Raw genomic sequence first — 57,671 nt, 5'->3', positions numbered from 1 at the left:
AATCATTGTCGCGCCGATTTCCTGATGAAGACGCGCGATCTCAACACGCATTTCCACGCGCAACTCGGCGTCCAGATTGGACAAGGGTTCGTCAAACAGGAAAACGTCTGGGCCGCGAACGATGGCACGGCCAATCGCAACCCGCTGCCGTTGACCACCCGACAGAGCCTTGGGTTTGCGTTTGAGGTACTGGTCAAGCTTCAGAATGTTCGAGGCTTCCTGCACTTTTCTGGTGATCTCGGCCTTTGGGACACCGTTCATGCGCAGCCCAAAGCCCATATTTTCCGCCACGGTCATATGCGGATAAAGCGCATAGGTCTGGAACACCATCGCCACACCACGTTTGGCCGGGTCCATGTGGGTTACGTCCCGAACCCCAATGTGAATCTCGCCTTCCGACGTTTCTTCCAAACCCGCGATCATCCGAAGCAATGTGGATTTGCCACATCCCGAAGGGCCAACGAAAACACAGAACTCACCATCTTCGATCTGCAAGTCGATGCCGTGAATGACTTGCGTCTGGCCGTACCGCTTGATTGCCTGATTCAGGGTTACACCTGTCATGTCGCTTGCTTCCTGTCATTGCCGAGGTCTGGTCGCGTTTCAGGGAAACGCCATGCCTGTGCCTCGGTGCTGATTTGTTCAGCCACCCGCCGCACACGAGGCACCCATGCCTCGAGTTGTTCAAAATCCATTCGTTGGGTCGAGCCGGTTACCGAGATTGCGCCCAGGACCCGACCGTTTGTTGTCAGAATGGGGCAAGCAACGCAGATAATTCCGGGTTCATGTTCTTCGTCATCAACGGCAAAACCCTTGCTGCGAATTCGATCAAGATCCGTGCGCAGGTCATTGTCGGACGTCAGAGTCTTGTCGGTAAAGCGGTGAAAACTCTGCTGCGAAATTGCCCGGTTAAGGTCACTTTCATTCAGAAAGGCAAGCATCGCCTTGCCAACACCCGTGCAATATGCCGGGCCTACCTTACCCGCCTGGGAATACATCTCGATCGGTTGCGCCGCGTTGCGTTTGTCTACGTAAAGAACCTGACCTGCATCAAGCTGCGCCAAATGCACGGTCTCTCCGGTTTCCTGGCTTAGAATATCGAGAAACGGACGTGCAATAGGGGCCAGTGAGCTTTGGGTCCAGGCTGCATGCGCAAGTCGTACCAAACGCATACCCGGCGCGTAGGTTTGGCGCTCGGGGTCGTAACATAGCATTCCCTGATTGGTTAACGATTGCAAAAACCGATACAATGTTGCTTTCGGAAAATCGCTGCCGTCCAGCAATTCCGAAAATCGCACAGGGCGCTGAAATGCGGCGACCTGATCCAGCACGTCACATGCTTTGCCAATAGTTCCGTCACCTGACACGGGCGTCTGTTCTCCTCAGCTTGCCCATCGCAGTTCGCACGAGGGTCTTGACAAGACTAACCGAGTCGATGTGTAGTTTTCAATATATAAAACATAGTTTCACTATTTGGAACTTATGTGGAAGCAACAGGGAGGAAACCATGTATTCCACTTTCAAGCGCACAACCGCTGCGCTGGCACTTGGCGTTGCTATTGCAGCACCGGCGGCTGCCGACCTGACCGGAGAACTTCGGATTTTTCTGGACACGTCGAACCCGGCCCCGCGCGCAACGATGGAAGCGATGATCGAGCGGTTCGCAGCGCAGCACCCCGGCCTGGAAATTGAAACCACGGTTATCGACCGCGAGGCGTATAAGACCCAGATCCGCAACTTTCTGACGGCCGACACACCCGACGTGGCCACTTGGTACGCCGCCAACCGTATGAAACCATATGTCGAGGCCGGTCTGTTCGAAGACGTCTCGGATCTTTGGGCGGAACCTGAAATCGCCGAAAACCTGGCATCAACCAAAGGCGCGATGACCATCGACGGCAAACAATGGGGCGTGCCCTATACCTACTACCAGTGGGGCGTTTACTACCGCAAAGACATCTTTGATGAGCTGGGCCTGAGCGAACCGACCACTTGGGAAGAAGAGCTGGCAAATTGCCAGAAGATCGTCGATTCAGGTCGCGCTTGCTATACCATCGGGACCAAGTTCCTTTGGACCGCTGGCGGTTGGTTCGACTATCTGAACATGCGCACCAACGGGTTTGATTTCCACAACCAACTGGCCAATGGTGAAATCAGCTGGGAAGATGACCGGGTCAAACAGACCTTTGCCAACTGGAAGCAGCTGATCGATATGGGGGCCTTCATTGAAAACCATCAGACCTATAGCTGGCAGGAGGCTTTGCCGTTCATGGTCAATGGAGAAGCCGCCGCGTATCTGATGGGCAACTTCGCAGTCGCGCCCTTGCGTGAAGCAGGGCTGACCGATGATCAGCTGGATTTCTACCAATTCGTGTCAATCAACCCTGATGTCGAACTGGCTGAAGACGCGCCGACCGATACATTCCATATCCCGGCGAATGCCTCGAACAAAGAAGCAGCGCGTGAATTCCTGCGCTTTGTTGTCTCGTCGGATGAACAGACCGAGATCAACAACGGATCGAACCTCGGTCAGTTGCCGGTGAACGCGCAATCTTCGGTGGATGATGACAAGTTCCTGCAGCAGGGCTTTTCGATGCTCTCGACCAACAGCCCCGGCGGAGTGGCTCAGTTCTGGGACCGCGACGCACCGGCTGAAATGGCCAAAGTGTCAATGGAAGGTTTCCAGGAATTCATGGTTAAACCAGACAATGTTGACCGTATTCTGGCCAAGCTGGAACGCGCGCGAGAGCGTATCTACGACAACTGATCAGGCTTGGGCCGGGCTGAAGCCCGGCCCATTTGACCCGCTTTGTAGGGCGGGCTTCAGCCCGCCTTCACCTCAAGAAAATCCGGGACACCCATGACCACTGCCGCCGACGCCCCAGAACAGGAAAGCTGGTTCCACAGAAACCAACAGCGCATCGCGCCGTGGCTATTTCTGGCTCCGGGCCTGCTGTTCTTTATGGTCTACGTGATCATTCCGGTCTTCCAATCCTTCAACCTGTCACTTTACGAGTGGGATGGGTTGGGTGCCGCCGAATATGTAGGCATGCGCAACTATGAAGATTTGTATTGGGAATGGGTTGACCGGGACGCATTCTATATCTCGCTCAAAAACAATCTGATCTGGTTGATCCTATACCTTCTGGCCATTCCGGCGGGCCTGTTCATTGCCTTGTTTCTGAACCAGACAGTCTGGGGTATCCGCCTTTACAAATCGCTGTTTTTCTTTCCATTTGTCATTTCTCAGGTTGTCGTTGGCCTCGTATTCACGTGGTTTTACGACCCGACTTTTGGTCTTCTGAATGAGCTTCTTGGCTTATTTGGAATAGGCCCCTTGAATGTGTTGGGCGACGAACGTTTGGTCACCTACGGCATCATCGTCGCGGGCCTTTGGCCGCAAACCGCCTATTGCATGATCCTCTACCTCACCGGTCTGAATGCCGTCGACCCCGAACAGATCGAAGCCGGGCGCCTGGACGGTGCCAAAGGCTTGAGAATGCTGTGGCACATCATTCTGCCGCAGTTGCGCCCGGCGACTTTCATTGCATTCGTCGTGACAATCATCGGAGCGCTGCGCAGTTTCGACCTGATCTCAATCATGACACAGGGCGGGCCGTTCGGATCCTCCCGCGTGCTGGCCTATTACATGTTCGAAGTCGCCCTATCTGAATATGGCTTCCGCATGGGGTATGGCGCGGCAATCGCTGTGGTGCTTTTCCTGATTATGCTCTGCTTCATCGCCTATTTCCTCTGGTCGATGTATCGCGAAGAAAGAGGGCACTGAGATGTTTCCCAAACCCATCGAAAAACAACCTCGCGCCGCGCAGATCACCTATCAGGCGATGCTGCCACTTGCATTGTTGCTGTGGCTGGGGCCCCTGCTGGCGGTGGCTCTGTTTTCGGTCAAACCAGCGGCGGATTTCACCAACGCCAACTATTGGGGCTTGCCATCCAGTTTTGAAGGTGCAGTCAATTACGGGCTGGTGTTCTTCAACTCGGACATGCCGCGATATTTGCTGAACTCTTTCATGATCACCATTCCTACGGTAATCGGTGCCGTTGCTCTCAGTTCCATGACCGGCTTTGCACTAGGCATCTACAAATTCAAATCGAACCTATGGATTTTCTTTATGTTCGTAGCCGGCAATTTCGTGCCATTCCAGATCCTGATGGTGCCTGTGCGCGACCTGACACTGGATTTAGGCCTCTACAACACAAAAACCGGCCTCGTCTTGTTCCACATCGCCTTCCAGACCGGCTTTTGCACATTGTTCATGCGCAACTTTATCCGGGCCCTGCCCTTTGAATTAATCGAGGCCGCGCGGGTCGAGGGTATCAGCGAATGGCGCATCTTCTGGTACGTGGTGCTGCCGTTGATGAAACCCGCAATAGCCGCACTCAGCGTGCTGATCTTTACCTTCATCTGGAACGATTACTTCTGGGCGGTCGTCCTGACACAGGGCGCGGAAAGCCAACCTGTGACGGCAGGCATCACCAGTTTCAACGCCCAGTTCCGCGCCGCCTACCAATTAATGAGCGCGGGCTCGATCGTAGCAGCGCTGCCGCCGGTTGCCATGTTCTTCCTGATGCAAAAGCACTTTATCGCGGGCCTGACCCTCGGAGCTGTAAAATGACAAAGATAACTTTTATCGGAGCAGGTTCCACGATCTTTATGCAGAACATCGTGGGGGATGTTCTGTTAACGCCTGCTCTGGCGGACAGTCATTTTGCGCTGATGGATATCGACCCCGTACGCTTGACGGAAAGCGAATCTGTAGCCCGCGCCATGGTCCGTTCCGTCGGGTCAAACGCGACAGTATCCACACATGCGGATCGTCGCGCGGCACTTGATGGCGCCGATTTCGTTATCACTGCCTTTCAGATTGGCGGGTACCAGCCTTGTACCGTCACTGATTTTGAGATCCCCAAACAATACGGGCTGCGCCAGACCATCGCGGATACGCTGGGCGTAGGCGGCATCATGCGGGGGTTACGCACTGTGCCGGTCTTGTGGGACGTGGCGCATGACATGATGCAGCTATGCCCGGATGCGACATTGCTACAGTACGTCAATCCGATGGCCATCAACACCTGGGCACTGGCCGAGCAATACCCATCCTTGAAGCAGGTCGGTCTGTGCCACTCGGTTCAGAACACGGTGGCGGAACTGGCACATGATCTGGACCTGTCAAAAGACGACATTCGCTACAAGGTCGCGGGCGTCAATCACGTCGCCTTCTTCCTGCGGCTTGAGCATCAGGGCCATGATTTATACCCCGCCCTTCGGCAAGGTTATGTCAGCGGCAGGATCCCCAAGGCACCGCTGCTGATGCCGCGCTGCCCCAACAAGGTGCGCTACGAAGTGATGGATCACCTTGGCTTTTTCTGCACCGAAAGTTCTGAGCATTTGGCAGAATACGTGCCATGGTTCATCAAAGACGGGCGGGCGGACCTGATCGAGAAATTCTCAATCCCACTCGATGAATACCCGACCCGCTGTATGGAACAGATGAACAACTGGAAAGAGCAGGCCAAAACCCTGACTGACGAGCGCGACATAGCGGTCACTCGCAGCCATGAGTTTGCGGCAGACATAATGAACGCAATCATCTCTGACACCGCCTACGTGGCCTATGGCAATCTGCCAAACACCGGCCAGATACCTCAGCTGCCTATGGGGGCTGCTGTCGAAACACCGTGTCTGGTTGATGCAAATGGCATTCAGCCTTCTGTCATCACAGACGTCCCAGCGCAGCTGATCGCCCTTATGCGTACCCAGATCAACGTTCAGGAACTCACAGTCAGGGCATTGGTCGACCAGAACCCCGAGCATATCTATCATGCAGCCATGATGGACCCGCACACCGCCGCCGAACTGGACCTGCGCCAAATTCGAAATCTGGTGAACGACCTTCTGTCTGCCCATGCCGACTGGCTGCCAGATTGGTGCCGCCCATCTCGCGCCGCTTGAATTTCACCTTTTTACAAATACTCAAATCCACCCAGACCTAAAAAAAGCATCACAGAACAATGTCAAAACGCCGCTCACAGCATTGGTACGGGAAACTCGACAAGGATGGGTTCATCCATCGATCCTGGATGAAAAATCAGGGTTTTCCTGATCACGCCTTCGATGGGCGGCCAATCATCGGAATCTGCAACACATGGTCGGAGCTGACCCCTTGCAATTCCGGCCTGCGTGATCTGGCCGAAGGGGTAAAGCGCGGTGTGTGGGAGGCCGGGGGCTTTCCCGTCGAATTCCCGGTCATGTCGCTGGGCGAGACCCAGATGAAACCCACAGCCATGCTGTTTCGCAATCTGCTGGCCATGGATGTCGAAGAGTCGATCCGCGCATATGGCATTGACGGTGTGGTTCTGCTGGGCGGGTGCGACAAGACCACGCCGGGCCAATTGATGGGCGCGGCCTCGGTCGATCTGCCGTCGATCGTTGTCAGCTCCGGCCCTATGCTGAATGGAAAATATCGCGGTCAGGATATTGGCTCAGGAACCGATGTGTGGAAGTTCTCCGAGGCCGTGCGTGCCGGAGAGATGACCCTTCAGGATTTTATGAACGCGGAATCCGGGATGTCCCGCAGTGCCGGGGTTTGCATGACCATGGGGACAGCCAGCACCATGGCGTCTCTGGTCGAAGCGATGGGCATGAGCCTGCCCACCAATGCCGCCCTGCCCGCCGTTGACGCCCGCCGCATGGCCCTAGCCCATTTGACCGGCAAGCGGATTGTCGAAATGGTCGACGAAGACCTGAAACCATCGGACATTTTGACCAGGGAAGCCTTCGAGAATGCAATCCTCGCCAATGCAGCCGTTGGGGGATCGACCAATGCCGTTGTGCATCTACTGGCACTCGCAGGTCGCGTGGGCGTTGACCTGACGCTCAAGGACTTTGAAATCGGATCAGAGATTCCCCTTCTGGTGAACTGCATGCCCTCGGGCACATACCTGATGGAAGATTTCTGTTACGCTGGCGGTGTTCCGGCTGTGTTGAGCGAACTCAAACCTTTCCTGCGCCCGGCCAGAACGGTTCTCAACAAGGACATCTCGGCCCATTTCGAAGGTGCCGAATGTTTCAACCGCGACGTCATCCGCCCCTTCAACGATCCGGTGAAGCCCGCTGCTGGCCTTCGCGTTTTGCGTGGCAATCTTGCGCCCAACGGAGCCATCGTCAAACCTTCTGCCGCAACAGATGCCCTTCTTGAAACCGAGGGAGAGGCGTTCGTTTTCGAAAACATCGAAGACCTGAAAGCCAATATCGACCGGGATGATCTGCCGGTTACTCCCAAAAGCATTCTGGTGCTCAAGGGATGTGGACCCAAGGGTTATCCCGGGATGCCCGAGGTAGGAAACATGCCGATTCCGGCCAGATTGGTGAAGGAAGGCGTTCGCGACATGATCCGTATCTCGGATGCCCGTATGTCCGGCACCGCCTATGGCACCGTCATCCTGCATGTCAGCCCTGAGGCACAGGCGGGTGGCACGCTGGCGCTGGTGAAAACCGGCGACCGCATCCGCGTATCTGCCAGCGCCGGCAAGCTTGAACTGTTGGTGGACGAAAAAGAATTGGACGCGCGCCGAGCTCAATGGAAACCAGACAAGCCGCATTATTCCCGCGGGTATGCCAAACTTTACGTCGATCATGTGCTGCAGGCCGATCAAGGTGCCGATCTGGATTTCCTTGTCGGCAAAGACACCCGCCTTGTGACCAGAGAGAGCCACTGATGACCCAACCAGCAACATTTCATGACTTGAACGGGTCATCCGTCTATATCACCGGCGGAGGCTCGGGCGTGGGCGCAGCATTGACGGATGGGTTTCTGGCTCAGGGGGCCAATGTGGCTTTTATCGGCAGATCGGACGCCAGCGGTTTTGTCGAAGAGATGCGCGACAAACACGGCCGCGCACCTCTGTTCATGCAGGGTGACATGACCGACACCCAGCTTCTTCACACGACAATGGCCAAAGCCGCCAAAGCCCACGGCCCCCTGAACGTTTTGGTTAACAACGCGGCCAATGACCAACGCCATACACTTGAGGAAACCACGACCGAGTTCTGGGACTGGATGATCGAGGTAAACCTGAAAGCCTATTATTTCGCCTGTCAGGAAGCGGCCCGGCAAATGAAAGAAGGCGGCGTTATCATCAACTTCAGCTCGATCAGCTACATGATGGGCAATGCAGGCTATCCGATCTATACGACGTCAAATGCGGGCATTACAGGGATGAGTCGGTCTTTGGCCCGCGAACTGGGACCAAAAAACATACGTGTGAATGCGCTGGCTCCCGGTTGGGTCTTGACGCAAAAACAACTGGATATGTGGGCGACGCCCGAAGATTTGGCCGCGCATTTGGATCGACAATGCCTGAAAGAACATTTGACGCCCGAAGACATGGTTGCACCGACATTGTTCCTGGCATCCAACGCCAGCCGGGCGATGACCGGTCAGTGTATGGCGGTTGATGGCGGCGTCGTGGTTTCAGGGTGACACAATGAATACTGAATGGATCGCCGCCGATTGGGGCACATCTCACCTGCGGGTCTGGGCCATGCAGGGGGCCACGGTGCTGGACTGCGCGCAGTCCGACAAAGGTATGGCACGTATCGAAGCCGACAGTTTCCAGCCCGCTCTGTTGGACCTTGTTGAAAACTGGCTGAAGGATGGCCCCATCGATGTGATCGCCTGCGGTATGGTCGGTGCACGCCAAGGCTGGGTCGAAGCACCTTATTCTACCGTTCCGTCGCAGCCCTTGCCGCAAGTACCGGTCCGTGTTCCCAGCACAGACCCGCGCATCCGGGCCTTCGTCATACCCGGATTAAAGCAATTGACCCCACCGGATGTGATGCGGGGCGAAGAAACACAAATCGCGGGATTTTTGGGAACTCGCCAGAACTGGGATGGTGTCCTCTGCCTTCCAGGAACCCATACGAAATGGGTTCAGGTCAGCGCAGGTGAAATCGTGAGCTTTCGGACGCTCATGACTGGAGAGCTTTTTGATTTGTTAAGTGCGCAATCTGTTCTGCGGCATTCTATAGGTGAAGGATGGGATGAAGATGCCTTTGCAGATGCTGTGGCGGATACATTGTCCAAACCCGAACAGTTGGCTGCGCGCCTGTTCGGCTTGCGGGCTGCAGACCTGCTGCACGATCAGGACAAAGACATCGCGCGCGCACGGCTGTCCGGACTGCTTATCGGTGCTGAATTGGCCGCCACTCGTCCATATTGGCTGGGCCAACAACTGGCTATCATCGGCGCAGATGCCGTATCGCGGGTCTATGCGGCAGCGCTGAGACAACAGGGCGCTTTTGTTGAGACTGCAAACGCCACCGAAACAACCCTGGCCGGGTTGGCGCTGGCGCGCAACATGACAAGGCAAATCGCATGAGCCGCCCCATCATCGCCATTCTGCGTGGTCTGCAACCACAGGAAGCCGAGGCGGTTGGCAGAGTTATCATCGATGCAGGGATCGACCGGATCGAAGTTCCACTCAATTCGCCTGATCCGCTCGACAGCATTTCCATTCTGGCCGAAGCTTTCGAAGATCGCGCCCTGATTGGCGCTGGTACTGTACTAACGGTTGATCAGGTGGACGCAGTTCGGAATGCCGGCGGCAAGCTGATCGTGTCACCCAATTATGATACTGATGTGATCAAACGGTCTGTGGCGTTGGGGATGCAAAGCTGGCCGGGCGTTTACACGCCGACCGAAGCGTTTGCCGCTCTCAAAGCAGGGGCCACAGGATTAAAGCTGTTTCCTGGCGTCATGGCAGGCCCCGCAGGGTTGGCTGCACTCCGACCCGTATTACCCAAGGAAACACGCGTCTTTGCCGTCGGCGGTGCCGGGCCCGAAAATTTCGACCAATGGATCAAAGCCGGTGCCGATGGATTCGGGATTGGATCAGCGCTGTACAAACCCGGCATGGACACAGTCGAAGTCGCAGAACGCGCGGGGCAAATCGTGGCAGCCTTTGACAAGGCGGCAGGATGAGTACGGTCTTTGACGACCGCCCATGCGCGTTGGGCGAAGGTCCGCTATGGCACCCCGCTCGGCAACAGCTTTTCTGGTTCGACATTCTCAACAAACGCATGATGACGCGCGAAGGCGAACATCAGATAAGCTGGGATTTCGATGAACATGTGTCTGCCGCAGGCTGGGTGGATCGTGACACATTGCTTTTGGCGTCAGAAACGGGTCTTTGGCAGTTTGACTTGAAGTCAGGGCATCGAGCGCTGGTCACGCCGCTTGAGGCAGACAACCTAATCACCCGCTCGAATGACGGTCGCGCTGATCCTTGGGGCGGTTTCTGGATCGGCACGATGGGCAAACAGGCTGAATCCGGGGCCGGATCAATCTATCGGTTCTGGAAAGGTACACTCAGATGTCTCGTGCCGGGTGTGACGATTTCTAATGCAATCTGTTTTGCACCGGATCGATCCGTGGCCTATTTCTGTGACACGACGGTCAGGCAGGTCAGGCGCTGGAGCTTGAATGCAGAAAGCGGATGGCCCGAAGGGAAAAGCACGGTATTTCTGGACCTTCGCAAAGAAGGCCTGAACCCGGACGGTGCGGTGGTTGATGCCGACGGCAACATCTGGATCGCGCAATGGGGGATTGGACGTGTCGCGGCCTACACGCCCGAAGGTCAATTCCTGAAGGCCATTTCCTTCGACGCGTCACATACGTCCTGCCCGGCCTTTGGTGGCGACGGCTTGGGCACGCTGTTCTGCACCTCGGCACGGCAGGGGTTGAGCAACGCGGATATTGAATCCCAACCCACCAACGGCATGACCTTTGCAATGCCAAACGCGGGGCGAGGGCAGGCAGAACACAGGATCATATTATGAAGCCGGAACTTGGTGTGTGTTACTACCCTGAACACTGGCCCGAGGCGATGTGGGCGGAAGATGCCGCGCGCATGGTGGACACCGGCATCTCGTGGGTACGCATAGGAGAGTTCGCCTGGAGCCGGCTGGAGCCCCACCCCGGAACCCTGCAATTCGAATGGCTGGACCATGCGGTTGAAACACTTGGCGAGGCGGGATTGAAAGTCGTGCTTGGCACACCAACAGCAACGCCACCGCGTTGGATGCTGGACAAACATCCGGACATGCTGGCCGTGGATGCACATGGAAACGTGCGCAAATTCGGGTCACGGCGACATTATTGCTTTAGCCACCAGGGTTATGTCGATGAATGTGTCCGTATCGCAAGGGTCCTGGGGAAGCGCTATGGTCACAACCCGTATGTGGCGGCATGGCAGATCGATAATGAGTATGGGTGTCACGACACAACCGTCAGCTATAGCACCCCGGCTCTGAACGCATTCAGGCGCTGGCTGGCTGTTCAATACAGTTCCATAGAACAGCTGAACAAGGCCTGGGGAAACGTGTTCTGGTCGATGGAGTACCGTAGCTTCGATGAGGTTGATTTACCCAATCAAACTGTAACCGAGCCTAACCCCGCTCATGTACTGGCGTTCCGTCGGTTCAGTTCAGATCAGGTTGTGGCATTCAACAAAGCTCAGGTCGATGTATTGCGACCTTTGACCGATGCGCCGCTGTTGCACAACTACATGGGCCGTATTCTGGATTTCGACCATTTCGAGGTTGGCGCAGATATGGATATTGCGACTTGGGACAGTTATCCGATCGGATTTCTATCGGACCGATTGGAAGATGACGAAGCCCACAAGACCGCCTTTCTTCAGCAAGGCGATCCGGACATGCAGGCGTTTCACCATGATCTTTACCGGGCAGTAGGCCGTGGCCGATGGTGGGTGATGGAACAACAACCCGGTCCGGTGAATTGGGCGCCCTATAACCCGGCACCCCTGCCCGGAATGGTACGGTTGTGGTCGCTTGAGGCTGTCGCCCACGGTGCTGAGGTTGTGAGCTACTTTCGATGGCGCCAAGCCCCCTTTGCACAGGAACAGATGCACGCGGGTTTGCTAACACCGGACAATCGCCCTGCCCCTGCCTTGCACGAGGCCCGTCAGACAGCGGATGAGCTATCCACATTGGGCGAGGTGCATCAGGCGCAATCCAAAGTTGCCATATTGTTTGATTACCCCTCGGACTGGGCCTGGACATCGCTACCGCAAGGAGCAGGCTTTGATTATTTCCGGTTGGTCTTCTCATCTTATCGTGCATTGCGCCGTGCGGGGTTGTCGATTGATTTCGTTTCGTCCAATGACCTGTCCGCGCATTATGCACTGATCCTTGCCCCCGGACTGGCAACGATTGACCCGGATTTGGAGCGTAGGTTAACGGACAACTCGGATCTGGCAATCCTCGGCCCGCGCAGCGGCGCAATTACTCGTGATTTCCAGATCCCCGTCGTCGGTCGACCTGGCCTGAAAGGGTTGGATTGCAACGTGGATTTGGTCGAAACACTGCCCCCCGCAAACAACCGGACTGTCCGAGGTGGCGGCGCGGTACAACATTGGATTGATCGCCTTTCAGGATCAGCCGAAGAAATTCTGAGTTTTGACGACGGAGTGCCTGCGCTTATGGCAGGGGACGGGCTCTGGTATCTTGCAGGCTTCCCAAACGAAATATTATGGGATCGCGTCATCGGCCTGGCTGCGGAAGAAACGGGATTAAGCCTGAAGCCAATGCCGCCAGGACTGCGACTGCGTGAGACAGCCGATCACGTGTTCCTGATCAACTATAACGCTGAACCGGTGGTCTGGAACGGGTCGACCATCGGCGGTTGTGATGTAAAAATCCTGAAGCGCAATCTGCCCGGACAGATTTGAATCCTGTCCGGGCAGTTGCGTTGGTTGCCGCTTAGCACAGCATTAGTCGCTTTTCAGGCTGTTGGGGTCAAACACCCCTCCGAAACCACTGTTGTTGGATGGCTCACTCTCGGATTCAGAAGTACCTTCGTTGCTTTCATTCTCGCTACCATCCAGCGAGTTCGGAGCGAAGACATTACCAAAACCGCTGTTATTTGACGGCTTTGGCGCGGTTTGGGCATCACCCTGCCCGGCTTTTTCCGCCTCCTGCTGTTTGCGGCGTTCCTCACGCTGCTTGCGCAGCTCCTGAATGCGTTGTTCCGCTTCCAGCTGCTTTTGCTCGCGAACATCGGCAATGCATTGCGCCGGACTGTAGGTCGCCGCTGTGCCAATAACGGTGATCGTTACAACCGCAAATGCGACCAACAACACGGCGGCCATGTTACCGGCAAAGAAACTTGGCAGCTTGATCTTGCCAGCCAGTTCCTCGACCGTTGCGTTCTTACGCGCCGCTGCCACCAGTTCCTGACGTTTAAGCTTGGCTTCGTTCAACAGAGCGAAGAAAACCGTCAGCGCAACGATAATGAATGCCAGCGCCGAGATCGCGGGTGTGATGCCGTAGCGGACCTTCTGAGCCAGCTCAATCGTCAGCGTCGGGTATTCACCAAAGGTGAAAGTGGTGGTGTTGTAGTTCTCGAACGAGGCCAAGAATGCCAGCACCGCTGCCGAGGCGATTGCAGGGCGCATGAAGGGCAGCAGGATCTTGCGGAAAGCCTGTGCATGGCTGGCCCCAAGGTCCAGTGCCGCCTCGGTCAAGGCAACATCGTACCGTTGCAACCGCGCCACTAGCACCAGCATGCAGTAACTGGCGATGAAGGTGGATTGGCCGATCACCGTCAGGAAAATACCGTTCGACAGAAAGCTGTCTGCACCCAGCCCCAGCATCCGGTTGATCCGGTCCCAGAAGACCAGCGTCGAGATACCAAGTACCACACCGGGGATCAGGATCGGTGCGATGATGACAGTATAGTAGGTCGCGCGAAGCTTCGGCCAGATCTGGGTCAGCATCAGCGCGCCTGCCAAACCCATCGCCACGGACAGGATCACTGTGCCGATTCCGATGATCAGCGAGTTCTTGATACCGTTCAGGATGCGCTGATCCTGAAACAGTTCGCCAAACCACTGGAATGTCAGACATTCCCATGGGCTCATTCGGGGGAAGCCGGACGAGTTGAACGCGGTGATCGACATGATCACAAGCGGGCCCAGCAGATACAGGAAGAAGATCGCCAGATAGACCCAGATGCTTATACGGAGGAAGGAATTGTTCATTTCCCGATATCCCCCATGTTCACTTTGAACAGGCGCATCATGGCCAGCACGAACAGAATACAAGTGACCAGCAGAACGATCGCGTAGGCGGCGCCCTGTGGCCAGTCGTTGTTGTCATTGAACTGCTGATAGATCAGTTGGGTGAACCACAGACTGGACGGCCCGCCCAGAATTTGCGGCGCAGCCAACGCACCGGCGGACAACATGAAGACCATGGTACAGCCCGAGCTGATCCCCGGCTTGGCATAAGGAATGACCACACGCCAATGTATCCGCCACCACGGCGCCCCAAGGTCGCGTGCTGCTTCGATCTGGTTTTTGTCCAGACTTTCAATCACGTTATACATCGGGAAAATCATCAGCAGAATGTAGGCGTATCCCAGACCCGCATAGAGCGCGATGTCATTGCGAATGAAGTCGAACGGCGTATCCCAGATGCCCAGTCCCGTGAACAACGTGTTCAACACACCTGTTTCCCCAAAGATGATGCGCAGCGCAAAGGCGCGCAGGATTTCGTTGATCCAGTAAGGGATGATCAGCATGATCGCAAAGATACGAATATGGCTACCTTCAGCCTGACCCAGGTAATAGGCAATCGGATAGCAGATGATCAGGTTGAAAACCGTCACAAAAACCGCAGCCACAAGAGTTCGGAAAAACACCCTCAGATCAACGGTGTTGTAGTCCTGACTGCCGCCTTCGGGGCCATAAATCAGATATTTGTAGTTCTCCAGCGTATATACGTCTTTGGGTCCGCCGATCTCTGGCGGCGGCAGGTTCGGACGGAACGAGAAGTCCAACATCGACAGCTGCGGAAGGATGATCAGGCCGATGGTCCAGAACAGAACCAGACCCAGGATCGCCACTCCCATGCCGGTGCCGTTGCGATTGAAGAAGTCTTTCAGAAACTGGGGCATGAGTATTTCCCCTTATTCTGCAGCCAGTTCACCCGCAGGAACGATGACGGCATTATGCGTCTTGTATTCCAACGTGATGTTCTGTCCGGTGTGGTCCTCGAAGGATTGTCCATGGTTCGGGATCGACACCTTGATCTCTTTTCCGCCTTCACCTTCGGTAAAGATATTGAAGACGTTGCCTTCGAATTCTTCGTGGTTGACCCGCGCGGTAACAAAATGGTCTCCCGAAGCCCCCTCGGGCGCAATGGCGAAAGCTTCGGGGCGAATGAACATCATCGCACTATCGCCTTCTTTCATCTTGCCTTGGTTGGCGGTCGATATCCGTGCAACCAGGTCGCCCGAACGGTTGGTCGAGATCAGCGCCTCGTTGCCCATGACCTGTTTGATCTTGCCACGGAAAACGTTGTTTTCGCCGACAAATGAGGCCGCGAAAGCCGTGTTGGGATCGTTGTAGATGGTTTTACCGTCGGCAATCTGGTCAATCACACCTGCACGCATGACGGCGATATTGTCTGACATGGTCAGTGCCTCGCCCTGGTCGTGTGTGATGTAGATAAAGGTAATGCCCACCCGCTGCTGTATCTCACGCAGTTCCGTTCGCATGTGCTGGCGCAGTTTGAGGTCAAGTGCCGACAAAGGTTCATCAAGAAGCAGAACATCCGGCTCGGCGCAAAGGGCGCGAGCGATGGCCACTCGCTGACGCTGACCCCCAGACAATTCGCTGGGAAGTTTGTCGCCTTGCCCCGGCAGCGCGATCATGTCCAAAAGCTCATCAGCGCGCTTGCGCCGTTCGGCGCTGCTGGCACCTTTGATTTCCATCGAGAACGTGATGTTCTCCCAGACCTTCATCAAGGGAAACAACGCCAGGTTCTGAAAGATCAGAGCAGTGGGGCGTTTGTTAGGTCCGATGCCCCGCATGTTCTTGCCGCCGATCAGGACATTGCCTTCGCTAGGCTCGAGAAAGCCGGAAACAGCCCTTAAGATCGTTGTTTTTCCGCAACCCGAGGGCCCGAGGAACGAAAAGAAATCGCCCCCGTTTATATTGACGTTTGCATCGCGCACGGCGACGAAGTCACCGAAGCGGATCCACAGGTTTTCCAGATCGACTCCGACCCCTGCACTCATTTTTGGTATCTCCCTGAGGTGCGTGCTGTCACCACACCACATAGCTTTCCGTTACGCCGGAGCGGCGCACAGATTGTTGCCCCCCGCAGAACGCGAGGGGCATGGTTTCAGATCGCTTATGCGCTCTTGAACTTGTTGACGAACTCGGTCCGCGTTTCAGCATACCACGGTGCTTCGGCCGGCCACGGGTTGAGGTTGGCCAGCGAGTCGCCCGGATAGGCCTCGGCAAAGTTCTTCTTGTAAGTGTCGCCAGAATACTGGTCAGCCCCCAGAACAGGAGAGTTGTACCCGTGGCTGTCGATGGCAACACCGGCAGGTTTGGCCTGATAGGCGAAGTCGATGAAGGCATAGATCTGGTCGATATTCGCCGCGCCGGATGGAATCGACATCCCGTCAACCCATGCCATCGCCCCTTCGATAGGCGCCTGATAGTGCACCGGTTCACCAGCCGATTTCAGTGCCAGTGGTGGGCCGTCCCAGGTTTGACCGACAACAACACCTTCGTTCAGAAGGCCGTTCTTCTGCGTGTCGGCGTCGTTCCAGATCAGCTTGATGCGATCCTTACGTGCAATGCACCAGTCGGTGATCTGACCCCAGACCTTGCGCATGGTTTCTTCATCGCCATATGCGGCCCAGACCGAACCCGGTTCCATCTCGCCGGAACGCTCCATGTAGAGACCAGCGCCAAGCATCATCGAATGCGCGCGGCCCATGGTCTTGCCTGCGTTTTCTTCCGACCAGACGTCGCCATAGGATGGTGCGTCCCCAGCTGGCAGCCACAAGTCGGTGCGGTATGCAATACCTTCGGTGCCCCAGATATGCGGCAACCAGTGGACCCCGGCGCCGCCAAAGTTCCAAGCATCCGTACCGATTTTGGCCATGGCAGGGTTCACCAAGTCGACCGGAACCTTGTTCATGTCAAAGGGCTGCAACAGCTCCAGAGGCTCCCACTGCAACGAGCGGTTGTTGGTCGGTGAGACGATGTCAAAGCCCTGACCTTTGGTTGCCTTCATCTTGTTGATGATTTCTTCGTTTGAGCCGATCCCGGTGTAGTTCACCTTGATGCCAGTAAGGGTCTCAAACTCTTCGATAAAGCTGGGCGGCAGGTAATCCGACCACATCAGGATATTGATTTCACCGGACGACGCCAGTGCGCTCTTGCTGTAAAGAGGCGCGGCAAGTGCTGCGGCACCTGCTCCTTTCAAAACAGTGCGTCTGGAAAGTGATGACTTGGTAACCATTAGTGTTCTCCCGTTGTTGGACTCGATTTTTTTTGTTTTCTATTCATAGGACTTTCTGCGCCCATCCGTCAGTCCAAAAGTGACAGTTTTCGAAATTCTTATGTCCAGTTTCACGATTTGACACGTCTAAGCTGAATTATGAGGCGGCGCATTCTCCCGCCAAACGGTAACGTTCCTTGGATTGACCGGATCTGAACCAAGTAGAATTTGACGTTCACGACCAACAGGCAAAGGCTTTGAAACGTCACTGAAGTTGAACGCGTAGTAGGTCGAGCCGCGTTGGGTTATGCGCATATCGGGGTCGCAAGGCGTTGCATTTATCCCAGCCCAATTCAGTACCTCACCGACAATCGCCTGCAAAAGCTCATTTCGCGGAACCATTGCCAGATAGGTCGTGCGATCAGAACGGATGACCGCCGGGCTGGCATCACAATAAGCGCTCTTGAAGCGGGCCAATACGTGCTCTTTGGTCTCGATGATTTCACGCCAGCCGGTGAATTCAAATTGCTGCCCATCGTGAAGAACCACAGCCTCCTGCGCAAGTGAAGGGAGTGATTCGACGCGCGTGACACGGATACCTGTTAACTTTGCCAGTTCGCCCGGAGCCAGATTGGAAGGAGTGTTCAACCCGGATGTCTTGCTGCCGGAACGGGCACCTATCAGTATCTTGGCTCCCGAAGCGTCAAGCTTGTCTGCAAGGTCAGCCGTCACGATCATGCTTTGCGGTAATACGATGAGGGCATAGCCGCTCAGTTCATCTTCAGGGCCAACAAAATCAAGATCGACCCCAAAACCACGAATAGCAGTGTGCCACTCGCGAAAAATCTGGACATTGGGGAAATCCCTGTCATGCGGCAGGATATCCGCCGCCCAGATCGAGGTATAATCCAGCAGCATTGCAACCCGCGCTTTTGCCCGCCTCTCGGGTGGCAAAATGGCGCGATCCTTTACGATCTCAGCCAATTCAATAGCAGCCTGATCCAGGCTGCCATCTGACCGCAATATCGCTGTATGGTATTGTTCTTGAGCAGATTTTGCCTGTCGCCAGCGAAAGAACATCACGGCTTGCGCGCCATGTGCATAGGCCGCCCAGGTCCAAAGCCGAACCATCCCCTCTGCCGGAGAGGGGTTCTTATCGGCCCAATCTACCGGACCCGGCTGCTGTTCCAGAACCCACATCCGACCGCGCCCCTGACTGCGATACAAATCACAATGAAATCCCTGATAGTCCGGTGCGCCGGTGCGCAGATAACGGCGCTTTTCTTCATCCGAAAGGGAAGAGCCCAATAGGTTCCCCAGCGGGTAACTGTCGAACCCGACAATATCCAGATCAGCAGCCACGACGTGATGATCGAACTCGAAACTGCCTGCCATAAAGTTATGGGTGATATCCCGGCCCGGCGCATATTTGCGCAGAACATCCACCTGCGTTTTGTTGAACAGCCGAACCCGCTCTGAAGAATAGCGCGCGAAATCCAGCGCGTGGGCTGGATTGGGCATGGCGACCAGCCCGTTGGGCAGTTCGATCTGACCAAACCGTGAGTAAAGCGACCCCCAGAAAACGGTTCCCCACGCGTCGTTCAATACGTCGATTGCACCATATCGTTCCTCCAACCAGTTCTGAAAACCAGTCCGCGCGGCATCGGAATAGCTGAGAACTGTATCGTGGTCGTTATACTCATTGTCGATCTGCCACGCTTGTACATACGAATTCTGACCATATCTGCGAGCGTATTCGGTTGCGATCCTTTGCGCCTCGGTCAGATAAACCTCACTGGAAAAACAATAATGCCTGCGCGAACCGAACCCTCTGACCCGACCATCCGGCCCTACAGGCAGGATTTCGGGGTACTCATCGATCAACCATTTTGGGGGGGCGGCTGTTGGGGTGGACATCATGACCCGCAGACCGGCTTGCCCCAAAATCTCAATCACCTCATCCAGCCAGCCCCAGTGGAACTGACCGCGCGCGGGTTCGATCAGGCCCCAGGTGAATTCAGCAATCCGCACCCAATCCAACCCCATATCTGCCATTCGGGCGGCATCGTCTCGCCATTGCAAAGGGTCCCACTGTTCGGGGTAGTAACAAACCCCAAGTTCCAGCGCGCTCATCGTGTGTCCTTTGCCGTGCGTCGTTCGATCCACTTCAGGAAACTGGCGCAGCCGAGTGTGAGAACGACATACAGGATTGCTGCCGTGTTGAAGGGGGCAAAGGGCAAAAAGCTAGCCGCCTGAAATTCGCGCATCCTCTGGGTCATGTCGCGGACGGACAGGATAGACAGCAATGACGTGTCCTTGATCATCGCGATGAACTCGTTGCCAAGCGGTGGAGTTACAATCCGAAGGGCTTGCGGCAGAACAATAAGCCGCGCCGTATGCCATCGCGACAAACCCAGAGAGCTGCCCGCTTCCAATTGGCCTTTCGGTATCGCCTCGATCCCGGACCGGAAAATTTCGGCCATATAGGCGGAGTAACCAACCGAGATCGCGATGATCCCCCGTGTCATATTGGTCATATCGATACCGCCGCCGGTAACATCCTTGACTGCGCCCGCCAGCGGCAAACCGATATAAAGAATGATTACCAGCATCGGAATGCCGCGTATCGTATCCACGAAAAATTCGGCCCCGACCGCCAGCGGGTGCAGTTTATGCTGAGCCCCGCCGATGGTCAGTGTCAGCAACAAAAACCCGAGCACGGCAAATGCCAGGGCCGGATTGCGGTACTTATCGGGTAGAAATCTTGTTTGCCACAGGACCGGATAACCTTGCGTATGCGCCTCCGCCGGGACAAAAGCGCCCGAGACGCTGTCGACCGTTTCGATCTGTTCAAGCGCGGCAGTGGCATCGGTTGCGCTGCGGATCCGATACTGCTGACCATCGGCCCCCTCGAACTCGCCAAACCGGATGACGTCAGCCTGCGCCTGCGGCGTGCCGCGCACAACCGCGATACGCCCCTCTGTGCTGCCCACCAGAACAAAGCTGACCTGCGGCTGCATAAAGAAAAATGCCGAGGCTGCCAGCAATGCCAAACTGATCGAACCATAGACGACCGTCGTACGTGCCTTTGGTTTGAACGATTGCAGCCCGACCCAGACCAAACCAAGAATGGCCGCGAAGATATAGGCAAAAATGGCCGCGCGGAATGTAATGGCCACCCCGGTCGCGAACTGCCAATGAGCCATGAACATGAGATAAAACAGTACTGCGCCTGTGAGACTCTCCAACCCCAACAAGACGCGCCTGCGCCAGGGCGGCAGCAAACGTGCCGACAATAGGCAAAGTGCGACTACAGCTGCGTAAACCGCCAGGAAAACCTGTAACCCCGTCTGAACCCTGGCGATCACGTCCGGAAACAGTACCCAGGTCTGATTGGACCGATCGATGAGGGGCGAGGTGTTTTCGCTGAGCGCATGAAAGAAGACCGACTCCGCAAATGGCATCAGAAGTTGAGGAGAAACAAAGCTGATGACCAAAAGCGCCGCAGCAGCCGGTAACGCGGCAAGCGCGCAGAGCCGCAACCAGCCGGGGGAGTTTTGTGAAAACCGCACGTAGCGTGCGCAAAGATATCCAAGGATCGCAACGCTCGCAATCAGCAGAAATCCAACAAAGATGGCCCCCGCATCTGTGCCGATCCCCAGAATTGCGACCAGAGACCGCAAGTATTTTGAGGATGTGGCGAACAAGTAGATAATAAAGGGCGCTGCTGCGAGCAACACCAGGTTACTCGGGCGGATCGTGCTGAGGCGCGACATGGAACTTCTCCGCTATGACAAGGCCCGGCGGCACTGGCCGCCGGACCAAAAAAGGGCGCTAATGGATCAGTTGGTGCCCCAGTACTTGGCTGTCAGCTCGTCCAGCGTTCCATCCTCCTGAATGGCTTTCAGACCAGCGTTAATTGCATCCACTGTCGGATCGCCTTCCTGAAACACGATGCCTAACGGGTCGGATTGCAGGCCTGTGATACCAACAGTCAATTCGCCCGCAAATTCCTGTTCGTAGGCCGCCGCCGATGTGCCATCGATGATCACGCCCTGGACGTCTGCGTTCTGAAGCGCCAGAATGGCGGCCGAGAAGTTGTCGTAAAGGCTGACATTCTCGCGCCCGACAAGCTCTTCCGCCAATTGGGCGTTGGTCGTCGCGGTTTGCGCGGCCAGTTTCTGGCCACCGGCTTTGAAATCCTCAAGTGTCATGTCAGCATTATCGACCTGCAACAGAATGGCCTGGCTGACAACGATGTAAGGCTCGGAAAAATCCATGGTTTCTTCGCGTTCCGGTGTGATCGACACGCCCGAGATAACCAGATCGAACTCGCCCTGCTGAAGAGCCGCAAAGATACCGTCCCAGGCGGTGTTTACGAAGTTGGGAACGCAATTGACCTTCTCACAGATCGCATTCATCACATCGACGTCAAAGCCCACGATCTCTCCGGTTGTTTCATCCACGGTTTCCATCGGTGGGTATGTCGCATCGGTTCCGATTTTCAGAACACGACCTTCCAGGTCGGCAGCAATAACCGCTGGAGCCATAAGTGTCGTGAGTGTGGCAGCGGCAAGTAGGTTTTTAATCATGTTCAGGTACTCCTTTGTTGGATCAGGTGGTCTGCGCCGCATCCGGCGCCGGGGTGTCAGGTTGTCGCTCGATCAATGTGGCCCTGATCTTTTTCTGAATCTCGGACGGATCGACCCCGTCCAAAGCTTTCAACATGTACTCACCCAGCAGACGGCTTGTTTCAGCAATCGGCAAGTAATAAGTGCTGGGTGGCGGTACAAAATACTGGCTGAGCTTCAAGTCGTCGTTCGAGATGACCACAACGTCCCTGCCAACCTGCACTCCGGCTTTGTCGGCAGCTGACAGCGCCCCAAGGGTTATGGCCTCATTGGCGCAGATGATTGCGCTCGGCGGTTTCGGCAACTGCATAAGCGTCGCAAATTTCTGCTGACCGGATTCCGCAGTGGTCGGGCCGGTGGAAACCAGTGTCGGATCGAACTCCACACCCCATTCTGACAGCGCATCAGCATAACCCCGGCGGCGTTGCTGTGCATAGATCAGGTCATCCGGCGGGTTTATCAAAGCGATGCGACGATGCCCCAGCGCAAGCAGCCGGGTCGTGGCATCATAGGCCGCTGCCTGACTGTCGAGATCCACATAAGGATGCGGTTGAGGGCTGTCGCTCATGCCGTATGTGACAAAAGGAAAGCCTTGCCCCTGCAGATACGCGACGCGTTCATCATGAACACGCGTGCCGGAAAAGATCACGCCATCAGCCTGCCCTTCCTGCACGATGGACTTCAACGTTTGCAGCGCGGCCTCGCCATCACATGCGCTGAATACGCTCAGCTGATAGCGTGATCCCATTAGTGCATTGGATATTCCGGCCAGAATTCGCGTAAACTCTACACCTTCCCACTCTTCCGCGGCATCGTTCGAAACACGGACCATAACCGCGATTCGATAGGATTTATTGGTGCGCAGCTTCAGGCCATCCAGATTTACCCGATATCCCAGATCCGATGCAACTTTCTGAATCTCTTCCCGGGTTTCCCGTTTTACCGATACGGAACCCCGCAAGGCATTCGAGACTGTGCCAACCGAATACCCGGTACTTCTGGCAATCGATTTAATCGTCGCCCGCGCCATCACCCAAACCCTGCCAGTTGTTCCGTCAAAAATGACCGACCCGTTTGCAGGGTGCGCACGTGATCATCGGTTTCGTCATGTTCGACAAACAGGTCCGTGCAGTTGGTCGAGGAAAGCGCGCGCAAGGTTGCGTTCCAGTTAACCACGCCTTCGCCCATATCGCGCCAGCGCGCGTCACCTGTTCCGCCTGCTGGGTCGATATCCTTTGCATGCACGGACAGGATTCGATTGGCGTTGCGGCGGATCGCGTCCGCCGGATCCAGGCCAGCCGCAACCAGCCAACCGATATCTGGCTGCCAAAAGACATCTCCGCCGGAAAGGATCAGGTCAAGAGGTGTGTCGCCAGCCTCACCGATAAGATCAAAATCATGATTGTGATACGCAAGGCTGATACCATGATCTGTCAGTTGGTTTGCCCATTTGGACAACTGGCCCGACACCGCCCTCCATCCCTCGGCAGCGTCGGGCCGCACCTGGGGCGCCAGCCAAGGCATGACAGCCACCCGGCATTCCATTAGGTTTAATACTTCGACGATATCCGTAAATCGCCCTTCAAACTCTTCCCAATCAAAATGTGCTGACCGAACAGTAAGGCCTGACCCGATAATAATGCCAGCCATCTGAGCGGGGGTCAGGCCATGCAAGCCGGTGGTTTCGACATCTGAATACCCGCAGGCCGCAACCAATTGCAGTTGATCTGCAAGATCACCGCATTGTCGCACTGTGTAGAGTTGGGCAGAAACTCGCATCCCTCACCATTGAAACGTTTCAATTAAGGTGGATTATGAATTATAACCATGTCAAGCGCCGTATAGATGCGATCCGTACGGCCAACCCTGAATAAAGCGCCGAGCCTTTGCCCAAAACCCAGATGGGGTGGGAAATCGAGCCATTTACCCTCAACCGATTTCTGATCCGAACAATGAAGGGCTATACGAGAGGGCCACCAATCTGTATCACCGAAACCGGTATGGCGAGCGCGGAACGTCTTCAGAACGATGATCGCATCGATTATCTCGACCGACACCTGACCGCCGTACGGGACGCTTTGGCACAAGATGTTCCGGTAAAGGGCTGTTTTGTCTGGTCACTACTGTGACATATGCGAATGGCCTTCGGACGTGGAAGAAGGTTTAGACTGGTGGACGTGAGTATTGAAACGCTTGAGAGAACACCAAAAGCGTCGTTCATGGCGCTCAAGTCTGCCCTTTCCGGGGGTCAGAACGTCTCTCAGCCGTTAGCGCAACCATCCGGTGCGGTGCATGAGCATTGGAATCTGGTTGCTGACATAGGGGGCACCAACACACGGCTGGGCGTGGTTACGAACGGAGAGCTGACAGACCTGCGCAAGCGCCCGACGGGGACACTGGAAGATCTGCTTGAAGCGTTTCACGCGCTTCGGGATGAAATCGGAACAAATCCGCAGGCAGTGGTGGCGGCGGGGGCGGGCCCTGTCCGAAACGGCACGATTCGGCTGACAAATGCCAATCTGGACCTGTCCGAGGCCGAATTGGCCAAGGCCACTGGTGCCAGTCATACGTTTGTAATTAATGATTTCACCGCTGCAGCGTGGTCGGTGGCAGAAGTAACCCAGAAAGATGTTGCCGTCTTGCAAGGTCACGCGACACCGCCAGCAGGCACGCGATTGGTGGTGGGCCCCGGCACAGGGCTTGGCGTGGGGGCGTTGCTGTTTTCCGAGGGCCACTATCACACAGTCTCTGGTGAAGGTGGGCATGTGGGTCTGTATCCGCGTCACCGCGACGAAGTTGACATCTTTGAAGCAGCCCGCAGCATTGCGCCCGAGTGTTTCTTTGGTGACAGCCTCGCGCTGGAAGCTGAAATGTTCCTGAGCGGTACGGGCTTGCCTATCCTCTATCAGGCGATCGGGCTGGCGGCAGGCCATATACAGACCCCAACGCGCTCGGCGAAAGACATTCTGCTTGATGCCCGCGACCGTTCTGACCCAATCGCGGTACAGGCCGCTCGGATGTTCAACACCCATCTGGGGGCTTTGATGGGCGACATGGCTGTCACACTGATGCCTGCAGGCGGAGTGTTTCTTGTTGGCGGTGTCGCAGAAAAGAACCGCTGGTTATTCGGTGATGAGTTCAGAGAGGCGTTCAACGGCGGTGGCCGTTTCAGCGAACTGCGCCGCTCATTGAACCTGTATGTGTCCGAGCAAGCAGAATTCGGCATCATCGGGGCGAACAATTTCTGCAAGAACGCTTTGATGCGATAGCAAGTCTTCCTGACAAAAAATTCTGAAAAGGACTACGAAATGATCCTGTGCTGTGGTGAAGCCCTGATCGACATGATTTCCGAGCCGACAGCGTCGGGCGCACAAGGATTTGTACCGCACACAGGTGGGGCGATATTGAACACGGCGGTCGCAGTCGGTCGTCTGGGTGTTTCCGTCGGAATGCTGACCGGCGTGTCGTCTGACATGTTTGGCCAACAAATTACAAAGGCGCTGAATTCAAGCCATGTTGACACGTCACATGTGATTGTCTCTGACCGCCCCACGACCCTTGCCTTTGTACAGCTTAAAGACGGTCACGCCACTTACAGCTTTGTTGATGAAAACACCGCCGGACGAATGCTGCAACCCGAGGACATGCCAGACCAGCTTACAGCCGTGTCCGCCTTATATCTTGGGGGTATCAGTCTGGCATGTGAACCCTGCGCGGATGCCTATGCCTCACTTCTGAATCGCCACGGAGCGGATCGCGCAGTGATGTTGGATCCGAATATCCGACCGGGCTTCATCAAGGATCAGACCCGGTATCGAACCCGTCTGAACCGCATGATTGCGCAGTCCGATATTGTGAAGGTTTCAGACGAAGATCTTGACTGGATCATCCCGGGAGCCGAACCCGAGGCCGCCAAAGCGTCTCTTTTGTTGCAGACCGGTCCGTCAGCCCTCATCGTGACCAGGGGTGGCGACGGGGCGAATGGGTACCTGGCCGACGGATCCAAGGTTTCGGTTCCTGTGAAACCTGTTCAGGTTGTCGACACAATCGGCGCGGGCGACACGTTTAACGCTGGTGTTCTGACTGAACTCAGCCGCGCAGGGCATTTGACAAAGCAGGGGCTGCGCAATCTGACCTCTGAAAGCTTGCGGGCGGCCATGGCGTTGGGCGCAACTGTTGCCGCCGTAACAGTATCACGCGCCGGGGCAGAACCGCCCTGGGCACATGAGATTTGATTGCCTGCAAAAACCCGAAAAAATGAACTGGTGACAATCGCTTCAAGGCCGAGGGCCGTGGCTGCGGAGATTGCGATCGTCTGGCAGGCTCACAAATCACGTTAGGCCACGGCAGAATAAGCACCTATCGCTTCCGGGCAATGATCCACACGGGATGATATGTCAGTGAGACTCCGCGATCCGTGCCGAACTCCTTAGCGTATTCGTTTTCGAACCGAGCCAGCGTGGACTTGGTCCATGTCCCTTGCGCCCTGCCGTTTACACCTGTTCTTCGCAAATACCTAAGTACCTCGCGGGGCGTATCGAAATAGGTTTGCCTCAGGCTTTCACCAACGGCCAATATCTGCATCGGGCCGTCGACAGCCGCGGCAAGAGCAGCCGGAGTAGTAAGTCCCGGTGCACGGGCAGTTGATCCAATCTGACTAAGCTCTTGATATTGCTGAGGGCCAAAACCCGAAACCGCCAACCACCCGCCGGGCTCCAGCGCGTCCATCGCTTTGTGAAGCAATTGCAACGGGCTTTCCATCCATTGGATCATCGAAGCCGAGGCGATCAGATCAATCCGGGAAGGCCAGTGAACTTCACGTGCATCACCGGCAATGAACTTGGCCTGTTCCGCATCAGCCGTTGCCTGAGCCTGCGGCGCGATGTCGTTCAATATGAGGTTTGGCAGGTGAAATTTTTGTCGCATCAGACGGGTCAGATGCCCTGTGCCACATCCCAGCTCGAAGACAGTTTCAAAGCGGTCCGGGGCTCCGGCACGACGCAGTTCGGACACCAGCTTGCCTGCGACCCAGGCTTGCTGATTTGCCGTGTCGTGGTAGGTTTGAAAGCTTCGGCTAAAGCTCCGCTGCACCCTTTCTGCCAGTTGCGCTGTCATGATACCCAACTCGCCCAACTTTGCCCCCGTAGGAATGGTACGTGCGGCCCCGCCACATGCTCGACTCGGGCCGAGGTTGAGGCCCATGCCGTTTCTTGGGCCGATGTCGGAATGATCCGGTCGTTTGTGGGTATCCACACCCTGTCAAAACCCGGATCAGGGGCAGACCCACGTTGGATCACGGCAAATAGCTCCTGTTGCGACGCTGCGATGTCCAGTTCCGGGGGCTCGCCTGGCAACCCCGCACGGCGGCAGAACTTGGCGAAGCTGCGCTCGGAAAGCTGAGCCGCTGTTGCCTTGGTCATGTCAGGCGCAATGCCACGCTCCGGGCACGCCGGGTGCAAAGTGCCGCTGATGGCGATCAAACGGTCGGGACGAAACCCCGAGCACGCCAGCCAATGCGCAGCCGACGCGACACCAAAGGAAAAGGCCAGCATGTCTATGTGATCGAAACGGGAGAGATCGGGCAGGGGATCATCGAGGCTGGTGTAACCTTCCACCAACAGGATATTCCCGCCCCCCGCAAGACCCCGGAACGGAGCATCGCCCAATGCCCATCCACCGAACACAAGGGTCAGAGTACTGTCACCTGATCGCGCCAGCCAACGGCTTTTCATTTCTGCCCCCCAGCCAGAGCCAGCATCGCGGACGTTACCCTGCTCAGTTCGTCAGGTGAAATGACATAGGGGGGCATGCAATAAATATTGCGAGCGAACGGGCGCAGCCAAACACCGGTTTCCGCGGCCAATCCATGTGCGATGGAGGGGTCGACTCGCTCTTCCATCTCGATAACGCCGATTGCGCCAAGCACGCGCACATCTGCAACACCGGGCAGATTGCGCGCGGGGGCGAGTTCGACCTTCATCTGCTGCGAGAGTGATGCAACTTCCTGCTTCCAGTTTCGCTGTTGCAACTGGTCAAGGCTCGCCACCCCTGCCGAACAAGCCAAAGGGTTGGCCATGTAGGTGGGACCGTGCATCAAAACTCCGGCCTCACTTTCCCCGATCCCACGCGCGACAGCCTCGGTCGCGATAGTGGTGGCCAAGGTGATATGCCCACCGGTCAGCGCCTTACCAAGACACAGGATATCCGGAACCACCCCCGCGTGATCCATTGCAAACATTTCGCCGCTGCGTCCGAATCCAGTCGCGATTTCATCAAAGATCAGCAAAACGTCATGCGCATCACACAAAGCACGCGCCCCGCGCAACCATGCGGGATGATAGAAATACATTCCACCCGCGCCCTGCACCACCGGTTCAAGGATCAGTGCGGCAATCCTGTTGCCTTTGTCGTTCAGCAACGCCTCTAGCGCCTCCAACCCGTTCTCGGATGGATTGTTGAGCCACACATCGCCGAACTGGATGTGAGGGCGTGGCAGAAAGTGCTGGATCGACAACGCACCGCGAAACAGACCATGCATCCCGTTGACGGGATCACAAACGCTCATCGCTTTCCATGTGTCGCCATGATAGCCACCCCGGATCGTGGCAAATTCAGACCGTTCGCCCCGGCCTTTGGCAATCTGGTACTGGACTGCCATCTTCAACGCGACTTCAATCGCGACCGAGCCGCTGTCGCTGTAGAAAATGCGATCCAGGCCATCTGGCAGAAGGTCGACCAACCTGCGCCCGAGTTCCACGGCGGGTTCGTGGGTCAGACCGCCAAACATCACATGCGGCAGTGTATTCAGCTGCTTTTGCATCGCATCGATGATGGCCGGGTGCCTGTGGCCATGCACCGTACACCACCAGGACGACATTGCGTCGATCATTCTGACGCCATCAGCACGCGTCAGCCAGACACCTTCTGCCCCGGTAATCAGGTGCATCGGGCCGGGTTCAAGCACATGTGTATAAGGGTGCCACAGGTGGCACGCATCAAATTCCAACGGGGTCACAAGAACCTCCGAATGGTCGCCACATCGATTGCCGAAAATGCGCTGTTCAGGCGCTGCGGTGTCAGGTCGCTCAGAAATGGCAGGCGTCCCAGATGATGCACTTTACACATCTCGACGATGGTTTGCTCTACGTCCGGCACGGGGTCACCCACGAATACGACGCCGACAACCTCGCAGCCAGCAGCCCGAAGCGCCATTAGGGACAATGTGGTGTGGTTGATCGTTCCCAAGGCGGTGCGCGCAACAAGAACAACCGGAGCCTGCCATCCGGCAATCACGTCCAGAAAGAAGGACTGGCGGTTCAGCGGCACCATGAGGCCCCCTGCCCCTTCGACAACCAGAGGCCCGTCCACTTTCGGAATTTCAAGACGCGAGAGGTCAATCTCAACGCCCATGTCTTCGGCAGACAGATGCGGTGAGGCGGGCATGTTCAGCCGGTACGCTTCGGGCAGGACCTCGGCACCGCTCAGCGCGCTGACGGTTTCAGTGTCTGTAACATCCTCAAGACCAGACTGAACAGGTTTCCAGTACCGGGCCTGCAACGCTGCCGCCAGACCAGCCGAAAATACGGTTTTTCCAACACCTGTGTCGGTTCCGGTAACGATCAGCGCGCTCATGCGGCCTCCGACTGACAGATTGAGATAGTGGTGAACAAGGCCGTGATATCCTGAAGGGTGACATTTCCGGTAATCGAGACGCGCAAACGGGATGTGCCTTTTGGGACAGTGGGCGGGCGGATGCCCCGAACGTCAAAACCCTGCTGCTGCAAAGTGGCCGCCATCGCCATTGTGCGCTCGTCATCTCCCAGTACAACCGGGATGATCTGGCTGTTCAACGCGGCTGCGGGCAACCCCAGTTCCCGTGCGGTGTCATGGGCATGGCGCATACGTTCATGCGCGCCTTCAACCAGACTGACATCCTCGGCCAGTTCCCGTAGCGCAGCACGAACCAGAGCAGCGTTCAAAGGCGACGGAGCGGTCGCAAAGATGAAGGGACGAGCACGGTTGATCAGGGTATCTATCATCACGCGCGGACCGCAGATCAGCCCGCCTGAAACACCAAGCCCTTTACCACAGGTATGCAATGTCAGCAGATCAGCGTTCAGGTCATGCGCAAGACCCCGGCCTCGCTCTCCGAAAACGCCGGTGGCGTGGGCCTCATCAACAACCAAAACTGCATCAGCTTCGCGCGCAAGTACGGACAGGTCTTCCAGCGGCGGCAGGTCACCTTCCATGGAATACACGCTTTCGACCGCAATCCAGACCTGACCCGAACCGCCTGTAGATTGCCAGTCGCGCAATACGTTACGTGCATCCGCAACATCATTGTGGCGGAAGGCACGCAGGCCTGCACGGCTGGACCGCATACCTTCATGGGCGCTCGCGTGAACCAGTGCGTCATAAAGGACCAAATCCTCAGCCGCAGGCAACGTGGAGAAGATCGCCTGATTGGCCTGAAACCCGCCTCCCATGAACAGTGCGGCCTCGGCTCCAAAGAATGCGGCCGCTTCCCGCTCCAGCGCTTCATGTTCAGGGTGGTTGCCCCGCAACAGACGCGAACCTCCCGAACCTACAGGCACACCCCGCGACAACGCATCATGCGCCGCACGTTGTAACACTTGAGATCCGGCAAGACCCAAATAGTCATTCGACGCGAAATCCAGCCCTTGTGTCGGGATCAAGGCCCGGCGGCGGTGCCGGGCTTGAAGCGCATCAAGCATCGATTCCAGTCGGTTAACTGCTTTCATTCGGCAGCTTCCGTGCAGTTTCGCGTTTCGGCTTTTTCGGCCTGAAGACCAAGTTTCGCAAACAGGACCGCGTCGTTGTCTTCTTCGGGGTTTTCTGCTGTCAGAAGCGTTTCGCCAACAAAGATCGAGTTGGCACCGGCGAAAAAGCACATCGCCTGCATCTCGTCACTCATGTCGCTGCGCCCGGCCGAAAGCCGCACATAGGACTTGGGCATCAAAATGCGGGCCGTTGCTATGATCCGCACAAAGTCGATCGGGTCAATCGGCTCGGCGTCGGCAAGTGGGGTATCGGCCTGCGGCATCAACATATTGATCGGCACCGAGTCCGGTGGAGGCGTCATGTTGGCCAATGTCAGCAACATGTCGATACGGTCACCAGTATGTTCACCCATCCCCAGAATGCCGCCTGAGCAAACCTTGATCCCTGCTTCCTGCACCCGGTTCATCGTATCGATCCGATCCGCAAAGGTACGGGTGGTGATGACTTCGGAGTAATAGCGTTCCGATGTGTCGATGTTGTGATTGTAATAGTCCAAACCGGCATCGCGCAGCTGCACCACCTGAGTGTCGTCGAGCATACCCAACGTCATGCAGGTTTCCATGCCCAGTTCCTTGACGCCCTCGACCATCGCGACCAGCGCATCCATGTCACGCGCCTTTGGCTCGCGCCACGCCGCGCCCATGCAAAACCGGGTCGCGCCGCCATCGCGGGCTTTCTTGGCCTCGGTCAGAACGCGCTGAACCTCGATCAGCTTCGATGCTGGTAAGGTTGATCCATTGCGGGCTGATTGCGAGCAATAGGCACAATCTTCGGCGCAGCCACCTGTCTTGATCGACAATAGCTTCGAAGTCTGGATCTGGTTTGGATCAAAGTTTTCCCGATGCACGGTCTGCGCACGGAACAAAAGGTCCATTAGCGGAAGATCATGAATAGCTTGCGCAGTTTTACGGGTCCAGCCGGAGTGTGGGATGATCATTTTATCTATAAAACTTTCTGCAGCTTGCGTTGCTGTGGATTTATTATCGATAAAATCTGAATGCGCAACTGTGTTGGCGCAAACGATCATAAATCAAGCGGAAATGCCGCGCCTTCAGAAATCGAGCCCCAGATCGACGGTGCGGGCAGAATGCGTCAAGGCACCGGACGAGATGTAATCAACCCCTGTCGCCGCAATCGATGCGACCCGTTCCAATGTCACATTGCCGCTGGCTTCGGTCTTCAACCGCCCGCCCACCATGGCAACCGCTTCGCGCAGCATGTCATTGTCCATGTTGTCCAACAAAACAACCGAAGCGCCGCCCACGTCCAGCACTTCGGTAAGCTGGTCCAGTCGATCAACTTCAATTTCGACCGCCATCATGTGACTGGCCTGTGCCTTGGCGGCTTCAAGAACCTGACGGATGCCACCGGCCGCAGCAATGTGGTTGTCCTTGATCAGAATTGCATCTGATAAGGAATAGCGGTGGTTGAAACCGCCACCGTGCAGCACGGCTTGTTTTTCCACGATGCGCAGACCTGGTGTGGTTTTACGCGTGCAGGTCATGCGGGCAGTGGTGCCCTTGGTCTGCTCCACAAATGCGGCAGTCTTTGTGGCAATACCCGTCAGGCGTCCGGCAAAGTTCAGAGCGACACGTTCGCCCGACAGGATCGATGCGGCAGAGCCTTTAATGGTCATCAGCGTATCACCGCGTGCACAACGCGAACCATCCTTGATCCTCACGTCAACCTCAAGCGACGGATCCATAAGCCGGAACGCGATTGCAGCAACTTGCATCCCCGACACGACAGCGTTCTCGCGCGCGTTCAGGCTGGCTGTGTAGGTTGTTTCCTGTGGGATCACAGCGCGGGTTGTCACATCACCGTAGCTTCCCAGATCCTCCATCAGCGCAGCGCGGACCATGGGTTCCAGGATCAGATCTGGCAGGATCGCATTTGTCATGACAGTTCCTCGCAGGCTTTGGCCCGAATGCTCATTGCTTCGGACAAATACATCCGGGACCGCTCTCCGAGCCCAACATTGGCTTTTGGAAAGTCAGACCGCTTGTGTGCACCGCGGCTTTCTTCGCGTTTCAAGGCTCCGGCAGCGATCAGGGTCGCGGTTGCACACATGTTGCGAAATGACGGGCTGGTATCATGCTGCCCCTCCAACCGCGCAATAGTTTGCAGAGCACGGTTTAGGCCCGCCCGGTCCCGGACAACGCCAACGTCACGCGTCATGGTTTCGCGCAACTCCTGGATAGCCTTGGTCGTGTCAGGGGACACTACCTGAACAAAATGCAATGCAACTGGGTCGGCAATTGACACCACCGGAACGGATGTCCCGATGCTTTCGGCGCAGATGCGCGCAAAAACAAGCGCCTCAAGCAGCCCGTTCGAGGCCAGCCGGTTAGCACCGTGAAGGCCGGTCGAAGATGCCTCGCCGCAGACCCAAAGCCCGTCAAGTGTCGCGCGACCGTCAAAGTCGGTAGCAATACCACCCATGTGATAATGCGCTGCCGGTGCGACCGGAATCGGTTCGTTGACCGGGTCGATACCATTGCGCGCGCAGTATTCGGCAACTGCCGGGAACAGGTCCGTTATCTTCGAGCCTAATGCGGTGCGGGTGTCCAGCATGGGTCGGTTGCCTGCCTGCACTTCGGCAAAAATCGCACGCGCAACGACGTCTCGCGGGGCAAGTTCTGCGTCCGGGTGAACGGATAACATGAACCGCTCACCCTTATTGTTGATCAGGGTTGCCCCTTCTCCGCGCAACGCCTCGGTTGCCAGCGGAGCCGGATCTTCACCAACATCCATTGCCGTCGGATGAAACTGAACGAATTCGGCGTCAGCAATAAGCGCACCAGCACGCGCGGCCATCCCGATGACTTGCCCCCGAATGCGTGCCGGATTGGTCGTCAAGGCATACAGCCCGCCAGAGCCACCCCCGGCAAGCAATACGGCAGGCCCACATAGCGTTACGGGCTCGGACTCTGTTTCGGATGCGTCCTGAACCGTGACGCCAGTCACCCGACCGTTTGATACGTCCAGCGCCGTGGCAAGAACACCTTCCAACACTTGAACCGAAGGCGTTTCATGCACCCGTTCGATCAGGGCAGCCATTATTTCACTACCTGCCTGATCCCCCTTCACCCGTACGACACGGGCGAAGCTATGCGCCGCTTCGCGTGACAACACGTAACTGCCATCCTTGGTGCGATCGAATGGTGTGCCCAATATCGTCAGGTCAAGGATATATTGCCGAGCCTCGCGCGTGACCAGATCGGCAACGGCCGGAACGACTATTCCCGCGCCAGCCTTGACGGTGTCCAGGCTGTGGCTTTCCGGGCTATCCGACAAATCCATTGCCGCGGCCACACCGCCTTGCGCCCATGAGGAACTTGCACCTTCGCCCAAAACATCGGGTGAGATTACAACCACTGGCCGCGGCGCGAGCTTCAATGCTGCATAAAGCGCGCCGATGCCAGCCCCCACAATAATGACGCGATCCGTGGTGACTTTGGTCATTTCAGATCAAATGCCGAGCTTGCGGGACAGATCAATCATCGCCTGAACGGATTTTCGCGCCTTTTCAGCCACATCTTCGGCGACCTCGACCTGCCCTTCCATCGTGTGCAGGGCGAAGAGGATCTTTTCAAGCGTGATTTTCTTCATATACGGGCACATGTTGCATGGCCCTACAAATTCGACCTCGGGCAATTCATCGGCAATGTTGGATGCCATCGAACACTCGGTGATCAGCATCGCCTTTTTCGGCTTTTCATCATGCACGTATTTGATGATGCCGCTGGTCGAGCCGGAATAGTCTGCCTCGGCCACCACATCCGGCGGGCATTCAGGATGCGCGATCAGCCGTGTTCCCGGGTTCCATTCGCGGAAGTCGCGCAGGTCCTGTGCCGTATATTGTTCGTGCACAATGCAAGAGCCGGGCCAATACACCACGTTCTTGTGGCTTTGATTGGCAACATTTTGCGCCAGGTACTGATCCGGCGTCATGATGACCGTATCACTTTCCATGGCGTTGACGATCTGAAGCGCGTTCGAAGAGGTGCAGCAGATATCCGAAGCTGCTTTGACCTCGGCAGTGGTGTTTACATAGGACACAACCGGCGCGCCGGGGTATTTGGCGCGCATTTCATCGATTCCCTCAGCGGTGATCGATTCTGCCAATGAACAACCGGCTTCCATGTCGGGCATCAGCACAGTCTTCTGAGGGCTGAGGATTTTCGATGTCTCGGCCATGAAATGAACACCGGCCTGAACGATCACATCTTCTTCGACTTCACTGGCCTTGATCGCAAGCTGCAAACTGTCCCCAACGAAATCGGACACACCGTGAAAAATCTCGGGCGTCATGTAATTGTGCCCAAGGATCACGGCATTACGCTCTTTCTTGAGCGTATTGATGGCTCGCACGTAAGGCGCGTAGATTGCCCAATCTGGTGGGCTGACCACGCGATCCATGCGGGCAAACGTTTCTTTCATCTCATTGGCCAGAGTGGCCGATGGGGCAAGGTCATAAACGTCCGAAATCACCGAGCGGACATGTGCAATATCGAGCAACGGGTAGCCACCTTTGTCAGTTGCCTTCAACCCCACGGGGTTGTTGAACGGCTTAGCCCTAGCCGAAACAGCACCGGTTCGAAACCGGAAAATGTGACGTTAGCGCTAAGGCAAACCGACAAAACAAAGGTTGGCGTGGTAATCAGCCCAAAATGCCCGGCAATCGCAGCCCATGTTCACGAGCGCAGGCTTTCGCGTCCTCGTACCCGGCGTCCGCGTGACGCCAAACCCCCGACGCGGGGTCATTCCAGAGCACCCTCTCCAATCGCTTGGCGGCGGCATCGGTTCCGTCTGCGCAGATGACGACGCCTGCATGCTGACTGAACCCCATGCCAACTCCGCCGCCGTGATGCAGCGAAACCCACGTTGCACCCGATGCCGTATTGACAAGCGCGTTCAGCAGCGGCCAGTCCGAAACAGCGTCCGAACCGTCCTTCATCGCCTCGGTCTCGCGGTTAGGTGAGGCGACAGAACCACTGTCAAGATGGTCTCGGCCGATGACGACCGGAGCTTTCAATTCGCCGTTTCTAACCATCTCGTTGAACGCCAGCCCGGCCTTGTGGCGATCTCCTAGCCCAATCCAACAGATCCGCGCCGGCAGGCCCTGAAACGCAATACGCTCCTGCGCCATGTCCAACCAGTTGTGCAGATGGGTATTGTCGGGGAACAGTTCCTTCATCTTGGCGTCTGTCTTGTAGATATCTTCAGGGTCACCGGACAACGCGCACCAGCGGAAGGGTCCGATACCCCGACAAAACAGCGGGCGAATATAGGCGGGTACGAAGCCGGGGAAGGCAAAAGCGTTCTCCAACCCCTCATCCTGAGCCACCTGTCGGATGTTGTTGCCGTAATCCAACGTCGGCACGCCCGCGTTCCAGAAGTCCACCATTGCAGCGACGTGTTGCTTCATCGAAGCACGTGCAGCCTTTTCGACCGCCTTCGGGTCACTTTCGCGCTTGTCTTTCCATTGCGCCATGGTCCAACCAAGCGGCAGGTAGCCGTTTACCGGATCGTGGGCACTGGTCTGATCCGTGACAATATCCGGGCGCATCCCGCCAGCTTGCATCCGGGCGTAGATTTCCGGGAAGATTTCAGCGGCATTTCCCAACAAACCAACGGATTTCGCTTCGCCCGCCCTGGTCCAGCGATCAATCATTGCCAGCGCTTCGTCCAGCGTCTCGGCTTTTTCGTCCAGGTATTTTGTACGCAAGCGAAAGTCGATGCTGTCCGGGTTGCATTCCACGGCCAGACAACAAGCCCCTGCAAAGACAGCGGCCAGAGGCTGCGCGCCGCCCATTCCACCCAGTCCCCCGGTCAGGATCCACTTACCTGTCAGGTCGCCGCCATAGTGCTGACGCCCGGCCTCGGCAAAAGTTTCATAAGTGCCCTGCACGATGCCCTGTGTACCAATATAGATCCACGAGCCAGCGGTCATCTGGCCGTACATCATCAGACCTTTCTTATCGAGTTCGTTGAAGTGGTCCCAATTGGCCCAGTGCGGCACAAGGTTCGAGTTTGCAATCAATACGCGGGGTGCATCGCTATGGGTGCGAACAATGGCAACCGGCTTGCCGGACTGGACGACCAGAGTTTCATCCTCTTCCAGATCTTTCAGGCTGGCAACGATGGTGTCAAAATCCTTCCACGTCCGTGCCGCGCGGCCAATCCCGCCATAGACCACCAGCTCATGCGGGTTTTCGGCCACGTCAGGATGCAGGTTATTCATCATCATCCGCAACGGCGCTTCGGTCATCCAGCTTTTGGCGTTCAGTTCAGGTCCGGTGGGTGGAAAGATGTCACGGGTGTTTTTGCGAGGATCGGTCATCGGGCAAGCTCCAATGCTGTGTCATTGAGGACGTCTAGAATGTCTTTCAACCAACGCCGGAGACGGGTGGCTTTGGCGGTGTCAAAAGTCCAGGGTGGCGTTTCTGATGTCAGGTAGGTCGACTGCGCCAGCTCCATCTGGATCGCTTGAATACCGTTATCCGGGCGTCCGTAGTGCCGTGTCGTCCACCCGCCTTTGAAGCGCCCGTTCAAAACGGTGCTGAAAGGGGATGAAGAGGCGAATTCATGTGCAATTGTTTCGATTTCCGGTGCACAGGTCATCCCGTTATTTGTTCCAATGTTCATGTCGGGCAAAACGCCGTCGAACAGAAAAGGAATGTGACTGCGGATTGAGTGGCAATCATACAGCACAGCGATTCCGTGGATCGCCTTCACCCTCTCCAGTTCGGCCAGCAAAGCGGCATGATATGGCGCATGAAATGCGTCACGTCGTTCAATGGTATCTTTTTCAGTTGGAAGGATGTCCCAGATATCCTGCCCGTCGAAATCCGTAAGCGGCACCAAGGTCGTCGTGTTTTGGCCAGGGTAAAGAGAAGTACCGCCTGGGTCACGATTGGCATCGATCACATAGCGATGAAAGGTGGCCCGCACCGTGGTAGCACCGGGCAAAAGCCCGTCGTAGAGCATGTGGATGTGCCAATCCGTATCTGTCAGCGCCCGACCCCGAGCATTCAGTTTGGCATCAATCGCCGCAGGCACATAAGTGCCCGTGTGAGGCAGGCCCAAAACAATTGGACTACCACCCCGAACTACCTCGACCGGATCAGTCATGCGCCAAGCTCCGGCATGGCGACACCGGTGCTTTCGGCAATCTCACCGCTTGCAATAAGGGCCGAGGCTGCTTCTATGTCATTTGCCATGTATCTGTCATCTTCTAACGCCGGTACAACCGAACGCAGGCGCGCCATGACACCTTGAAGGCTTTCACTGGTTGGCAGCGGCGCGCGATATTCAACCCCTTGCGTTGCACACAGCAACTCGACCCCAAGGATACGCTCCAGATTGGTCACCATTTGCCCCAGCCGCCGCGCACCATGGGCGGCCATTGACACGTGATCCTCCTGATTGGCCGAAGTTGGTGTTGAATCTGTGACGCAAGGATTGGCCAGATGCTTGTTTTCGCTCATCAGCGCGGCTGTCGTGACTTCGGCAATCATCAGGCCAGAATTCAATCCGGGGTTGGGTGTCAAAAAGGGAGGCAAATCAAAGCTGAGTACCGGATCGACGATCAGCGCGATACGCCGCTGCGCAATCGCCCCGATCTCGGCCACTGCCAGAGCAATCATGTCGGCGGCAAATCCGACCGGTTCTGCATGAAAGTTTCCGCCTGATACGATCAACCCGGCCTCGGCCAGAACCAGAGGGTTATCGGTGGCGGCGTTGGCCTCGGTTTCCAGGGTTACTGAAGCCTGACGCAGCACATCCATCGCGGCGCCAACAACCTGCGGTTGGCAGCGGATGCAGTACGGGTCCTGAACCCGCGTATCACCGTCCCGGTGGCTCTCGCGAATGACCGACCCAGCCAGTAGCGCGCGCATGGTTGCGCCCGCTTCGATCTGGCCTCGGTGACCACGCAAGGCGTGAATTTCGGGTTGCAAAGGCGCGGTAGACCCCATGATCGCATCCGTTGTCAGGGCTGAAGTGACCAAAGCGCTTTGCGCCGCCCGCCACGCGCCGAAAAGCCCCGCCAGCGCAAACGCCGTGGAAAACTGAGTGCCGTTGATCAGTGCCAACCCTTCCTTGGGGCCAAGTTCGACCGGGGTCAAACCTGCCGCTGCCAGTGCGTCGCCGCCAGGCATGGCTGTACCGCCAAACTCAGCTTCACCCTCGCCCATCATGACGGCTGCCATGTGCGACAGTGGTGCCAGATCGCCCGAAGCACCAACAGACCCCTGTGCCGGGATCACCGGTGTCACGCCTGCGACAAGCATCGCTTCCAGCAGGTCAATCAGCTCCAACCGCACACCCGACGCGCCACGTCCGAGGCTGAGCAGTTTGAGCGCCATCATGAGCCGCGCAACAGCACGCGGGATCGCTGGTCCAACGCCACAGCAATGGGACAAGATCAGGTTGCGTTGCAGCGTCGCGGTATCCTCGGCCGCGATCTTGACGCTTGCCAGTTTTCCAAAACCCGTATTAACCCCGTAAACGGCGGCTTGGCCAGTCGCCGCCTCAATAATGCGAGCGTGCGCCGCAGCTATGGCAGGCCTGCAATCCGGGTTCAGTCGAACGGCGCATTCCTGGCGAAAAACCTGTTCCAGATGCGCCAGAGACACAGCGCCGGGAGTTAACGTCAGAGTGGTCAAAATGCGCCTCCGAATATGCGGGCGTGAAGGGGATTAAAACCGATGCGGTAGGCAAGCTCGGCCGGGTGAGTGACATTCCAGACAGCCAGATCCGCCCGCAGGCCTTGGACGATCCTGCCGCAGTCTCTCAGGCCCAGTGCACGCGCGGCATTTACGGTGACACCTTTCAATGCTTCCTCGGGTGTCATTCGAAACAAGGTGCACCCCATGTTCATCGCAAGCAAAAGCGACGTCATCGGAGCCGAGCCCGGATTGCAGTCGGTCGCAAGGGCCATTGGCACGTCGTACTTGCGCAACAGATCAATTGGCGGTTGTTGCGTCTCGCGCAGGGTGTAGAAAGCCCCGGGCAGGATCACGGCCACCGTGCCTGCCGCTTCCATGGCTTTGACACCGCTTTCGTCCAGATACTCAATGTGGTCGGCAGAAAGCGCACCATAGCTTGCAGCAAGTTTCGTACCGCCCAGGTTGGACAGTTGTTCAGCATGCAGTTTGACCGGCAGTCCTAGTTCCTTGGCAACGTCAAACAGTGGCACCAGTTGGCCGGGCAGGAAGGCAATCCCTTCGCAAAAGGCGTCCACTGCGTCTACCAATCCCTCGGTATGAGCCGCGCGGAGCGTCGGAATGCAGACTTCGTCGATATAAGCCTCGGGCCGGTCTTCATACTCGGCGGGCAATGCATGAGCGCCCAGAAAGCTGGTTACAATGCGCAACGGGCGGCTTTCCTGCAAGGCCCGCGCGGTTCGCAGCATGGTCAGCTCAGTTTCACGATCAAGCCCATAGCCCGATTTGACCTCGATCACCGAAACCCCTTCGGCGATCATCGCGTCCACGCGCGGCAGGGCCTGCGCAATCAAATCCTCTTTACTGGCCGCACGCGTGGCTTTCACGGTCGAAATAATCCCACCACCCGCGCGGGCCACCTCTTCATAGCTGGCACCGTTAAGGCGCATCTCAAACTCAGCCGCGCGGTGGCCGCCATGCACTACATGGGTATGGCAATCGATCAGAGCCGGCGTCACCAGCCGCCCGTCCAGCGAGGTTTGAGAGAACGTCGCGTATTCTTCCGGCAACTGCGTCTTCGGACCGACCCATGCAAGCTGGCCCCCACGCACGGCAATCGCAGCATCTTCGATCAATCCGTATGCATTCGCACCAACCATGGTGGCAGCGTGCAGATCTGTGAACAGTTGATCGTGGGTTTGCATTCGAATCCCTCTTCGGTGCAATTCTCTCTTTTCTGGTACAGGTCTTTATGTCATATGTCTATTCATAAAACCGGAGGTAGGGATGACGGTCATTTTCGCAAAACGGGCCTATCTGGCAGCCGGCTGGGCAGAGAATCTACGACTCGAGATCAAAAATGGTCGTATTGCCCGTCTGACACCCGACGCGGTCGCGCAACTCGGCGACACCTGCGTTGACACTCTACTGCCCGCTTTGGCCAACCTTCACAGCCATGCCTTTCAGCGTGCCATGGCGGGAATGACCGAATATCGGCAGGCTGGCCGTGACAGTTTCTGGACTTGGCGTGATCTGATGTATCGCTTCACAGCCCGCCTGAACCCCGAACACATTCAGGCCATCGCTGCGCAAGTCTATGTCGAGATGCAGGAGGCCGGGTACGCCTCGGTCGGGGAATTCCATTATCTGCACCACCAACCGAACGGGCAACCCTATGACAGGCTTTGCGAACTCAGCGACCGGATCATGGCCGCTGCTGCTGAGACCGGAATTGGCCTGACCCATCTGCCCGTGCTCTACAGCTATGCAGGAGTTGGGGAAAAACCACTGGAGGCGGGGCAGCGACGCTTTGGCAATGATGTGGACCGTTTTTGCGAACTTGTCGCGCAGGCGCGGGGTGCGCTCGGCAATCTTCCTGACGACTGTCGCGTCGGCATCGCGCCACATTCCCTACGCGCCACCTGTCCGCGCGATCTGGCGCAGGTGGTGGCATCACAAAGTTCCGGTCCAATCCATATTCACATTGCCGAACAACCCAGAGAGGTTGAGGAAGTGCAGGCTGGCCTTGGCGCGCGTCCGGTCGAATGGCTGCTGGATAATGCCCCGGTTGAGTCCAACTGGTGCCTGATCCACGCAACCCATATGACCGACGAAGAGACTTGCGCAATGGCCCGCAGCAAAGCGGTTGCCGGTCTGTGCCCGGTGACAGAAGCCAACCTGGGCGACGGGCCTTTCAACGGCCCTGTCTATCTGAATGCAGGCGGCGCTTTTGGCGTGGGATCGGACTCCAACGTGTTGATTTCCATGACCGAAGAGCTCCGCACACTCGAATACTCGCAACGACTGCGCGACCTGTCACGTAACGTGCTGGTGGTTGGCGAAGGCTCGGCAGGACAAACCCTTTATCGCGGCGCAGCTATTGGCGGTGCGCAGGCGCTAGGCCGCAACGCGGGGCAAATTACCGAAGGAATGCTGGCCGATCTCGTCGCCATCGACAGTCAGGCCCCTGCCCTTTGCGCACTACAACCTCACCAACTGCTGGATGGTCTAGTCTTTGCCGCCAAAGATAATGTCGTAACTGATCTTTGGTCCGCAGGCAGACACCAGGTTCAAAACGGACATCACGTCCTGCGGGACAAGGTCACGCGTAACTACAAAGGGGCAATAAGTGAGCTTCTGGCTGAGCTTTAGCTAGGGATCTTATTGAAACACACGCGAAGGATCTTAGCGCCTGCAGCCGGACTGACCGTAACAGCGGCGTTCAGCGTCATTGCGTCTCCGGCAACCAGCGGCGTGTTGTCTGACATGTGGGCCATTCCCGAGGCGACAAAGACAAACTCGCCCGCTGTCGCTTCAAATTCCTGATCATTTGCAAAAACGTTCACCACAACAACGACCTTTGAATCGTAGATCACATTGAATGCACGACACGGCCCGCCCAACAGCCGCGCATTCAGCGCGAGCGCCCCGTCGAACGAAACCGGCAGGAATGGCCGCGCTGGTAAAACACCACTATCACCGAGCAAATCAAGCCCGGTCCCTTCGATGATCGTGTGTACGCGCGACATCCCCGGAAATCGGGAAAATGGCCCATCCTGATCGATCCGGGCCACACTGATACGCCAGACGACATGTTTACCGACCCGCTTCGCGGCAAGTTCGGTTGTTACCCCGCCACCATTGGCCCATGGCGTAACCGCGCAATCCTGCAATCTGATAAGGTTCTGGGTCAAATTCTTTGCATCTCACCGTTAACCTAGACATAATATGAATAAGTTCGAAAATATAGTGAGCACAATGTGAACGAGCAAAAAAACGTCGGCTTCCAGGATATCCGCGATGAAGTTTTAAATCGCATCCAGACCAGAATCTGGCCGCAAGGCAGCCTGCTGCCCACTGAACTGGAACTGGCCGCCGAGTTCGGATGCGCCCGCGCGACTGTCAATCGAGCACTCCGTGAACTTGCTGATCAGGGTATTGTCACACGCAAACGCAAAGGTGGCACACGTGTGGTTACAACACCGGTCAAACAGGCCAGGCTGCCCATTGCAGTAGTCCGTCAAACCATTGAAGATATGAATGCAGAATACCGGTATGCGTTGGTCAGCCGTACGCTGATAGATTGTCCGGCATGGCTACAAGCCAAACTCGGACTGCCCGAGGGCACGCAAATTCTGCATTTGCGCTGTATGCACCATGCCGACAATCGCCCCTTCCAGTTCGAGGAGCGATGGATCAATACAGCCGCAGTACCGCACGTCATGAATGAGGACTTTCTGACCACCGGTCCAAACGAATGGTTGCTGGCCGAAGTTCCGTTTTCGAACGCGGAAATTGCCTTCACGGCTGTTCCGGCGACCGGCCCGCTTCAGGATTTTCTTTCTGTTCCGCCCGGAACACCTTTGTTCCAGTTGGAGCGGACAACGTGGTTTCGAAAAACCCCGGTCACCTTTGTACGCATGACCTATCATCAGGGGTATCAAATGCGGACAACCTACTGAGGCTTTTTCCGCTATTGGTGGTCCTGCCGAAAGCCAAATCTCGACCCGCCACCCCGCTTGTTTCAAATACGCACTACATCAAGTGCATGTGCATTCGGGTGGCCAAATTGCCCAGAACCCAGACGGTGCCAAGGATCATGATCATCAGAACCAGTGTCGAAAACAGCACCAGATGCAGATCTTCGCGGCTGCTGCGCCGACGATCGATATGCAGGAAGTAGACAAGCTGCAACACAAGCTGTGCCAATCCAAGCAACCCGATGGTCAGGTAAACCCCAACCGTTTCAATCCCATAAACCTGCGCCACGCCAAACATCGCCAAGGTCAGCAAAAGCGAGCCACCATACCCGATCACATAGCGCCGACGCTCGCGACGATGCATTTCAGAGCGCTTATCCATAGGTCAGACCTCCGAAATACACGATGGTAATGATGCCAATCCAGATCAGATCGAGAAAATGCCAGAACAACGCCAGCCGCACCACGCGCGAAATAACCACATCCGTCATGCCCTTGACGCGTAGCTGGATACCCAAAACGATCAGCCAAAGGCATCCAGTCGCAACGTGCAGACCATGAAGCGGGACCAACCCAAAAAAGGCTGACAAAAAACCGCTGCGCTGCGGAATGCCGCCTTTTTCCGCCATGGCCATGAAGTCACGCACTTCCAGCACCAGAAAACCAAGCCCCAGCGCAAGAGTGACGCCAAACCACAAGACAATGCGACCGCGCGGCAGATTGTACTTCAGCGCCAGCATGGCAAGACCCACTGTCAGGCTGCTGGTCAGCAGTGTCAGGGTTTGCGCAAAAACACTTTTCAGATCAAACAACTCGTGCGGGCCAGGACCACCTGCCTGCGCATCGATCATCGTTATGTAAATCGCAAACATCAGGCCGAAATAGACCAGATCGCTCATCAAGAAGACCCAGAACCCAAAGGTGACAACCTCGGCCGCCTTGTGGGCGCTGGCGTGATGTTCCCCTAGATTGATACCGGGATAGCTGTGTGTCGGCGCGCGCTTCATGTCGCCACCTCCAGATCCGGGCGGGCAAGGCCGCGGTTTTCCGAAGAAGTTTCAGAGTCACGATCAACTGCGGCTTCGCTGTGGACCAACGCCAGCCAGGCTTCGTGATCCCTTCGCACCTCTTCCGCGGGGATGGTGAGTTCTGTACTGTCATCAAATGTCCAGATGATCACCGCAAGGATCATCAAAACCGTCATTATCGCGGCAAGCCACCAGATCCACCAGACCAGCGCAAATATCCATATGCCGCTGAGAACACACAGGACAAAGCCAATTCCCGTGTTTCGGGGCAGTTCGATATCTTCATAAGCGTCTGGTGTTGGATAGGCCGTTCCTTTTGCCTTCTGTGCCGTGAATTCATCCCGATCCGTAACCTTGGGGATGATCGCAAAGTTGTACGCGGGAGGCGGTGAAGGGATAGTCCATTCCAATGTGCGACCATCCCAGGGATCCCCAACAGGAACGCGGGTTTGGTCGCGGTCACGAATGCTGACCCATAGCTGGATCAGTACCGAGAACAATCCACAGGTAATAACTATTGCTCCGATGATGGCCACAATCATGAAAGGGTGGAAAGACGGATCGCTATAGCTGAAAGAGCGGCGTGGCATGCCCAATAGCCCGACGAAATAGAGCGGCATGAATGTCAGCAAAAACCCCCCGGTCCAGCAAAAGACAGAAACCCGGCCCCAGAATTCGTTCAGTCGGAATCCAAAGGCCTTGGGGAACCAGTAATTGTATGCCGCCAACAATCCGAACAACACGCCAGGCAATAACGCGTTGTGGAAATGAGCTACCAAAAACAGCGTATTGTGAACCTGGTAATCTACGGTTGGGTTTGCCAGGATCACACCGCTCAGCCCACCGATGGCAAACAGCATCAAAAATGACAGCCCATAGAGCATCGGCACCGAAAACCGAATGCGCCCCCGCCACAGCGTCGCCATCCAGTCATAGACTTTCACGCCGGTTGGGATGGCAATCAGCATGGTCGCAATACCAAACACCGCGTTGATCAGCGCGCTTTGACCCATGGTAAAAAAGTGGTGCAGCCAGACCGTGAACGACAACACTGCGATCGACATGGTCGCAATAACAAGCGAGTTGTAGCCATAAAGCCGTTTGGCCGAGAAGGTCGCAAACACCTCGGAATAGATGCCATAAGCAGGCAAAACCAGCAGGTAAACCTCGGGGTGGCCGAACAACCAAAACAGATTGGCATAGTTCATCATGTTGCCACCGAGGTCGTTTGTGAAAAAGTGGAAATCAAGATAGCGATCAGCGGCAAGCATCAGCGCGGCGACACCCAAAGGCGGCATAGCAAAGACGATCAGGATCGAACTGCAAATGATTGTCCAGCAATACATCGGCAGCCGCATGAACGTCATGCCCGGCGCGCGCAACTTGTAGATCGTAACGGCAAAATTGATACCCGTCAGCGAGGTGCCAATGCCCGAAACAACGATGGCCCAGATCCAGTAATCCGGTCCAACACCGGGATTGAACGCTGCGCCGGTATACGGTGGATAGGCTGTCCAGCCGCCGGTCGAAAACTCTCCAATCACCAGCGACACCATCAGCATCATGCCTGACGAAACCGTAAGGCCCAGACTAATCTGGTTTAGTCGCGGGAACGCCACATCGCGCGCGCCGATCATCAGCGGGACAATGTAATTCGCAACACCAAAGACAAAGGGAACGGCAACAAAGAAGACCATGATTGTGCCGTGAGTGCTGAAAAGCTCGGCAAAATGTTCGGCTTCGAGGAAACCGTCGCCGGGCCCGGAAGCCTGCTGCGCGCGCATGACAACGCCTTCAAGCACACCGCGCGCCAGCATCACGATGGCAAAGACGATATACATGATACCGATCTTTTTGTGATCGACGCTGGTCAGCCAATCGCGCCACAGGGGTGTCCACAGACGAAACCAGCTCAGCAATCCTACGACAACCACAGCGCCAATAATCACAACAGCTGCGGCTGTATTGGCCACAATCTCATTAGTATTTGGGTTCTGGATCAACCCGGCAATCGGAAAAGCGTCCCAACTCAGACGCCCGAAGAAACCTGTCTCGGTCGGCGTCATTTTTGCGCCTCCTGCCCAAATGATGCAGTTCCAGGCTGTAGATCGATGGGCAGCGGCTGACCGCTGTGGTAACGGCTCAGGATATTCTGAAACAGATCGTCTTCTATTGTGAAGTAGAGCGCATCATCCGGCATCCGAGATGTTCCCAAAGCGGCCTGAACTTCATCCCTGTCGGTCCGCATGGCCAGTTTCCGATACGTTGCCACATCTAATTGGATGCTGTTGTTACGCACTTTTTCGACCCAAACGTCGAAATCCTCATCACTCATTGCGATGGTGCGGAACTTCTGCTTGGTAAAGCCCCGTCCGTTGTACTGAGTGTTTTCACCCTGCATCACTTCCGGCGCATCCGCGACAAGATGTAACTGGGTGGTCATGCCCGGCATCGCATAAATCTGTCCGGCCAGCGCGGGTATCATAAACGACTGCATCACGGTATCGGTTGTCAGCGTCAATGCAACTTGCCGCTTTGTCGGAATTCCGAACTCTCCCACAGTGGCGACCCCAAGATCGGGGTACAGAAACAGCCACTTCCAATCCAGACCGACAACCTGAACCCGCAGCGCCGGATCTTCACCAAACGGTGCCGAATACGGGTCAAGCCGATGCGTCGCCTTCCAAAGATAAAAAGACAGCAAGGCCACGATTATGACAGGCACACCCCACATGACAAATTCCAGCTTGGCCGAGAAATCCCAATCCGGCGCGTAGGGCACAATGCGGTTGCTTCGGCGGCGATACCGAAACGCTATTATCGGGACCAGCACCAATACCGGGATAACGGCCAGCAGGATCAATACGGTCGCCCGAAGCAAATGCGTTTTCTGAACTGCCGCTATTGGGCCTTGCGGGTCCATAAAGCTGTCGCTGGCCAAAGCTGGTTGCGCCGAAGCGATCAACAGGAGCACAACGACAAGCCTGAGCAAGGATGGATTGGACGAAATGACTTGTGCCACAGCTGACTGTCCTCTCCTCATCTCAATCCCATGCAACTATCGGCAAGCGGGTGAAATTTCTCAAGAGTTTTCCGAACCACAAATTGCCAACCTCAACTTACTTTCAACTTTGGGTGTAAACGGCGACGGGTCGCGCGGCATCTTCCCGTTGACTTGCAAGGCCAGTCGGGACAGATAAATCGTCAATGCGTATTTTGCTGTTCACTCTAGGATTGATCATTCTGTCTCAGACCGCACTGGCACAGGATCGTGCATCAATTGAACGCCAGTTTCAGTCGTGGTTGTTGGAGACGATCTGGCCGCTGGCGCAGGCCAAAGGTGTTTCGCGCAACACACTGCAACAGGCGTTTTCCGGTGTTACTCTGAACTGGGACCTGCCTGATCTGGTTCCCCCCGGACATAAACGCAAAACGCCCAAGGCGCAAAAACAAGCCGAGTTTGGATCGCCCAGCCGGTATTTCAATCCGGGGTCAATTCAGGGCGCAACGTCTATCGGGCGCAGGATGGCGAGACAACACTCTGCCGTGCTTGCCAAAGTCGAACGTCAAACGGGCGTTCCTGCTCGTATCATTCTGGCAATCTGGGGCAGAGAAAGCGGCTTTGGGCAGGTGCCGATCCGCCATGATGCGTTCAGGGTTTTGTCGACCAAGGCATTTATGAGCACGCGCGCGGACTACTTCACAGCCGAGCTTATCGCAGCTCTGCAAATCGCGGAAGCAGGACCCCTGCCAGCCCGGCAAATGAAAAGCAGTTGGGCGGGCGCGTTAGGACAACCCCAATTCATGCCATCAAGCTATTTGGCTTACGCCGCAGATGGCAACGGCGATGGACAGGTCGATATCTGGGGGTCATCCGATGATACAATCACATCGATTGGCAACTACCTGAAACAGCACGGCTGGATCCCCGGGCGTGACTGGGGTTTCGAAGTGTCTGTGCCGGCAACCGTATCATGTGCATTGGAAGGACCTGATCAGGGGCGGTCAATCCAGCAATGGGAAGCGATGGGCATAAACCGGGTCTCGGGTAAACCTTATCCAGCTCACGAGCTGAAGGGTGCAGGTTACCTGATGATGCCGGCTGGACGATTTGGTCCTGCTTTTCTTGTCACTCCGAATTTTTACGTTCTTAAGGAATACAACAAAAGCGATCTGTATGCTTTGTTCGTCGGCCACGTCGGTGACAGAATCCAGTTTGGAAGCGGCGATTTTAAAGGGCAATGGCGCAAGGTCGGCGGCTTGTACCGTTCTGATATAGCAAAAATGCAGGGCGCGCTGGAAAGCTTGGGGTACGATGTTGGAGGCGTTGACGGCTTGCCAGGTTTCAAAACCCGCCGATCCATAGGCAGATGGCAGGAAACGAAGGGTGTTGCACCCACCTGTTTTCCCGAAACCTCGATGACAACGAAACTGGTCCGATAAGGCGCCAAGCATGCGTTGAACGGTACCACGCGACTTGCTTGAGCATCTTATCGCCGGTCGCAACAGACCGCCGTTATCACCAATCTTTGCGGTTCCGATCATATTGTTGCCCATTCGAAAACGGACTAGATGCGTCAGATCATGTATTTCCAAGAAGCTCGGATGTTTGCCGACGGGATACTTGTGTACATAAGACACGTTACTTGACGCAGCTTGCGACTAAGTGAGCCGTGTTAATTTCAGTTGCACAGTCCCTGCCATCCAAATTCTTTTCGGCCGCGCAGTCCTAAACTACTCGTCATAACAAGGCGCTATGCCCATCCAAAGAAAATATGCAGGACTCCGTCCGGGAGTTTTTCAAGACAACCGACGCCGCTCCAAACATATCAACTTTCCGTGAACGACAAATCGTCGTCAGATTTTTGGCACAGAGTTATAGCGGAAGGGTCTCTGGGAACTGTGGTTCAGGCCTTGTATACAGGAAACACCGGAGTCGGCTTTTGACTCATCTGGACCGAGGTGGCACGATTTGGTCAATAACGGCCGGCACACCGGGCATGATTGATTGACGCGGTTTTGAAGACTAAGAGGACATTCCGGATGTTTTCTGCTTTTCCGGCCAAGTTTTGTTTTGAGAGGCACCATGACACGCAAAGTCACCAAAGCAGTTTTTCCAGTGGCGGGAATGGGAACCCGGTTTTTGCCGGCAACCAAATCTGTTCCGAAAGAGATCATGACGTTGGTGGATCGCCCGCTGGTGCAATATGCAATCGATGAAGCGCGCGCCGCTGGTATCAAAGAGTTCATCTTTGTGACGTCTCGCGGGAAATCCGCGCTTGAAGATTACTTTGACCACAACCTTGTCCTCGAACAGGAGTTAATGGCCAAGGGCAAAAACAAGCTTCTCGATATCCTAAACAAGACCAATATGGAAAGCGGCGCGATTGCCTATATCCGCCAACACAAAGCCCTGGGGTTGGGGCATGCTGTATGGTGTGCACGCCGTTTGATAGGCGATGAACCCTTTGCTGTAATGCTGCCTGACGATGTGATTGCTGCAGATAAACCATGTCTGCAACAAATGGTTGAAGCCTATGAGGAAACGGGCGGCAACATGGTGGCAACGATGGAAGTTTCACCAGAAAAGACCAGTTCGTACGGCGTTCTGGATGTCGTCGACAGTATCGGCCCGGTCATTCCGGCCAAGGGTATGGTTGAAAAACCCGAACCCTCAAAAGCGCCATCCAATCTGGCGGTTATCGGGCGCTATATTCTTCGACCTTCCGTATTGAACAACCTGAACGCAATGAAAACCGGAAGCGGCGGTGAAATCCAACTGACTGATGCGATCGCCGAGGATATCGCATCCGGCGTGCCCGTTTTTGGCTACAAGTTCGACGGGCAGCGTTTCGATTGCGGTTCAAAATCCGGTTTTCTGCAAGCGACAGTTTCCTTTGCCCTTGCCCGTGACGACCTGCGCGATGATCTGAGCCAATATCTGAATGACATCGTTGCAACTGGAAAAGCGGCCCAGTAGCCACGGGATCTCCCATTCCACAAAAAGAATTGAACAATATCGTTGGTCATCAGCAATTCAGGGGCACGTGTATGAACAGAACGGTCTATCCAGTCATCCTGTGTGGTGGTTCAGGAACGCGTTTGTGGCCCCTGTCGCGCAAAAGCTATCCCAAGCAATTCGTTCCACTTGTCGGAAAAACCAGTCTGTTACAGGATTGTGCCGACCGGATGCTTGGACCCTCGCATACGCCCTATGCCAAACCAATGGTTCTCACCAACGAAGCCTTTCGGTTTATTGTACCTGAACAGCTGACCGCTATTGGGATCGACCCCGGTCCGATTCTGATTGAGCCTGAAGGGCGAAACACGGCCCCTGCCGTACTGGCGGCTGCGTTGTACCTTGCCTCACGTGATCCGGATGCCATCATGCTGGTCGCGCCTTCAGATCATGTGCTTCCAAACAAGGCGGCTTTTCATCAGGCCGTCGCCACAGGCGTGCGCGCAATTGCCGAACGAAGCGATCTGGTGACATTTGGCATCACGCCCACTCGGCCCGAAACCGGGTATGGCTACTTAAAGCTGAACGACGCCCCAGACGCGTCCGGGGGTGCAGTTCGCCTGGATCGGTTCGTGGAGAAGCCGGATTTGGAAGCCGCGCAGGCGATGGTGAAAGATGGCAGTTACCTGTGGAATTCCGGCATCTTCCTGTTTGCGGTACGTGACATCGTTGCAGCATATAAAAAATACGCAAGCACCCTTGTTGCACCTGTCCAAAAGGCCGTCGACAGCGCAAAGGCAGATTTGGGGTTCCTGAGATTGGACCCTTCGGCTTGGGCTGACGTCGATGACGTCTCGATCGACTATGCGGTCATGGAAAAAGCCCCCAACCTTAGCGTGGTTCCGTATTCCGCAGGTTGGTCGGATGTTGGAAGTTGGACGGCTGTTCAAGAATTGTCAAACCCTGATGAAAACGGCACCGCGACAAATGGGGAAGTAACCACAATCGACTGCTGCAACGTTCTGATACGATCAGAATCGCCAGCTCAGGAAGTGGTGGCAATGGGGCTTGAGAACATTATCGCAGTTGCGATGCCGGATGCTGTGCTGGTTGCTAGCATGGACAAAGCCCAGGACGTCAAGCAGGCTGTCGCTGCCTTAAAGGCTAAGGGGGCCAAACAGGCAGATACGCTTCCGGTCGATCACCGCCCCTGGGGCTGGTTTGAGAGCCTCGTGATCGGTGACAGATTTCAGGTCAAACGAATCCATGTTCATCCTGGCGCTTCACTCAGCCTGCAGTCCCATCACCATCGGTCCGAGCATTGGATTGTGGTTGAGGGCACCGCCAAGGTCACAATCGATGATCAGGAACGGTTGGTTAGCGAAAATCAGTCCGTCTATATCCCGCTGGGTGCCGTGCACCGGATGGAGAACCCTGGCAAAGTGCCCATGGTTTTGATCGAAGTGCAGACCGGCACCTATTTAGGCGAAGATGACATCATTCGATATGAAGACATTTATGCCCGGGACTAAGCGGCGACATAGTTCTCTATAGGCCATACTCGGGTCGGCTTGTCCCCGGAGATACTTAGGTTAACAGATTATTTCCTGTGCGGTCGGCCAGGTCAGACGGGATTGACGCGCCTTACGGCAGAGTGGCGCGCGACCGACTTTCGGACCGACAGCCACAGGAGGACCCTCGTGTCAATGACCTCACCCAGATTGCGCCTGCCTTTTCTACAACCTTCGCAGGCTCAAAAACACGTTACTCACAATGAAGCACTGCGGCAGCTTGATCTGGTCGTACAGCTGACAGTGCGAACGACCAATTCCAGCACTCCGCCCGTAGTCCCCGAGCAGGGCGATGTCTATGCTCTAGGCGTCACCCCCACCGGGGACTGGGCCGGACATGCAGGAGAGCTTGCCGCATGGCTGGACGACGCCTGGCATTTCTTGACCCCGTATGCGGGCTGGCGCGCCTGGGACGAGGCCACTGGTGAACTGAAGTTCTGGAATGGGTCTGACTGGCTGCCCTTGCCCGTCAATACTCAGAACCTGAATGGTGTTGGGGTGGCAACAAGTTCGGACGCTACGAATCGCTTGTCTGTCCGAAGCCCGGCAACGCTTCTGAGCCATGAGGGCGGCGGGCATCAGCTAAAGATCAACAAGGCGGGTGCCAGCGATACAGCATCGCTGGTGTTTCAGTCGAACTGGACCGGTCACGCTGAAATGGGGTTATCCGGAAGTACGTGGTTTTCAATCAAAGTGTCCCCTGACGGAGGTACCTGGACGGAAGCTCTGACTTTTGACCCCGCGACCGGAACAGCGGCTGGTGCAGCTGTTCAGGGCAATGCGACGGATACCACTCCGGGTCGCCTGATGCGTGCCGACTACGGTTATGGGCCGGGTAACCTTCTGGGGTCGGTATCAGAAGTTGGCGGTATACCAACCGGTGCGGTCATAGAGCGCGGAAGTAACACCAATGGCGAATTTACACGTTTTGCCGATGGAACCCTGATCTGCACCGCCGCGTTGCTTCCTGTCGCATGCACGGCCGCGGAAGGCGTATTGTTCGCAAGCGCTGCAATGACGTGGAACTACCCAGCTCCATTTTCCTCTGCGCCAAGCGTTAGTGGCAGCGCTGGAGCCAATAATCGTTTCATCGGGTTTGATGTGCCCGGAAACACTCAAGCCACGTGCAAAGCCCTCTCTGTAACTTCGGATACAGCGGCTTTTTCACCAAGTGTCATCGCCATAGGGCGCTGGTTCTGAGCACAGCTGCCGCCTGAACTGTGGTTCGGGCGGTTTTTTTGCGTCGTCGGTCTATTTCTATAGCAATCGCCAATTCCATTGGACCCGCTACAGGCGCCTTGCTCCGGGCGAAAAGTGGGCGGCGCAACACCGCCCGCTTACTGGCTGTTTATTACTGGTCCATGCCCAGAATTGTATCTTTTCAGCTGACAATGGACGTGATTCAACAAGTTCTGCGCAGCACGACGGATTGTAAAAACTCTGTTCCCGCGCATATTGCCTCAAAAACAACAAGAAAACATGGGAACTCAGCAACCATACCTGTAAATCATTGAAACCGGCGCTGGATTCTTCGATTTTGCCCGCGCCGTTGATAGTAATTGGTATAAAAGGATTAGGCAGATGCGCATTGCAATGATCGGCACCGGGTATGTGGGCCTTGTTTCCGGTGTGTGTTTCTCGGACTTCGGTCATGATGTGATTTGCGTTGATAAGGCTGAGCAGAAGATCGATATGCTCAAAGCCGGACAGGTGCCTATTTATGAACCAGGTCTGGACGTGCTGATGGCGCGAAACGTCGCGGCTGGCCGCCTGAGCTTCACAACCGATCTTGCAGCCGCAGTGGACGGCGCGGATGCTATCTTTATTGCAGTTGGAACGCCAACCCGGCGTGGAGACGGCCATGCGGATCTGACCTATGTGATGGCAGCGGCGGAAGAAATCGCTCAGGCTGTCACCGGGTATACCGTTATCGTCACAAAATCGACTGTGCCCGTCGGAACAAACCGAAAAGTGCAGGAAACAGTCAAGGCCGCTAACCCCCTGGCCGAATTTGACGTGGCTTCGAACCCTGAATTCCTTCGCGAAGGCGCGGCAATAGACGATTTCATGCGCCCGGACCGCGTTGTGGTCGGCGTCGAAAATGACCGCGCTGCCGAGGTGATGGCAGAAATTTACCGCCCTCTTTACCTGCGCGACTTCCCGATCCTGACCACCGATCTGGAAAGCGCCGAGATGATAAAATACGCCGCCAACGCGTTTCTAGCGACCAAAATTACCTTCATCAATGAAATCGCCGGGCTATGCGAAAAAGTTGGTGCGGATGTCAAAGAAGTATCGCGAGGCATTGGCCTTGACGGGCGGATTGGCAACAAATTCCTGCATGCAGGACCTGGCTACGGTGGTTCATGTTTTCCAAAAGACACGGCCGCGTTGGCCCGGATCGGGCAGGACCACGCGCATCCGATGCAAATCACCGAGACCGTCATCCGCGTGAATGACGAAATCAAGAAACGGATGATCGAGAAAATTCGTGACGCATGTGACGATCATTTCAACGGCAAGACCGTGACGGTTCTGGGTGTCACGTTCAAACCCAATACGGACGATATGCGCGACGCGCCATCACTGTCCATCGTCCCCGCCCTGATAGGCGGAGGCGCAAAGGTGCGTGTTGTTGACCCACAGGGAAAATCTGAAGGAGAGGCGCTTTTGCCGGGCGTCGAATGGTGCGACGATCCGTACATCGCCGCGCGGGGCGCGGATGTTGTTGTGCTGCTGACGGAATGGAATGAATTCCGCGCGCTGAACCTTTCCGAAATTGCGGCGTCAATGAAATCAGCCAGGATGGTCGACCTGCGCAACATCTACTCGAAAACTACAGCGCTGAAATCGGGGTTCGAAACCTACGTCGGCGTTGGACGCTGAAAGCACCCGTCCAATCATACCGTTTCGCAAGTAGTTGACGGATCATAGTGCGGCTGTCCAAACCCGGTAGCGGCCTTGTCCGGTGACTTCGCGCACCAGACCTCTCCGGGTGAACAGGTCAAAATTCCGTTGAACCGCCGCGCGGGAAGAATTGGTAAGTTCTTCTGCAAGTGGGGCCGAGACCATCGGCCACGCCGCCAGAGCATCAATCAGACGCGGGGGGGTGCGACCGCTCAGATCCTGCGTCGCGTCGCGGGCCTTACCCTCCCAGACACTGATCCTGTCGAGGTGCAGCAAAGCCGCAAGAACAGCTTGCCCGGCGCCCTGTATCCAAGACCCTAACTTTTCCGTCGGCCCACCTGTTCCGCGCAACGCACCCGGACCAGACAACGCCAGTGGCATGAACATTGCGCCGCCCCGCCCCATCGAAGCCGCGTGCCGCGCTGCGATGATTGCCGCCTCGGTGTCTTGTCCGACCCCCTGCGAAACCGCTCGCCATGCATGAAACGCGATGGCCGATTGTGTCACCGGGTGCAGCCTTTCAGCATTCCGCATGACTTCGGCCAGATCAACGATCGCTTCAGGCGTCGCATCGGCCCCCTGAGCCAGACGGTCGAGAAACGCGGTCAACCCGCTTTCCCACCCGCCTGTCGCAGGGCCCGCGCCAGAGCTCAGACGGCGCACGGCCCAACCTGCCCGGAACAGCGCCTGCACGTCATCGTGGGTCGCGCCGATCCTCAGACCCGTCCACAAAGCCAGGCGGTCCACGCTGACCCGATCCCCTGTCCACCACCCCAGATCGGACGTTTCCATAAGTGCCAAACGATGCGTCCACCCCTCAGGCCCCGAACGCAGCCGCTCATCCAGAGCGCCAAAGGTCAGGGCAAGATCAGCAAGCTCTGCCGACAATTCTGATTGTGCCGAATACCAATCGCGCGGATCGAACAATGGGCGCTGATCCGATCGGGGACCAGGCAAAAAGAAACCTTCCTCCACGTCCTGGTCCGGGGGCAAAAACCAAGGGTCGTCTTCTTCTGCCGGATCACCGTCATAGATGCTGGCTGGGCCAAGATCATCGACCTCGTCTTCTGGAAGGGGCATGGTTTTCTTCGACGTCATACCCGGCATTCTTCGGGCATTTGCAACAGTTCACAAGGTTTTTCCATCAGCCCGAGAATGTACGGGTCAACACTTCCAGTTCGTTGCTTAAATCCGTCTGCGGGGAACTGCCCAACAGCATATATCCATAACCGCCCTGCTCCCATTTTGCAGTTGCCAAACCGCTCAACACCGTTTGTTGAACTTCGGTATCTGCGGCATTCGGTCCCTGGCGAATGACACAGAAGGCAAGTGGTTGACCCTGATCGTCGGCAAAAACCACTTGGATCAAGGGCTTGCCTTTGAATGAAAGAACCTGCGCCCGCTTCAGCTCCAACCCTGGCAACGCTTCCAGTGTTTCCTTATTCAGCGATCGTCCCAGCTCGGCTTCGGCCATTGCAAATTGTTTGGTCAGCGACGCGTCCGAACTGTCCAGCGATGCAATCGTTTCCGGCACGTAAAGTGATTGATAGATCGCGGCCTGCTGGGCCCAGCTTAAGTCTGCTGGCCGGGTGGCCCAGAATGTTACGGCGACGGCTGCAAACGCCGCGCTGGCAGCCACCGCAACAAGACGCAGAAACCCGTTATTGGCGGGCCGCGTCGTTTTTTCCGGAAGGTCCACCTTCGGCGCTTCAGCGGGCAGGTTCTCAAAAACATCCCGAACAACAGGCGCAATCGGATCCAGCGCCATCAGACGATGTTCCAACGTAGCGTCATCTTCAACCGCAACATCAATAGCGCGGGTCTGAGCCTCATCCAGGCTGCCTTCCAGATACGCTAATAGCGTCTCGTCGGAAAACGTCATTTGCCACTCCGTCGCGCGGTGTCCGCTGCATCAACCTGCATCACAGTTTTAAGTTTCTGCCGGGCATTCGAAAGCCGGCTCATGATCGTGCCAATTGGAACCTCCAACAAAGCGGCGGCTTCGCGGTAACTGTACCCCTCAACGAAGACGAGCATAACCGTTTCGCGCTGTGCCTCTGGCAACTGCATCACTTGAGTAAACACTTCAGCCGCAAAAATATTCGTTTCCGTGTCCGGTCCCGTTGCAACCAGATCCGCTTCGGGGGTCACCGACAGCGCCTGCGCGCGCCGAACCGACCGCGAACGCAGCTCATTCAGCCAAATCGACCGGCAGATTGTCATCAACCAGCTGTCCAGACGGTTGTGCGACGTCACCTGATGATGTCGTTCAAGCGCGCGCAAACATGTGGCCTGTAACAAATCATCGGCTACATCCGAGGCACCCGATAATGCCAGCGCAAACCGCCAGACACGCTTCGAATGCGTCTGAACCGCATCGCGGACGGCTTGTTCAGAAGTCATCTCAGCTCTCATCGAATGATCGCGACCTGCTTGTGTTTCTCAATCGCGGATCGGACCCGCAAGGGCAGAATTGCCATATTTAGCAGTGAAATGAAACGAAACTCCTGTTCCAAGCAGTCACGTTTGCGTCTGTAATTGTTGCAGCGCCTGTTTCTGCAACCAACTGGGTGTTGGATACTGGCCATTTGCGGCAGTTGTATTGGTTTCGACCAAAGGCATGGTGTTCCAAAGCACATAAGCCGTTCGATTGCGGTTATGGGTTGCTTGAGTTTTTTTGGTATTGGTTGCGGGTTTGGTGGTGAGGTCTTATTTAGCGTGTTTGGATGTTGGGATGGGTTGGTCTGCCGCAGGGTTGCATCTGTCCTTTAGGC

General features: G+C 56.2%; 52 protein-coding genes (1 of these 52 running past the window's edge). 20 read left to right on the top strand and 32 right to left on the bottom strand.

From position 1 onward, the window contains the following. Both ACR0AD_RS11340 and ACR0AD_RS11335 read right to left on the bottom strand, forming a co-directional pair. Nucleotides 1-564, bottom strand: the 5' portion of a protein-coding gene (locus tag ACR0AD_RS11340) for an ABC transporter ATP-binding protein (protein WP_480487401.1). 495 nt of this gene lie to the left of the window's left edge; the window shows 564 of its 1,059 coding nt (coding positions 1-564); the start codon lies at nucleotides 562-564; its stop codon lies off the left edge, out of view. Further along, nucleotides 561-1,367, bottom strand: a complete 807-nt coding sequence (locus ACR0AD_RS11335) for an IclR family transcriptional regulator (RefSeq protein WP_480483666.1) — start codon at nucleotides 1,365-1,367, stop codon at nucleotides 561-563. Before ACR0AD_RS11335 ends, ACR0AD_RS11340 begins: the two co-directional genes overlap by 4 nt. Nucleotides 1,368-1,507: 140 nt before the next feature. Between ACR0AD_RS11335 and ACR0AD_RS11330 the strand changes: the two genes are divergently transcribed. From ACR0AD_RS11330 to ACR0AD_RS11285, 10 genes are all read left to right on the top strand, one after another. Further along, a complete protein-coding gene (locus tag ACR0AD_RS11330; RefSeq protein ID WP_480487399.1) occupies nucleotides 1,508-2,767 on the top strand; it encodes an ABC transporter substrate-binding protein in 1,260 nt (419 codons plus the stop codon). Nucleotides 2,768-2,860: 93 nt separating this feature from the next. Beyond that, nucleotides 2,861-3,787 (top strand): carbohydrate ABC transporter permease, encoded by a 927-nt coding sequence (locus tag ACR0AD_RS11325; protein WP_480483664.1) that lies wholly within the window; start codon nucleotides 2,861-2,863, stop codon nucleotides 3,785-3,787. Between the two features lies 1 nt (nucleotide 3,788). Next, entirely contained in the window at nucleotides 3,789-4,637 is an 849-nt protein-coding gene (locus ACR0AD_RS11320) for a carbohydrate ABC transporter permease (RefSeq protein ID WP_480483663.1), read from the top strand. Then, on the top strand, nucleotides 4,634-5,974 hold the full coding sequence (melA, locus tag ACR0AD_RS11315) for an alpha-galactosidase (RefSeq protein WP_480487397.1): 1,341 nt from the start codon (nucleotides 4,634-4,636) through the stop codon (nucleotides 5,972-5,974). Before ACR0AD_RS11320 ends, melA begins: the two co-directional genes overlap by 4 nt. Nucleotides 5,975-6,033: 59 nt before the next feature. Further along, nucleotides 6,034-7,740, top strand: coding sequence for an IlvD/Edd family dehydratase (locus ACR0AD_RS11310; protein ID WP_480477104.1), 1,707 nt, complete (start codon nucleotides 6,034-6,036; stop codon nucleotides 7,738-7,740). Next, the gene (locus tag ACR0AD_RS11305) at nucleotides 7,740-8,504 is read left to right on the top strand and encodes an SDR family NAD(P)-dependent oxidoreductase (protein ID WP_480483660.1); all 765 of its coding nucleotides are present in this window, start codon (nucleotides 7,740-7,742) and stop codon (nucleotides 8,502-8,504) included. Before ACR0AD_RS11310 ends, ACR0AD_RS11305 begins: the two co-directional genes overlap by 1 nt. A 4-nt stretch (nucleotides 8,505-8,508) precedes the next feature. After that, on the top strand, nucleotides 8,509-9,402 hold the full coding sequence (locus ACR0AD_RS11300; RefSeq protein ID WP_480483659.1) for a 2-dehydro-3-deoxygalactonokinase: 894 nt from the start codon (nucleotides 8,509-8,511) through the stop codon (nucleotides 9,400-9,402). Continuing rightward, a complete protein-coding gene (locus ACR0AD_RS11295; protein WP_480487396.1) occupies nucleotides 9,399-10,004 on the top strand; it encodes a 2-dehydro-3-deoxy-6-phosphogalactonate aldolase in 606 nt (201 codons plus the stop codon). The genes ACR0AD_RS11300 and ACR0AD_RS11295 overlap by 4 nt, the downstream gene beginning before the upstream one ends. Beyond that, nucleotides 10,001-10,861 (top strand): SMP-30/gluconolactonase/LRE family protein, encoded by an 861-nt coding sequence (locus ACR0AD_RS11290; RefSeq protein WP_480483657.1) that lies wholly within the window; start codon nucleotides 10,001-10,003, stop codon nucleotides 10,859-10,861. The genes ACR0AD_RS11295 and ACR0AD_RS11290 overlap by 4 nt, the downstream gene beginning before the upstream one ends. Beyond that, nucleotides 10,858-12,774 (top strand): beta-galactosidase, encoded by a 1,917-nt coding sequence (locus ACR0AD_RS11285; RefSeq protein WP_480487394.1) that lies wholly within the window; start codon nucleotides 10,858-10,860, stop codon nucleotides 12,772-12,774. The genes ACR0AD_RS11290 and ACR0AD_RS11285 overlap by 4 nt, the downstream gene beginning before the upstream one ends. Before the next feature lie 42 nt (nucleotides 12,775-12,816). Here the strand turns inward: ACR0AD_RS11285 and ACR0AD_RS11280 are convergent, their stop codons facing one another. The 9 genes from ACR0AD_RS11280 to ACR0AD_RS11240 form a co-directional block, all read right to left on the bottom strand. Continuing rightward, nucleotides 12,817-14,085, bottom strand: coding sequence for an ABC transporter permease (locus ACR0AD_RS11280; RefSeq protein WP_480483655.1), 1,269 nt, complete (start codon nucleotides 14,083-14,085; stop codon nucleotides 12,817-12,819). Continuing rightward, complete coding sequence (locus ACR0AD_RS11275) at nucleotides 14,082-15,002, bottom strand: ABC transporter permease (RefSeq protein WP_209597330.1); 921 nt, start codon at nucleotides 15,000-15,002, stop codon at nucleotides 14,082-14,084. Before ACR0AD_RS11275 ends, ACR0AD_RS11280 begins: the two co-directional genes overlap by 4 nt. A gap of 12 nt (nucleotides 15,003-15,014) precedes the next feature. After that, nucleotides 15,015-16,127 carry an ABC transporter ATP-binding protein gene (locus ACR0AD_RS11270; RefSeq protein WP_480487392.1) on the bottom strand — a complete coding sequence of 371 codons (1,113 nt, stop codon included), beginning with the start codon at nucleotides 16,125-16,127 and terminating at the stop codon, nucleotides 15,015-15,017. Between the two features lie 116 nt (nucleotides 16,128-16,243). Beyond that, nucleotides 16,244-17,368, bottom strand: coding sequence for an extracellular solute-binding protein (locus ACR0AD_RS11265; protein WP_209507630.1), 1,125 nt, complete (start codon nucleotides 17,366-17,368; stop codon nucleotides 16,244-16,246). 126 nt (nucleotides 17,369-17,494) lie between these two features. Beyond that, nucleotides 17,495-19,480, bottom strand: a complete 1,986-nt coding sequence (locus ACR0AD_RS11260; protein WP_480487390.1) for a beta-galactosidase — start codon at nucleotides 19,478-19,480, stop codon at nucleotides 17,495-17,497. Next, nucleotides 19,477-21,123, bottom strand: a complete 1,647-nt coding sequence (locus ACR0AD_RS11255) for an amino acid ABC transporter permease (RefSeq protein WP_480487388.1) — start codon at nucleotides 21,121-21,123, stop codon at nucleotides 19,477-19,479. Before ACR0AD_RS11255 ends, ACR0AD_RS11260 begins: the two co-directional genes overlap by 4 nt. 66 nt (nucleotides 21,124-21,189) lie before the next feature. Continuing rightward, a complete protein-coding gene (locus tag ACR0AD_RS11250) occupies nucleotides 21,190-21,939 on the bottom strand; it encodes a basic amino acid ABC transporter substrate-binding protein (protein ID WP_480487386.1) in 750 nt (249 codons plus the stop codon). Nucleotides 21,940-21,961: 22 nt separating this feature from the next. Then, nucleotides 21,962-23,008, bottom strand: a complete 1,047-nt coding sequence (locus ACR0AD_RS11245) for a LacI family DNA-binding transcriptional regulator (RefSeq protein WP_480487384.1) — start codon at nucleotides 23,006-23,008, stop codon at nucleotides 21,962-21,964. After that, nucleotides 23,008-23,757 carry a sugar phosphate isomerase/epimerase family protein gene (locus ACR0AD_RS11240; RefSeq protein WP_480487382.1) on the bottom strand — a complete coding sequence of 250 codons (750 nt, stop codon included), beginning with the start codon at nucleotides 23,755-23,757 and terminating at the stop codon, nucleotides 23,008-23,010. Before ACR0AD_RS11240 ends, ACR0AD_RS11245 begins: the two co-directional genes overlap by 1 nt. Before the next feature lie 107 nt (nucleotides 23,758-23,864). Between ACR0AD_RS11240 and ACR0AD_RS11235 the strand changes: the two genes are divergently transcribed. From ACR0AD_RS11235 to ACR0AD_RS11225, 3 genes are read left to right on the top strand one after another with little or no spacing between them, the layout of a single operon-like run. Then, the gene (locus ACR0AD_RS11235) at nucleotides 23,865-24,107 is read left to right on the top strand and encodes a family 1 glycosylhydrolase (protein WP_480487380.1); all 243 of its coding nucleotides are present in this window, start codon (nucleotides 23,865-23,867) and stop codon (nucleotides 24,105-24,107) included. Between the two features lie 42 nt (nucleotides 24,108-24,149). After that, nucleotides 24,150-25,247 (top strand): glucokinase, encoded by a 1,098-nt coding sequence (locus ACR0AD_RS11230; protein WP_480487378.1) that lies wholly within the window; start codon nucleotides 24,150-24,152, stop codon nucleotides 25,245-25,247. A 39-nt stretch (nucleotides 25,248-25,286) separates the two neighbouring features. Next, the gene (locus tag ACR0AD_RS11225; protein ID WP_480487376.1) at nucleotides 25,287-26,213 is read left to right on the top strand and encodes a carbohydrate kinase family protein; all 927 of its coding nucleotides are present in this window, start codon (nucleotides 25,287-25,289) and stop codon (nucleotides 26,211-26,213) included. Between the two features lie 124 nt (nucleotides 26,214-26,337). Here ACR0AD_RS11225 and ACR0AD_RS11220 read toward each other — a convergent pair whose 3' ends face one another. The 13 genes from ACR0AD_RS11220 to hutI form a co-directional block, all read right to left on the bottom strand. Next, the gene (locus tag ACR0AD_RS11220) at nucleotides 26,338-27,093 is read right to left on the bottom strand and encodes a methyltransferase domain-containing protein (protein ID WP_480487374.1); all 756 of its coding nucleotides are present in this window, start codon (nucleotides 27,091-27,093) and stop codon (nucleotides 26,338-26,340) included. After that, the gene (locus ACR0AD_RS11215; RefSeq protein ID WP_480487372.1) at nucleotides 27,090-27,710 is read right to left on the bottom strand and encodes a pimeloyl-ACP methyl esterase BioG family protein; all 621 of its coding nucleotides are present in this window, start codon (nucleotides 27,708-27,710) and stop codon (nucleotides 27,090-27,092) included. The genes ACR0AD_RS11220 and ACR0AD_RS11215 overlap by 4 nt, the downstream gene beginning before the upstream one ends. Then, nucleotides 27,707-28,993 carry an adenosylmethionine--8-amino-7-oxononanoate transaminase gene (gene bioA / locus ACR0AD_RS11210; RefSeq protein WP_480487370.1) on the bottom strand — a complete coding sequence of 429 codons (1,287 nt, stop codon included), beginning with the start codon at nucleotides 28,991-28,993 and terminating at the stop codon, nucleotides 27,707-27,709. Before bioA ends, ACR0AD_RS11215 begins: the two co-directional genes overlap by 4 nt. After that, on the bottom strand, nucleotides 28,990-29,610 hold the full coding sequence (gene bioD, locus ACR0AD_RS11205) for a dethiobiotin synthase (protein WP_480487368.1): 621 nt from the start codon (nucleotides 29,608-29,610) through the stop codon (nucleotides 28,990-28,992). The genes bioA and bioD overlap by 4 nt, the downstream gene beginning before the upstream one ends. Further along, on the bottom strand, nucleotides 29,607-30,740 hold the full coding sequence (locus tag ACR0AD_RS11200; protein ID WP_480487366.1) for an 8-amino-7-oxononanoate synthase: 1,134 nt from the start codon (nucleotides 30,738-30,740) through the stop codon (nucleotides 29,607-29,609). Before ACR0AD_RS11200 ends, bioD begins: the two co-directional genes overlap by 4 nt. Next, nucleotides 30,737-31,717, bottom strand: coding sequence for a biotin synthase BioB (gene bioB / locus ACR0AD_RS11195; RefSeq protein WP_480487364.1), 981 nt, complete (start codon nucleotides 31,715-31,717; stop codon nucleotides 30,737-30,739). The genes ACR0AD_RS11200 and bioB overlap by 4 nt, the downstream gene beginning before the upstream one ends. A gap of 114 nt (nucleotides 31,718-31,831) precedes the next feature. Next, nucleotides 31,832-32,680 carry a carboxylating nicotinate-nucleotide diphosphorylase gene (gene nadC / locus ACR0AD_RS11190; RefSeq protein WP_480487362.1) on the bottom strand — a complete coding sequence of 283 codons (849 nt, stop codon included), beginning with the start codon at nucleotides 32,678-32,680 and terminating at the stop codon, nucleotides 31,832-31,834. Further along, a complete protein-coding gene (locus ACR0AD_RS11185; RefSeq protein ID WP_480487360.1) occupies nucleotides 32,677-34,245 on the bottom strand; it encodes an L-aspartate oxidase in 1,569 nt (522 codons plus the stop codon). Before ACR0AD_RS11185 ends, nadC begins: the two co-directional genes overlap by 4 nt. A 6-nt stretch (nucleotides 34,246-34,251) precedes the next feature. Then, a complete protein-coding gene (nadA, locus tag ACR0AD_RS11180; protein WP_480483638.1) occupies nucleotides 34,252-35,301 on the bottom strand; it encodes a quinolinate synthase NadA in 1,050 nt (349 codons plus the stop codon). 142 nt (nucleotides 35,302-35,443) lie between these two features. After that, entirely contained in the window at nucleotides 35,444-37,126 is a 1,683-nt protein-coding gene (gene hutU / locus ACR0AD_RS11175) for a urocanate hydratase (RefSeq protein WP_480487358.1), read from the bottom strand. After that, on the bottom strand, nucleotides 37,123-37,917 hold the full coding sequence (gene hutG / locus ACR0AD_RS11170) for an N-formylglutamate deformylase (protein WP_480487356.1): 795 nt from the start codon (nucleotides 37,915-37,917) through the stop codon (nucleotides 37,123-37,125). The genes hutU and hutG overlap by 4 nt, the downstream gene beginning before the upstream one ends. Continuing rightward, on the bottom strand, nucleotides 37,914-39,452 hold the full coding sequence (gene hutH / locus ACR0AD_RS11165) for a histidine ammonia-lyase (RefSeq protein ID WP_480487354.1): 1,539 nt from the start codon (nucleotides 39,450-39,452) through the stop codon (nucleotides 37,914-37,916). The genes hutG and hutH overlap by 4 nt, the downstream gene beginning before the upstream one ends. Beyond that, complete coding sequence (hutI, locus tag ACR0AD_RS11160; protein WP_480487352.1) at nucleotides 39,449-40,657, bottom strand: imidazolonepropionase; 1,209 nt, start codon at nucleotides 40,655-40,657, stop codon at nucleotides 39,449-39,451. Before hutI ends, hutH begins: the two co-directional genes overlap by 4 nt. A gap of 82 nt (nucleotides 40,658-40,739) precedes the next feature. Between hutI and ACR0AD_RS11155 the strand changes: the two genes are divergently transcribed. Beyond that, nucleotides 40,740-42,104 carry a formimidoylglutamate deiminase gene (locus ACR0AD_RS11155; RefSeq protein WP_480487351.1) on the top strand — a complete coding sequence of 455 codons (1,365 nt, stop codon included), beginning with the start codon at nucleotides 40,740-40,742 and terminating at the stop codon, nucleotides 42,102-42,104. On the opposite strand, the gene ACR0AD_RS11150 is transcribed toward ACR0AD_RS11155, so the two are convergent. After that, complete coding sequence (locus ACR0AD_RS11150; RefSeq protein WP_480483632.1) at nucleotides 42,101-42,646, bottom strand: HutD/Ves family protein; 546 nt, start codon at nucleotides 42,644-42,646, stop codon at nucleotides 42,101-42,103. The two genes, ACR0AD_RS11155 and ACR0AD_RS11150, sit on opposite strands and share 4 nt — an antisense overlap. A gap of 66 nt (nucleotides 42,647-42,712) precedes the next feature. On the opposite strand from ACR0AD_RS11150, the gene ACR0AD_RS11145 reads away from it, so the two are divergent. Continuing rightward, nucleotides 42,713-43,414, top strand: a complete 702-nt coding sequence (locus ACR0AD_RS11145; RefSeq protein WP_480487349.1) for a GntR family transcriptional regulator — start codon at nucleotides 42,713-42,715, stop codon at nucleotides 43,412-43,414. Between the two features lie 73 nt (nucleotides 43,415-43,487). On the opposite strand, the gene ACR0AD_RS11140 is transcribed toward ACR0AD_RS11145, so the two are convergent. From ACR0AD_RS11140 to ACR0AD_RS11125, 4 genes are read right to left on the bottom strand one after another with little or no spacing between them, the layout of a single operon-like run. Then, entirely contained in the window at nucleotides 43,488-43,814 is a 327-nt protein-coding gene (locus ACR0AD_RS11140; RefSeq protein ID WP_480483630.1) for a cytochrome o ubiquinol oxidase subunit IV, read from the bottom strand. Then, the gene (locus ACR0AD_RS11135) at nucleotides 43,807-44,439 is read right to left on the bottom strand and encodes a cytochrome c oxidase subunit 3 (RefSeq protein WP_480487347.1); all 633 of its coding nucleotides are present in this window, start codon (nucleotides 44,437-44,439) and stop codon (nucleotides 43,807-43,809) included. The genes ACR0AD_RS11140 and ACR0AD_RS11135 overlap by 8 nt, the downstream gene beginning before the upstream one ends. Beyond that, nucleotides 44,436-46,526, bottom strand: a complete 2,091-nt coding sequence (locus ACR0AD_RS11130) for a cbb3-type cytochrome c oxidase subunit I (protein ID WP_480487345.1) — start codon at nucleotides 46,524-46,526, stop codon at nucleotides 44,436-44,438. Before ACR0AD_RS11130 ends, ACR0AD_RS11135 begins: the two co-directional genes overlap by 4 nt. Continuing rightward, complete coding sequence (locus tag ACR0AD_RS11125; RefSeq protein WP_480701012.1) at nucleotides 46,523-47,503, bottom strand: cytochrome ubiquinol oxidase subunit II; 981 nt, start codon at nucleotides 47,501-47,503, stop codon at nucleotides 46,523-46,525. The genes ACR0AD_RS11130 and ACR0AD_RS11125 overlap by 4 nt, the downstream gene beginning before the upstream one ends. Nucleotides 47,504-47,667: 164 nt before the next feature. Between ACR0AD_RS11125 and ACR0AD_RS11120 the strand changes: the two genes are divergently transcribed. From ACR0AD_RS11120 to ACR0AD_RS11100, 5 genes are all read left to right on the top strand, one after another. Next, entirely contained in the window at nucleotides 47,668-48,903 is a 1,236-nt protein-coding gene (locus tag ACR0AD_RS11120) for a lytic murein transglycosylase (RefSeq protein WP_480487341.1), read from the top strand. A gap of 643 nt (nucleotides 48,904-49,546) precedes the next feature. After that, a complete protein-coding gene (locus ACR0AD_RS11115; RefSeq protein WP_480483625.1) occupies nucleotides 49,547-50,440 on the top strand; it encodes a UTP--glucose-1-phosphate uridylyltransferase in 894 nt (297 codons plus the stop codon). A gap of 71 nt (nucleotides 50,441-50,511) precedes the next feature. Further along, complete coding sequence (locus ACR0AD_RS11110; RefSeq protein WP_480483624.1) at nucleotides 50,512-51,951, top strand: mannose-1-phosphate guanylyltransferase/mannose-6-phosphate isomerase; 1,440 nt, start codon at nucleotides 50,512-50,514, stop codon at nucleotides 51,949-51,951. Nucleotides 51,952-52,125: 174 nt separating this feature from the next. After that, entirely contained in the window at nucleotides 52,126-53,190 is a 1,065-nt protein-coding gene (locus ACR0AD_RS11105; RefSeq protein ID WP_480483623.1) for a DUF2793 domain-containing protein, read from the top strand. A gap of 381 nt (nucleotides 53,191-53,571) precedes the next feature. Continuing rightward, nucleotides 53,572-54,876: a UDP-glucose dehydrogenase family protein gene (locus tag ACR0AD_RS11100; protein ID WP_480483622.1), complete on the top strand. Its 1,305-nt coding sequence runs from the start codon at nucleotides 53,572-53,574 to the stop codon at nucleotides 54,874-54,876. 42 nt (nucleotides 54,877-54,918) lie between these two features. On the opposite strand, the gene ACR0AD_RS11095 is transcribed toward ACR0AD_RS11100, so the two are convergent. The 3 genes from ACR0AD_RS11095 to ACR0AD_RS11085 all read right to left on the bottom strand — a co-directional run bounded on the left by ACR0AD_RS11095 (nucleotide 54,919) and on the right by ACR0AD_RS11085 (nucleotide 57,300). Then, complete coding sequence (locus ACR0AD_RS11095; protein WP_480483621.1) at nucleotides 54,919-55,977, bottom strand: helix-turn-helix domain-containing protein; 1,059 nt, start codon at nucleotides 55,975-55,977, stop codon at nucleotides 54,919-54,921. Nucleotides 55,978-56,041: 64 nt separating this feature from the next. Beyond that, a complete protein-coding gene (locus ACR0AD_RS11090) occupies nucleotides 56,042-56,779 on the bottom strand; it encodes an anti-sigma factor (RefSeq protein WP_480483620.1) in 738 nt (245 codons plus the stop codon). Then, on the bottom strand, nucleotides 56,776-57,300 hold the full coding sequence (locus ACR0AD_RS11085; protein WP_245220757.1) for an RNA polymerase sigma factor: 525 nt from the start codon (nucleotides 57,298-57,300) through the stop codon (nucleotides 56,776-56,778). Before ACR0AD_RS11085 ends, ACR0AD_RS11090 begins: the two co-directional genes overlap by 4 nt. Between the last annotated feature and the right edge of the window lie 371 nt (nucleotides 57,301-57,671).

The organism is Ruegeria sp. BH8 (assembly GCF_056538065.1).
The sequence above is the reverse complement of the archived record's forward strand: the minus strand, read 5'-3'. Positions and strand labels throughout refer to the sequence as shown.

Bases quoted from the DNA above. Each gene is read 5' to 3' on its own strand.
- ACR0AD_RS11125 (WP_480701012.1), bottom strand. From the start codon at position 47,503: ATGAGGAGAGGACAGTCAGCTGTGGCACAAGTCATTTCGTCCAATCCA.
- ACR0AD_RS11290 (WP_480483657.1), top strand. From the start codon at position 10,001: ATGAGTACGGTCTTTGACGACCGCCCATGCGCGTTGGGCGAAGGTCCG.
- hutG (WP_480487356.1), bottom strand. From the start codon at position 37,917: ATGACTGATCCGGTCGAGGTAGTTCGGGGTGGTAGTCCAATTGTTTTG.
- ACR0AD_RS11310 (WP_480477104.1), top strand. From the start codon at position 6,034: ATGTCAAAACGCCGCTCACAGCATTGGTACGGGAAACTCGACAAGGAT.
- ACR0AD_RS11135 (WP_480487347.1), bottom strand. From the start codon at position 44,439: ATGAAGCGCGCGCCGACACACAGCTATCCCGGTATCAATCTAGGGGAA.
- ACR0AD_RS11105 (WP_480483623.1), top strand. From the start codon at position 52,126: ATGACCTCACCCAGATTGCGCCTGCCTTTTCTACAACCTTCGCAGGCT.
- ACR0AD_RS11215 (WP_480487372.1), bottom strand. From the start codon at position 27,710: ATGAAAAGCCGTTGGCTGGCGCGATCAGGTGACAGTACTCTGACCCTT.
- ACR0AD_RS11140 (WP_480483630.1), bottom strand. From the start codon at position 43,814: ATGGATAAGCGCTCTGAAATGCATCGTCGCGAGCGTCGGCGCTATGTG.
- ACR0AD_RS11095 (WP_480483621.1), bottom strand. From the start codon at position 55,977: ATGCCCCTTCCAGAAGACGAGGTCGATGATCTTGGCCCAGCCAGCATC.
- hutU (WP_480487358.1), bottom strand. From the start codon at position 37,126: ATGACCGATCCTCGCAAAAACACCCGTGACATCTTTCCACCCACCGGA.
- ACR0AD_RS11115 (WP_480483625.1), top strand. From the start codon at position 49,547: ATGACACGCAAAGTCACCAAAGCAGTTTTTCCAGTGGCGGGAATGGGA.
- ACR0AD_RS11240 (WP_480487382.1), bottom strand. From the start codon at position 23,757: ATGCGAGTTTCTGCCCAACTCTACACAGTGCGACAATGCGGTGATCTT.
- ACR0AD_RS11330 (WP_480487399.1), top strand. From the start codon at position 1,508: ATGTATTCCACTTTCAAGCGCACAACCGCTGCGCTGGCACTTGGCGTT.
- ACR0AD_RS11285 (WP_480487394.1), top strand. From the start codon at position 10,858: ATGAAGCCGGAACTTGGTGTGTGTTACTACCCTGAACACTGGCCCGAG.
- ACR0AD_RS11225 (WP_480487376.1), top strand. From the start codon at position 25,287: ATGATCCTGTGCTGTGGTGAAGCCCTGATCGACATGATTTCCGAGCCG.
- ACR0AD_RS11245 (WP_480487384.1), bottom strand. From the start codon at position 23,008: ATGGCGCGGGCGACGATTAAATCGATTGCCAGAAGTACCGGGTATTCG.
- ACR0AD_RS11270 (WP_480487392.1), bottom strand. From the start codon at position 16,127: ATGAGTGCAGGGGTCGGAGTCGATCTGGAAAACCTGTGGATCCGCTTC.
- ACR0AD_RS11320 (WP_480483663.1), top strand. From the start codon at position 3,789: ATGTTTCCCAAACCCATCGAAAAACAACCTCGCGCCGCGCAGATCACC.
- ACR0AD_RS11185 (WP_480487360.1), bottom strand. From the start codon at position 34,245: ATGACCAAAGTCACCACGGATCGCGTCATTATTGTGGGGGCTGGCATC.
- ACR0AD_RS11110 (WP_480483624.1), top strand. From the start codon at position 50,512: ATGAACAGAACGGTCTATCCAGTCATCCTGTGTGGTGGTTCAGGAACG.
- bioB (WP_480487364.1), bottom strand. From the start codon at position 31,717: ATGATCATCCCACACTCCGGCTGGACCCGTAAAACTGCGCAAGCTATT.
- ACR0AD_RS11280 (WP_480483655.1), bottom strand. From the start codon at position 14,085: ATGAACAATTCCTTCCTCCGTATAAGCATCTGGGTCTATCTGGCGATC.
- ACR0AD_RS11325 (WP_480483664.1), top strand. From the start codon at position 2,861: ATGACCACTGCCGCCGACGCCCCAGAACAGGAAAGCTGGTTCCACAGA.
- ACR0AD_RS11100 (WP_480483622.1), top strand. From the start codon at position 53,572: ATGCGCATTGCAATGATCGGCACCGGGTATGTGGGCCTTGTTTCCGGT.
- ACR0AD_RS11155 (WP_480487351.1), top strand. From the start codon at position 40,740: ATGACGGTCATTTTCGCAAAACGGGCCTATCTGGCAGCCGGCTGGGCA.
- ACR0AD_RS11295 (WP_480487396.1), top strand. From the start codon at position 9,399: ATGAGCCGCCCCATCATCGCCATTCTGCGTGGTCTGCAACCACAGGAA.
- ACR0AD_RS11090 (WP_480483620.1), bottom strand. From the start codon at position 56,779: ATGACGTTTTCCGACGAGACGCTATTAGCGTATCTGGAAGGCAGCCTG.
- ACR0AD_RS11130 (WP_480487345.1), bottom strand. From the start codon at position 46,526: ATGACGCCGACCGAGACAGGTTTCTTCGGGCGTCTGAGTTGGGACGCT.
- ACR0AD_RS11250 (WP_480487386.1), bottom strand. From the start codon at position 21,939: ATGATTAAAAACCTACTTGCCGCTGCCACACTCACGACACTTATGGCT.
- nadC (WP_480487362.1), bottom strand. From the start codon at position 32,680: ATGACAAATGCGATCCTGCCAGATCTGATCCTGGAACCCATGGTCCGC.
- ACR0AD_RS11265 (WP_209507630.1), bottom strand. From the start codon at position 17,368: ATGGTTACCAAGTCATCACTTTCCAGACGCACTGTTTTGAAAGGAGCA.
- hutI (WP_480487352.1), bottom strand. From the start codon at position 40,657: ATGCAAACCCACGATCAACTGTTCACAGATCTGCACGCTGCCACCATG.
- ACR0AD_RS11220 (WP_480487374.1), bottom strand. From the start codon at position 27,093: ATGACAGCGCAACTGGCAGAAAGGGTGCAGCGGAGCTTTAGCCGAAGC.
- bioD (WP_480487368.1), bottom strand. From the start codon at position 29,610: ATGAGCGCGCTGATCGTTACCGGAACCGACACAGGTGTTGGAAAAACC.
- ACR0AD_RS11120 (WP_480487341.1), top strand. From the start codon at position 47,668: ATGCGTATTTTGCTGTTCACTCTAGGATTGATCATTCTGTCTCAGACC.
- ACR0AD_RS11085 (WP_245220757.1), bottom strand. From the start codon at position 57,300: ATGACTTCTGAACAAGCCGTCCGCGATGCGGTTCAGACGCATTCGAAG.
- ACR0AD_RS11305 (WP_480483660.1), top strand. From the start codon at position 7,740: ATGACCCAACCAGCAACATTTCATGACTTGAACGGGTCATCCGTCTAT.
- ACR0AD_RS11260 (WP_480487390.1), bottom strand. From the start codon at position 19,480: ATGAGCGCGCTGGAACTTGGGGTTTGTTACTACCCCGAACAGTGGGAC.
- ACR0AD_RS11300 (WP_480483659.1), top strand. From the start codon at position 8,509: ATGAATACTGAATGGATCGCCGCCGATTGGGGCACATCTCACCTGCGG.
- ACR0AD_RS11275 (WP_209597330.1), bottom strand. From the start codon at position 15,002: ATGCCCCAGTTTCTGAAAGACTTCTTCAATCGCAACGGCACCGGCATG.
- ACR0AD_RS11200 (WP_480487366.1), bottom strand. From the start codon at position 30,740: ATGAAAGCAGTTAACCGACTGGAATCGATGCTTGATGCGCTTCAAGCC.
- melA (WP_480487397.1), top strand. From the start codon at position 4,634: ATGACAAAGATAACTTTTATCGGAGCAGGTTCCACGATCTTTATGCAG.
- ACR0AD_RS11255 (WP_480487388.1), bottom strand. From the start codon at position 21,123: ATGTCGCGCCTCAGCACGATCCGCCCGAGTAACCTGGTGTTGCTCGCA.